The organism is Natrialba swarupiae, from assembly GCF_008245225.1.
GTDB classification, from domain to species: Archaea; Halobacteriota; Halobacteria; order Halobacteriales; family Natrialbaceae; genus Natrarchaeobius; species Natrarchaeobius swarupiae.
Genome location: NZ_VTAW01000012.1, coordinates 56,379 through 113,743 on the forward strand (window position 1 = coordinate 56,379; position 57,365 = coordinate 113,743).

The 57,365-nt window shown below is 63.0% G+C and carries 53 protein-coding genes (2 of these 53 cut by a window edge); 29 read left to right on the plus strand and 24 right to left on the minus strand.

Annotation, left to right across the window (positions count from 1 at the left end; translation table 11 throughout):
* Window positions 1-620: the 3' portion of an HpcH/HpaI aldolase family protein gene (locus FYC77_RS10815; protein WP_149081518.1), read on the plus strand. Its footprint begins 169 nt before the window's first position; only the last 620 of its 789 coding nucleotides appear in the window; its start codon lies off the left edge, out of view; the stop codon is at window positions 618-620.
* 87 nt (window positions 621-707) lie between these two features.
* Here FYC77_RS10815 and FYC77_RS10820 read toward each other — a convergent pair whose 3' ends face one another.
* Window positions 708-2,369 carry a tRNA uridine(34) 5-carboxymethylaminomethyl modification radical SAM/GNAT enzyme Elp3 gene (locus FYC77_RS10820; RefSeq protein WP_149081519.1) on the minus strand — a complete coding sequence of 554 codons (1,662 nt, stop codon included), beginning with the start codon at window positions 2,367-2,369 and terminating at the stop codon, window positions 708-710.
* Between the two features lie 54 nt (window positions 2,370-2,423).
* Window positions 2,424-2,921, minus strand: coding sequence for a GNAT family N-acetyltransferase (locus FYC77_RS10825; protein ID WP_238386898.1), 498 nt, complete (start codon window positions 2,919-2,921; stop codon window positions 2,424-2,426).
* Window positions 2,922-3,250: 329 nt separating this feature from the next.
* On the opposite strand from FYC77_RS10825, the gene FYC77_RS10830 reads away from it, so the two are divergent.
* The gene (locus FYC77_RS10830) at window positions 3,251-3,976 is read left to right on the plus strand and encodes a CPBP family intramembrane glutamic endopeptidase (RefSeq protein ID WP_149081520.1); all 726 of its coding nucleotides are present in this window, start codon (window positions 3,251-3,253) and stop codon (window positions 3,974-3,976) included.
* Between the two features lie 12 nt (window positions 3,977-3,988).
* On the opposite strand, the gene FYC77_RS10835 is transcribed toward FYC77_RS10830, so the two are convergent.
* Window positions 3,989-4,651, minus strand: coding sequence for a helix-turn-helix domain-containing protein (locus tag FYC77_RS10835; protein ID WP_149081521.1), 663 nt, complete (start codon window positions 4,649-4,651; stop codon window positions 3,989-3,991).
* Window positions 4,652-4,813: 162 nt separating this feature from the next.
* On the opposite strand from FYC77_RS10835, the gene FYC77_RS10840 reads away from it, so the two are divergent.
* Window positions 4,814-5,149: a DMT family transporter gene (locus FYC77_RS10840; RefSeq protein ID WP_149081522.1), complete on the plus strand. Its 336-nt coding sequence runs from the start codon at window positions 4,814-4,816 to the stop codon at window positions 5,147-5,149.
* Between the two features lie 78 nt (window positions 5,150-5,227).
* On the opposite strand, the gene FYC77_RS10845 is transcribed toward FYC77_RS10840, so the two are convergent.
* From FYC77_RS10845 to FYC77_RS10855, 3 genes are all read right to left on the minus strand, one after another.
* Window positions 5,228-5,710: an SHOCT domain-containing protein gene (locus FYC77_RS10845; RefSeq protein WP_149081523.1), complete on the minus strand. Its 483-nt coding sequence runs from the start codon at window positions 5,708-5,710 to the stop codon at window positions 5,228-5,230.
* A gap of 104 nt (window positions 5,711-5,814) precedes the next feature.
* Window positions 5,815-7,944 (minus strand): DHH family phosphoesterase, encoded by a 2,130-nt coding sequence (locus FYC77_RS10850; protein ID WP_149081524.1) that lies wholly within the window; start codon window positions 7,942-7,944, stop codon window positions 5,815-5,817.
* Window positions 7,945-8,035: 91 nt separating this feature from the next.
* On the minus strand, window positions 8,036-8,299 hold the full coding sequence (locus FYC77_RS10855) for a hypothetical protein (RefSeq protein ID WP_149081525.1): 264 nt from the start codon (window positions 8,297-8,299) through the stop codon (window positions 8,036-8,038).
* A gap of 240 nt (window positions 8,300-8,539) precedes the next feature.
* On the opposite strand from FYC77_RS10855, the gene FYC77_RS10860 reads away from it, so the two are divergent.
* From FYC77_RS10860 to FYC77_RS10880, 5 genes are all read left to right on the plus strand, one after another.
* Window positions 8,540-9,250 carry a metal-dependent hydrolase gene (locus FYC77_RS10860; protein WP_149081526.1) on the plus strand — a complete coding sequence of 237 codons (711 nt, stop codon included), beginning with the start codon at window positions 8,540-8,542 and terminating at the stop codon, window positions 9,248-9,250.
* A 365-nt stretch (window positions 9,251-9,615) separates the two neighbouring features.
* A complete protein-coding gene (locus FYC77_RS10865) occupies window positions 9,616-10,005 on the plus strand; it encodes a universal stress protein (protein ID WP_149081527.1) in 390 nt (129 codons plus the stop codon).
* Between the two features lie 420 nt (window positions 10,006-10,425).
* Window positions 10,426-11,118: a class I SAM-dependent methyltransferase gene (locus tag FYC77_RS10870; protein ID WP_162354509.1), complete on the plus strand. Its 693-nt coding sequence runs from the start codon at window positions 10,426-10,428 to the stop codon at window positions 11,116-11,118.
* 82 nt (window positions 11,119-11,200) lie between these two features.
* Window positions 11,201-11,596, plus strand: coding sequence for an OsmC family protein (locus FYC77_RS10875; RefSeq protein WP_149081529.1), 396 nt, complete (start codon window positions 11,201-11,203; stop codon window positions 11,594-11,596).
* A 150-nt stretch (window positions 11,597-11,746) separates the two neighbouring features.
* Window positions 11,747-12,715 carry a D-2-hydroxyacid dehydrogenase gene (locus FYC77_RS10880; RefSeq protein WP_149081530.1) on the plus strand — a complete coding sequence of 323 codons (969 nt, stop codon included), beginning with the start codon at window positions 11,747-11,749 and terminating at the stop codon, window positions 12,713-12,715.
* A 35-nt stretch (window positions 12,716-12,750) separates the two neighbouring features.
* Here FYC77_RS10880 and FYC77_RS10885 read toward each other — a convergent pair whose 3' ends face one another.
* Window positions 12,751-13,386: a hypothetical protein gene (locus FYC77_RS10885; RefSeq protein WP_149081531.1), complete on the minus strand. Its 636-nt coding sequence runs from the start codon at window positions 13,384-13,386 to the stop codon at window positions 12,751-12,753.
* Between the two features lie 199 nt (window positions 13,387-13,585).
* On the opposite strand from FYC77_RS10885, the gene FYC77_RS10890 reads away from it, so the two are divergent.
* Entirely contained in the window at window positions 13,586-14,131 is a 546-nt protein-coding gene (locus FYC77_RS10890) for a CDP-2,3-bis-(O-geranylgeranyl)-sn-glycerol synthase (RefSeq protein WP_149081532.1), read from the plus strand.
* Between the two features lie 59 nt (window positions 14,132-14,190).
* Here FYC77_RS10890 and FYC77_RS10895 read toward each other — a convergent pair whose 3' ends face one another.
* Complete coding sequence (locus FYC77_RS10895; protein WP_149081533.1) at window positions 14,191-14,694, minus strand: hypothetical protein; 504 nt, start codon at window positions 14,692-14,694, stop codon at window positions 14,191-14,193.
* Window positions 14,695-14,830: 136 nt separating this feature from the next.
* On the opposite strand from FYC77_RS10895, the gene FYC77_RS10900 reads away from it, so the two are divergent.
* Window positions 14,831-15,910 (plus strand): alpha/beta fold hydrolase, encoded by a 1,080-nt coding sequence (locus tag FYC77_RS10900; RefSeq protein WP_149081534.1) that lies wholly within the window; start codon window positions 14,831-14,833, stop codon window positions 15,908-15,910.
* 124 nt (window positions 15,911-16,034) lie between these two features.
* On the opposite strand, the gene FYC77_RS10905 is transcribed toward FYC77_RS10900, so the two are convergent.
* From FYC77_RS10905 to glpA, 5 genes are all read right to left on the minus strand, one after another.
* On the minus strand, window positions 16,035-18,110 hold the full coding sequence (locus FYC77_RS10905; protein ID WP_149081535.1) for a hypothetical protein: 2,076 nt from the start codon (window positions 18,108-18,110) through the stop codon (window positions 16,035-16,037).
* A gap of 126 nt (window positions 18,111-18,236) precedes the next feature.
* Window positions 18,237-19,415 (minus strand): Cdc6/Cdc18 family protein, encoded by a 1,179-nt coding sequence (locus FYC77_RS10910; protein ID WP_149081536.1) that lies wholly within the window; start codon window positions 19,413-19,415, stop codon window positions 18,237-18,239.
* Window positions 19,415-20,767 (minus strand): anaerobic glycerol-3-phosphate dehydrogenase subunit C, encoded by a 1,353-nt coding sequence (locus tag FYC77_RS10915; RefSeq protein WP_149081537.1) that lies wholly within the window; start codon window positions 20,765-20,767, stop codon window positions 19,415-19,417. Before FYC77_RS10915 ends, FYC77_RS10910 begins: the two co-directional genes overlap by 1 nt.
* 106 nt (window positions 20,768-20,873) lie before the next feature.
* Window positions 20,874-22,181: a glycerol-3-phosphate dehydrogenase subunit GlpB gene (gene glpB / locus FYC77_RS10920; RefSeq protein WP_149081538.1), complete on the minus strand. Its 1,308-nt coding sequence runs from the start codon at window positions 22,179-22,181 to the stop codon at window positions 20,874-20,876.
* Between the two features lie 33 nt (window positions 22,182-22,214).
* Window positions 22,215-23,915: an anaerobic glycerol-3-phosphate dehydrogenase subunit GlpA gene (glpA, locus tag FYC77_RS10925; RefSeq protein WP_149081539.1), complete on the minus strand. Its 1,701-nt coding sequence runs from the start codon at window positions 23,913-23,915 to the stop codon at window positions 22,215-22,217.
* A gap of 643 nt (window positions 23,916-24,558) precedes the next feature.
* Between glpA and phnD the strand changes: the two genes are divergently transcribed.
* The 8 genes from phnD (at window position 24,559) to FYC77_RS10965 (ending at window position 32,356) form a co-directional block, all read left to right on the plus strand.
* Window positions 24,559-25,695, plus strand: coding sequence for a phosphate/phosphite/phosphonate ABC transporter substrate-binding protein (gene phnD / locus FYC77_RS10930; RefSeq protein ID WP_149081540.1), 1,137 nt, complete (start codon window positions 24,559-24,561; stop codon window positions 25,693-25,695).
* 54 nt (window positions 25,696-25,749) lie between these two features.
* Complete coding sequence (gene phnC, locus FYC77_RS10935) at window positions 25,750-26,583, plus strand: phosphonate ABC transporter ATP-binding protein (RefSeq protein WP_149081541.1); 834 nt, start codon at window positions 25,750-25,752, stop codon at window positions 26,581-26,583.
* Between the two features lie 56 nt (window positions 26,584-26,639).
* Window positions 26,640-27,458 carry a phosphonate ABC transporter, permease protein PhnE gene (phnE, locus tag FYC77_RS10940; RefSeq protein WP_149081542.1) on the plus strand — a complete coding sequence of 273 codons (819 nt, stop codon included), beginning with the start codon at window positions 26,640-26,642 and terminating at the stop codon, window positions 27,456-27,458.
* Entirely contained in the window at window positions 27,458-28,255 is a 798-nt protein-coding gene (gene phnE / locus FYC77_RS10945; RefSeq protein ID WP_149081543.1) for a phosphonate ABC transporter, permease protein PhnE, read from the plus strand. The genes phnE (FYC77_RS10940) and phnE (FYC77_RS10945) overlap by 1 nt, the downstream gene beginning before the upstream one ends.
* Window positions 28,256-28,607: 352 nt before the next feature.
* Complete coding sequence (locus tag FYC77_RS10950) at window positions 28,608-29,402, plus strand: HAD-IIA family hydrolase (RefSeq protein ID WP_149081544.1); 795 nt, start codon at window positions 28,608-28,610, stop codon at window positions 29,400-29,402.
* A gap of 261 nt (window positions 29,403-29,663) precedes the next feature.
* Entirely contained in the window at window positions 29,664-30,449 is a 786-nt protein-coding gene (locus tag FYC77_RS10955) for an HAD-IIA family hydrolase (protein ID WP_149081545.1), read from the plus strand.
* A gap of 283 nt (window positions 30,450-30,732) precedes the next feature.
* Complete coding sequence (locus tag FYC77_RS10960) at window positions 30,733-31,512, plus strand: hypothetical protein (RefSeq protein ID WP_149081546.1); 780 nt, start codon at window positions 30,733-30,735, stop codon at window positions 31,510-31,512.
* Window positions 31,513-31,657: 145 nt separating this feature from the next.
* Window positions 31,658-32,356, plus strand: a complete 699-nt coding sequence (locus FYC77_RS10965; RefSeq protein ID WP_149081547.1) for a hypothetical protein — start codon at window positions 31,658-31,660, stop codon at window positions 32,354-32,356.
* A gap of 33 nt (window positions 32,357-32,389) precedes the next feature.
* Here FYC77_RS10965 and FYC77_RS10970 read toward each other — a convergent pair whose 3' ends face one another.
* Entirely contained in the window at window positions 32,390-33,616 is a 1,227-nt protein-coding gene (locus FYC77_RS10970; protein ID WP_149081548.1) for an MFS transporter, read from the minus strand.
* A 584-nt stretch (window positions 33,617-34,200) separates the two neighbouring features.
* Here FYC77_RS10970 and glpK point away from each other — a divergent pair.
* Complete coding sequence (gene glpK / locus FYC77_RS10975) at window positions 34,201-35,739, plus strand: glycerol kinase GlpK (RefSeq protein ID WP_149081549.1); 1,539 nt, start codon at window positions 34,201-34,203, stop codon at window positions 35,737-35,739.
* 39 nt (window positions 35,740-35,778) lie between these two features.
* Here glpK and FYC77_RS10980 read toward each other — a convergent pair whose 3' ends face one another.
* Together FYC77_RS10980 and FYC77_RS10985 are read right to left on the minus strand one after the other, a co-directional pair.
* Window positions 35,779-36,111 carry a hypothetical protein gene (locus FYC77_RS10980; protein ID WP_149081550.1) on the minus strand — a complete coding sequence of 111 codons (333 nt, stop codon included), beginning with the start codon at window positions 36,109-36,111 and terminating at the stop codon, window positions 35,779-35,781.
* A 32-nt stretch (window positions 36,112-36,143) separates the two neighbouring features.
* A complete protein-coding gene (locus tag FYC77_RS10985; RefSeq protein WP_149081551.1) occupies window positions 36,144-37,211 on the minus strand; it encodes an mRNA surveillance protein pelota in 1,068 nt (355 codons plus the stop codon).
* A gap of 246 nt (window positions 37,212-37,457) precedes the next feature.
* Here FYC77_RS10985 and FYC77_RS10990 point away from each other — a divergent pair, with 246 nt between their 5' ends.
* Window positions 37,458-37,889, plus strand: coding sequence for a DUF4870 domain-containing protein (locus tag FYC77_RS10990; protein WP_149081552.1), 432 nt, complete (start codon window positions 37,458-37,460; stop codon window positions 37,887-37,889).
* Window positions 37,890-38,102: 213 nt separating this feature from the next.
* On the opposite strand, the gene rqcH is transcribed toward FYC77_RS10990, so the two are convergent.
* Together rqcH and FYC77_RS11000 are read right to left on the minus strand one after the other, a co-directional pair.
* On the minus strand, window positions 38,103-40,274 hold the full coding sequence (rqcH, locus tag FYC77_RS10995; RefSeq protein WP_149081553.1) for a ribosome rescue protein RqcH: 2,172 nt from the start codon (window positions 40,272-40,274) through the stop codon (window positions 38,103-38,105).
* A gap of 202 nt (window positions 40,275-40,476) precedes the next feature.
* Window positions 40,477-40,899: a hypothetical protein gene (locus FYC77_RS11000; protein WP_149081554.1), complete on the minus strand. Its 423-nt coding sequence runs from the start codon at window positions 40,897-40,899 to the stop codon at window positions 40,477-40,479.
* 996 nt (window positions 40,900-41,895) lie between these two features.
* Between FYC77_RS11000 and FYC77_RS11010 the strand changes: the two genes are divergently transcribed.
* From FYC77_RS11010 to FYC77_RS11020, 3 genes are all read left to right on the plus strand, one after another.
* Entirely contained in the window at window positions 41,896-43,215 is a 1,320-nt protein-coding gene (locus tag FYC77_RS11010) for an MFS transporter (RefSeq protein ID WP_149081576.1), read from the plus strand.
* Between the two features lie 263 nt (window positions 43,216-43,478).
* Window positions 43,479-45,011: a sulfatase-like hydrolase/transferase gene (locus FYC77_RS11015; RefSeq protein WP_149081556.1), complete on the plus strand. Its 1,533-nt coding sequence runs from the start codon at window positions 43,479-43,481 to the stop codon at window positions 45,009-45,011.
* A gap of 131 nt (window positions 45,012-45,142) precedes the next feature.
* Window positions 45,143-45,565 (plus strand): hypothetical protein, encoded by a 423-nt coding sequence (locus tag FYC77_RS11020; protein ID WP_149081557.1) that lies wholly within the window; start codon window positions 45,143-45,145, stop codon window positions 45,563-45,565.
* A gap of 69 nt (window positions 45,566-45,634) precedes the next feature.
* On the opposite strand, the gene FYC77_RS11025 is transcribed toward FYC77_RS11020, so the two are convergent.
* Complete coding sequence (locus FYC77_RS11025; protein WP_149081558.1) at window positions 45,635-46,492, minus strand: ZIP family metal transporter; 858 nt, start codon at window positions 46,490-46,492, stop codon at window positions 45,635-45,637.
* Between the two features lie 119 nt (window positions 46,493-46,611).
* On the opposite strand from FYC77_RS11025, the gene tenA reads away from it, so the two are divergent.
* From tenA to FYC77_RS11040, 3 genes are read left to right on the plus strand one after another with little or no spacing between them, the layout of a single operon-like run.
* Window positions 46,612-47,271, plus strand: a complete 660-nt coding sequence (tenA, locus tag FYC77_RS11030; protein ID WP_149081559.1) for a thiaminase II — start codon at window positions 46,612-46,614, stop codon at window positions 47,269-47,271.
* Window positions 47,268-48,050: a TenA family protein gene (locus tag FYC77_RS11035; RefSeq protein WP_202911808.1), complete on the plus strand. Its 783-nt coding sequence runs from the start codon at window positions 47,268-47,270 to the stop codon at window positions 48,048-48,050. The genes tenA and FYC77_RS11035 overlap by 4 nt, the downstream gene beginning before the upstream one ends.
* A 36-nt stretch (window positions 48,051-48,086) precedes the next feature.
* Window positions 48,087-48,302 (plus strand): hypothetical protein, encoded by a 216-nt coding sequence (locus FYC77_RS11040; protein ID WP_149081560.1) that lies wholly within the window; start codon window positions 48,087-48,089, stop codon window positions 48,300-48,302.
* 42 nt (window positions 48,303-48,344) lie between these two features.
* Here FYC77_RS11040 and FYC77_RS11045 read toward each other — a convergent pair whose 3' ends face one another.
* The 4 genes from FYC77_RS11045 to FYC77_RS11055 all read right to left on the minus strand — a co-directional run bounded on the left by FYC77_RS11045 (window position 48,345) and on the right by FYC77_RS11055 (window position 53,649).
* Window positions 48,345-49,004 carry a hypothetical protein gene (locus FYC77_RS11045; protein ID WP_149081561.1) on the minus strand — a complete coding sequence of 220 codons (660 nt, stop codon included), beginning with the start codon at window positions 49,002-49,004 and terminating at the stop codon, window positions 48,345-48,347.
* Window positions 49,005-49,320: 316 nt separating this feature from the next.
* Window positions 49,321-49,743 carry a CBS domain-containing protein gene (locus FYC77_RS11050; protein ID WP_149081562.1) on the minus strand — a complete coding sequence of 141 codons (423 nt, stop codon included), beginning with the start codon at window positions 49,741-49,743 and terminating at the stop codon, window positions 49,321-49,323.
* Between the two features lie 191 nt (window positions 49,744-49,934).
* Window positions 49,935-50,069, minus strand: a complete 135-nt coding sequence (locus FYC77_RS20885) for a DUF7503 family protein (RefSeq protein ID WP_255455272.1) — start codon at window positions 50,067-50,069, stop codon at window positions 49,935-49,937.
* A gap of 616 nt (window positions 50,070-50,685) precedes the next feature.
* Complete coding sequence (locus FYC77_RS11055) at window positions 50,686-53,649, minus strand: oligosaccharyl transferase, archaeosortase A system-associated (protein WP_149081563.1); 2,964 nt, start codon at window positions 53,647-53,649, stop codon at window positions 50,686-50,688.
* Window positions 53,650-53,829: 180 nt separating this feature from the next.
* Between FYC77_RS11055 and aglG the strand changes: the two genes are divergently transcribed.
* Together aglG and FYC77_RS11065 are read left to right on the plus strand one after the other, a co-directional pair.
* Window positions 53,830-54,759 carry a glucosyl-dolichyl phosphate glucuronosyltransferase gene (gene aglG, locus FYC77_RS11060; RefSeq protein WP_149081564.1) on the plus strand — a complete coding sequence of 310 codons (930 nt, stop codon included), beginning with the start codon at window positions 53,830-53,832 and terminating at the stop codon, window positions 54,757-54,759.
* 433 nt (window positions 54,760-55,192) lie between these two features.
* Window positions 55,193-56,179: an SDR family oxidoreductase gene (locus tag FYC77_RS11065; RefSeq protein WP_149081565.1), complete on the plus strand. Its 987-nt coding sequence runs from the start codon at window positions 55,193-55,195 to the stop codon at window positions 56,177-56,179.
* 6 nt (window positions 56,180-56,185) lie between these two features.
* On the opposite strand, the gene FYC77_RS11070 is transcribed toward FYC77_RS11065, so the two are convergent.
* Window positions 56,186-56,893 carry a nucleotidyltransferase family protein gene (locus FYC77_RS11070; protein ID WP_149081566.1) on the minus strand — a complete coding sequence of 236 codons (708 nt, stop codon included), beginning with the start codon at window positions 56,891-56,893 and terminating at the stop codon, window positions 56,186-56,188.
* A 168-nt stretch (window positions 56,894-57,061) separates the two neighbouring features.
* On the opposite strand from FYC77_RS11070, the gene FYC77_RS11075 reads away from it, so the two are divergent.
* Window positions 57,062-57,365 carry the 5' portion of a glycosyltransferase family 4 protein gene (locus tag FYC77_RS11075; protein WP_149081567.1) on the plus strand. The gene runs 650 nt beyond the window's last position, so only the first 304 of its 954 coding nucleotides appear in the window; it begins with the start codon at window positions 57,062-57,064; the stop codon falls past the right edge of the window.

Here is a 57,365-nt window from a genome sequence, read left to right on the forward strand (position 1 = left end):
CAGTGGACGCCGCCGATGTCGACGGCGACAGCGACCCCGGGACGATCGTCCGCCTCTCGACGAACGATACGACGGAGATCAAGCGCGTCCTCGATGCCGGCGTAGACGGTGTGATGGCTCCGATGATAGACGACCCCCAGGACGCGCAGGCGTTCGTCGAGGCCACCCGCTACCCACACGAGGGCGTCCGTGGCGTCGGCTACGGCCGCGCCACCGAGTACGGGGAGGCGTTCCCCGAGTATGTCGACCGGGCGAACGACGAGATCGTCACGATCGCCCAGATCGAAACCGAAGCCGGCCTCGAGAACGTCGAGGAGATCGCCGCCGTCGACGGCCTCGACGGCCTGTTCGTCGGACCGGCCGACCTTTCGGCCGCGCTCGGGATCTTCGGTGAGACCGAAAGCGACGAGTTTCTCGCAGCCGTCGACCGCACTCTCGAGGCAGGCCACGCGGTCGACAAGCCGGTCTCGATACTCGCGCTCGATGGAGACGAGATCGAACGGTGGGTCGACCACGGTTTCGACATCGTGTTCGCTGGCGTCGACATCGACTACGTGAAGATGGGTGGACGGCGCGCGAAGGCGACGTTCGAGGATGCCGCCGGGACTCGAGACGAGTAATCCGACGTGTCGGTTCGATACTGGGACGGGGAATCAGCACCACGAACGATGTACACGCCAGGTCGGCACGAATCCAGACGGCGGCCGCTACAGCCGCTTGCTTACGTACGGCCCGTCCTGGTGATAGCCGAGTTTCTCCCGGTAGTACTCTCGAGCGCCGATACCCGAAATCACACTCAGCTTGTCGTAGCCCGCCTCTGACGCCAGCGTCTCGGCGCGTTCCATCAGCCGACGGCCGTAGCCCTGATGTTGGTGCTGGCCGCTCTCGCTCTCGCCGCCGACGGCGACCTCCGTCCCGTAGACGTGGAGTTCACGGACGAGCGCGGCGTTCTCGAGTTCCGGCCTGACGGGATCGTTCGGGAACCGGAGCCGACAGAAGCCGACCAGCAGGTCCGTCTCGAAGTCCTCGAAGGAGATGAAGTGTTCCGTCCCGCCGCAGGCCTCGTAGGTCATGACGTCGAGTTCGACGGTTTCGGGTTCCTCGTCGTTCATCCCCGCTTCACGACAGCGGATGCAATCACAGGAGCCGCCGCGATCCTCGAGTCGCTGGCGTGCGAGTTGTCGGAGGTTCGACTTCCAGACGCCCGCGTCGATGTGATCGGCGGGGATGTCCCGTTGGACACGCTGGAGTCTGGTGTATCGGGGGATCATCTCCTTGATCTCCGCGACGAGTTCGGCGGCCTCGTCGTTCGAGAGCGGCTCGTACTCGCCTCTATGCCACCAGTCGTAGGTCGCGGTGTCGCGGACGACCAGCGTCGGATAGATCTTCAGGTAGTCCGGCCGCCACTGCTCGTTTTCGAAGAGTTCACGGAAATCCTCGAGACACATCTCTGTGGACATGCCGGGCTGGCCCGGCATCATGTGGAAGCCGACCTTGAACGCCGAGTCGCGCAGGCGGCGGTTGGCGTCGATCGAGTCCTGGGTGCCGTGGCCGCGGTGCATTTCTCGATTTATCCGCTCGTAGGTGGTCTGGACTCCCACTTCGACCTTGGTCCCGCCTAGCTCGAGCATCCGGTCGATCTGCTCGGGATCGCACCAGTCGGGTTTCGTCTCGAACGTCGTCCCGATGTTGCGGACGTCGTTCGTCTCGTTTTCGGCGATGACGTCCTCGACGTAGCGCCACTCGTATTCGTCGGGATCCTGGGCGAAGCTGACACCCTCCGCTGGCTCCGGTTGCTTCTCGACGTCGAAATCGTTCATCGCCTCGAGTGCGCGCTTGACGAACCACTCCTGGTAGTCGTGGCTCCGGGCGGTCATCGTCCCACCCATCAGGATGAGTTCGACCTTGTCGACGGGGTGGCCGATTTCGCGCAGTTGCTCGAGTCGGAGCGTCACCTGCCCGTAGGGGTCGTAATCGTTCTGGACGCCCCGTGCGGCGGCGGGTTCCTCGCCCGTGTAGCTCTGGGAGGAGGAAAACTCCGAATCCGGGCCGCCGGGACAGTACAGACACTTCCCGTGGGGGCATCGTTCGGGCGAGGTCATGATCGCGACCGGCGAGACGCCCGACGCGGTGCGGACGGGCTTGCGCTGGAGGACTTCCTCGAGTTCCTCGCGGCGCTCGAGAGGTGCGTAATCGAGCACCTCGGAGTTTTTCGGTACCTTCGGCGCGGAGTACTCCGAGCAGGCCTCGAGTTTGGCCGTTTCGACCTCGTCGCGTTCGATCTCGCCGGCGAGGATGCGCTCGACGAGCGTCTCACAGACCTGCTCGAACGCGTCGGTCTCGGTCGGATCGGGCGTCTCGGTACTCACTACAGGGGTTTCGTCGCGCGTCGCGAATAAGCGTGTCGGACTCGAGAACGGAGCTCACCCCGGTCGCGAACTGCTGTCCTCCCCACGGCCGTACTGCTCGCGCGTGATCGTGTACCGGTGGCGGTCGACGATTCGACCGTCCGGCCGAACCGTCGCGTTCCTGATCAGGCCGTCGTAGCCGCCGCCGAAGCGCTCGACGTAGCCCTCGACTGTGGATCGGGACCTCTCGTTTTCGCCCTCGACTGGAATCGCGACGAGATCCAGATCGAGCCGGTCGAACGCGAGTTCGATCAACGCCGCCGCTCGCTCGCCGGAGTAGCCACGGCCCCAGAACCGCTTTCGCAACCAGATTCCCGGCGTCGCCGTCTGCGTCTCCCAGTCGACGATCAGACAGGCCGCTCCCGCGATCTCGCCGGCGCCGTCCTCGCCCTCCCGCGGTCGAATCAGGTACTGCGCTCGCGTCCCGTCATCCCACTTCGCCCCGAGATCCTCGACGTACTCGGCGGTCTCGTTCGGCGTTTCGTGGGGCGACCACGGTAAGTACGCGGTCACGTTCTCGATATTGGGATTCGGTGCGAACAGAGTCAGTAGTACTCGAGGACGTCGGCGGTCTCCCGACAGAGCCACTCGAGGTAGAGTCGGTTGGTCCAGAGTTCGGGCGGAAACAGTGACATCGCTATACGACGTATCTGTTCAGTGTTGTATAACTTTGGCCACCAATATGCAGTAACAGAGATCGTCCCCAGGAGGTTCGATCTCGCTCGAACGCCCTGATCGAAAACACCGGCTCTACGCGGACTGCTGTCAGTAGGGTGTCTTAAACGATCGAACTGTGCAGCAGGAACGACGATCGGTCTGGTCGTCGTACCGTATTCGTAGAGATGAACGTGGATTGGCCGTTCGAGTGGGGCGGATCGAAACGAAACGAACCGTCAGAGGTAGATCGGCTCTGGACGAGCCTCGGAGCAGCCACGCTGGTTCTCGCCGTGATCTTCGCAGGCATCGCCGGATACTACGCCGCGGTGGGGGAGGCGGGAGCCGAACCGCCTGCAGGCGTCGTCTACGGCGCGACCGGCGTCGGGTTTCTCCTCGCTGGAGCTTTTCTGTGGTGGCGCTTCGACGAATCCGAACGCTGCGTCGCGTTCCCCGTAGGCCGGCCGAACCGGGCCGAACTGGTCTGGACGCTCGCGTTCGTTCCGCTGGGCGTAGCCGCGTTCGTCGGCGGCGAGTGGGTCGCGGGAGTACTCGGGTTCGAGATGACCGCATTCTACGACTACGACCTGACGAACCCGGTGACGCTCCTCGCAGTGTTGTTCGGGCCGGTGATCGTCGGCCCGTTGGTCGAAGAACTCATCTACAGGGGGGCACTTCTCTCCTCGCTCGAGGGGCGTGGATGGTCGCCGATCGCAGCGGGTCTCGGATCGATCGTCGTCTTCGCCGGCTCCCACGTCTTCGCGCTCGGTATCGCGGGCGTGTTCGCCATCGCCGCGTGGGCCGTCTTTCCGACTGTCCTCAGACTCCGGTTCGAGAATCTCACTGGTGCGTGGCTCCTCCACGTGCTCAACAACGTCTACGCCTACGTAATTGCGGTTCACTTTGTCCTTTGATTGCGCGCTGTGTCAGTCGTCGACCGACGCGACGAGCGCGTGAACGATCTCCCGTTCGGCCCGTCGCAACAGGTCCGACGCCGTGCTCTCCGTACACTCGAGTTCCTCGGCGACGTCCGCGAGCGACCCGGCTCGAGGGACGTCGTAGTATCCCCGACGCGTGGCGACTCGCAACGCACGGTACTGTCTGGTCGTCAGACGGTCGGTGATCCGCCGGCCGCGTCCGTGATACTCCCCGACGGAGTCGATTTCGACCGACACGGCCTCGGAGAGGTCGTCGACGACTTCGCCCAACGTCTCGAACGCACCGAGGATCGTGATTCGGACGACGCCGTCCTCGACGACGACCGGGGGGACGTGAATGAGGTCGTGTTCGAGAAACGCCGTCCACCACGACGGGCGCTCGTGGGCGTTCGCCTCCTGGAGGTAAACGTAGAACCGCTCGTCGTCGACGGGACGGATCTCGTACTGGACGATTTCGGACGCCTCCGCCAGCGCGTCCGCGTAGACGTCCGGATCGCCGTGGACGAAACTGAGCTGGTTGAGCACCATCCCGCGACTCATTCGCCACGTGAGCAGTTCCTCCCGGACGATCGCCTCGCTCGAGGCGAGTGTGCGACTGAGCTCCGACTGGTAGGCCGGACCCGGCTCGACGGTCAGATCGACGAACTGCATCGTACGAACGGGTTGGACGCCCGAAAAGAAATGCGCGCCGATAGTCGACACGCCGGTCTCGCGCCCCCTGGAAGAGACGAACGGCCCGTCGACGTGCCCAACGCTGGACAAGTGGGACCACGTTTGAGAGCGACTAAGACGGTCTCGAACGCCTTCGAACGCATGAAGGAGTACACGTATTTGGCTGGTGCGATCGTCACCGAAGTGATCGGCACGTCGGCGCTGAAGCTGTCGAACGGGTTCGAACACGCCGCGCTGGGTGGGCTTGCCATCGCTCTCTACGTCGTCTCGTTTTACTTCGTGAGTCAGGCGCTGACGTTCCTTCCTGTCGGACTCGTCTACGCAACGTGGTCCGCGGTCGGGATCGTCGGTCTGGCGGCGATCGGAATCGTCTTCTTCGACGAAACGGTCGACCTGGCCGCAGTCGTTGGATTCGTCCTCGTCATCGCCGGCGTCGTGTTACTCAACGTCTACTCGTCGGCGTACAACCCAGTGTAAGCCGGTCGACCGGAGGTGGCTTCGGATCGAGAGGGGACAGCCGCTCGTCCCGACGACCGCGAGCGCCACCGGTGTGGGTTACGTATCGAACTCGAGATCACGGTCGCGACTCTGGCGGTTCTCCTCGCGAGCCTGACGACGCCAGTGTTCGACGTCCTCGAGCGTCTCGGTCTCGAGCAGACGCTCGAGTTTGCGCTCGAACTGCTCGTCGGTCAACTCGCCCGCGGCGTACCGATCGCGAAGCGTCTCGAGGGCGTGGGCGTTGTTCGTCTTCCGACGTTCGGGTTCGGTAGCCGTCCGGTCGTCAGCTTCCTTCTCGTCCGATCCCCAGCCCCACCAGTCGTCTTCGGCGTCGTCCGACCAGTCCCACCATTCCTCACGATCTTCCTCGTCGCCGAACAGCAACGCGACCAGCGGGACGACGACGATGTACCCCACGAGCAAGAACGGAAGCCACCACCACTGGTTGGTAAACAGCCCGACGAGCCAGATGCCGGTGACGACCATCGCGGTGATCTCCGTGACGTTCTCACGGAACCGCGTCGCGGGATCCTCGGCCATATCGTGTCGTACCAGCGGAAGGCCGAAAGCTGTTTCCACCGACGCGGTCGCTGAGCGATGGTGCGACCCGGAGAACTGGACTGGCGCTGTCCGGTCGGTTCTGGTTACGCGAGCGTCTCGCCGAGCGCCTCGAGTGCCGCCTCGCGGACGGCATCGCGTTCGCCTGGCAGGTACTCGACGTGACCGTCCGCGCCGCCGACGACGCTGACCCCGGCGTTCGGGGCGGCGTCGGCGATAGCCTCGCCGAGTTCGCGGACGTCCAGTGAGTCCGTCGCGCGGGCGTACAGTTCGTCGTCACCGATTCCGAGCGTCACCGCCGTTCCCTCCTCGCGACGCCGGTGGAGCGCGTCCAGCAAGAGCGTCGTCGTCGGGAAGTTGTATCGGTGCGTAAAGGCACCCGTGTCGAGAACGGCGACCGAGACGCCGTCGACGTCTTCGGTCTCGACGTTCTCTCGAGCCGTCTCGAGTTCGGTCTCGAGTTTCGCTCGGAACTGCTCGGAGACGTGGGCGGCGAGATCACCGTCCCGCGGGCGTCCGTCCTCGTCGTCGAACAGCAGGTCGGCGACGAGTTCGCGCTTGTCCTTGTACGACTGGTAGTACGCCTCGAGTGCGACGGCTTCGCGGCGTTCGGAGATGGCAGTCTCGTCGTAGCCGGCCTCCTTCGCGAGCTCGAGATACGCCTCGGGAGCGTTCACCCAGTAGCTGACAGCTGGGAGATGCTCGACGTCCTCGCGGACGTCCTCGTTGATGTGAGCGGCGACGTTCGCTGCGAGCGCAGTCGAGGTCAGATCGGAGACGTCCGCGCCCGAAAGCGACGGCGCAACCGCGGTCGTGACTGCGTCGACGATCTCCTCGTCCGCTCGGCTGTCGTCGACGACGAGCGCCTCGGCGTCGTACAGCGAGAGCAGGTCGTAGCCGTCGACGGATTCGACGGTCGACCCGGCGTCGACGAGCACAACGAGCGGGAGCTGTTCGCCGTGGCGATCCCGCGCCTCGAGCATCGTCGTAACGTCGTCGGTCGCAGCGTCCATCCCGTAGACGCGCCCGTCGAGGGGCCGACGCTCGAAGTAGTGGTACTCGGCGTCCTCTCGCGTGTGTTTCTCGCGGATCAACGGAAGGACGGCCCGTTCGATCGCCGCGCCGGCGACGTAGCCGTCCGCCGTCGCAGCGTGGCGGACGACGATCGGTCGAGCTTCGACGACGGCACGGCGGATCGCGGTTGCGGCATTTCCGACCTCGCTCTCGACAGCGGCGACCGCATCGTGTTCGGCGAGCAAGCTGATCTCGGCCGGGCGCGCCTCGCGTTCGATCGCGTTCTCGAGCCGGTCGGTGACGGCGTCGGCGTCCTCGCCGTCGAGCACGTCGAGCGTCTCGGTTTCGACCTGCAGGTCGCCGTGGTGGCGTTCGACCTCGCCCTCTAAGGCGACGACGTCGTCGACGTCGACGGCGGGGTAGGCCCTGACGCCGGCTTCCTCGAACGCAGCGCACTCGACGGTGCCCGTCTCGTCTCGAAGCTCGAAGACCGTCGGGCCGCTCGTCTGGCGGACGCCGACGATCTCACCCTCAAGTCTGACGACGGTTCCGACCTGATCGTCGATGGCGTCGATCGTCGTCCGGTTGAGGGCGGGCTCTTCCTCTGGCTCGTCGCTGTCGGCGGCCGGAGTCGACGCGGCCGCCGTCTCGGTCGAGACGGAACCGCTTCCGCCGGCGACGGCCTCCGTCGTGGTGCCCGCGTCGGGGCTCGGCTCCTTGGACGCCTCCTCCTCGGAGACGGCATCGTCCTCGGCTTCGTCGTCGCCGTCGGTGCCCGGTTCGGTCTCCGAGTCCGATGGAGCGTCGGCTCCATCCCCGAACTCTTCGGGCCGGAACTCGTCGTCGGCCGTCTCGATTAGCTGCCCGCGGAACTCTCGTTCGCGCTGGCGGATCGACCAGCCGAGGTCGACGTTGCCGTTGTCTCGAACGTCGAGTACCTGGACGAATACCTCGTCGCCGGGCTCCCAGTCGAGGCTCTCGAGTCGTTGATCTAGTTCGCTTCTGTGCAACAGACCGGTGACGTGATCTCCAACGTCAACGAAGACGCCGAAGTCGGCGTAGCCGTCGACGGTTCCCCGATAGTATCGGCTCGGGGTGAGCTGGGAGGCCGCGTTGCCGTGAAATTCGAACACGACGTCCTCCTCGTGGCTCTCGCAGATTTCACCGTCAACGGGTATGCCGCAGATGATACAGTTACCCATCTACTCGGATCAAGCAGTTTCGTCCTAAAACTGTTGTCGAAATGCGTCCGATCCGCGTTCGCACGCGATATCGGGGACGACAATCGTCAGATCACTCGAATACCGGTGACTCCTCCTCGAGTTCGTCGATCTCGTCGACGAGTTTCCTGACGTGGTCGGGAAACAGCGACACCTGTATCTCGTTTTCGTCCTCGTCCTCGAAGACGAGTTTGACGCGCTTGTCGCCGAACTCGCGGGCCTCGGCGTCCTCGACGTCGAACAGCTTGACCGTCGCCGACTTGTTCGTCGGACCGACGTTCTTGATCGATCCCTCGTTCAACTCCACCATGAACTCCTCGAGTGTGAGTGCGAGCATACCCGTCGTAGGAGCGGTGGGTAAAAAACGACACGGCATCGTCGGTGGCGGTCGTCGAGAACGCACCGACGCCGATCGCGTCGCGACCGGACCGCATGCGTGGTGTGTCAGTTCGCCTGCGGCGTGTGGGGGTTCCGATAGCTATCGCATAAATGTTGGTGATCGTACATTGCTCCGTTTCCCCGCCGGCTTCCCCCCTCATCAGTTTTAAGTCGACATCTGAGCAACTGTTGGACTGCTATGGAACTCACCTGGCACGGCCACTCGACGTGGCACGTCACCGTTGGCGGGACGGAACTGCTGATCGATCCGTTCTTCGACAACCCGAAGACCGACCTCGAGGCGTCGGACGTCGACGATCCCGACTACGTGCTCCTGACCCACGGCCACGCGGACCACATCGCCCACGCCGGCGAGTTTACCGACGCGACGCTGGTCGCGACGCCGGAACTCGTCTCCTACTGCCAGGAGGAGTTCGGCTTCGAGGACGCCGTCGGCGGGATGGGCATGAACCTCGGGGGCACTGTCGAGTGTGGCGACGCGTACGTCACCATGGTTCGCGCCGACCACACCAACGGGATCATGACCGAGTACGAGGTCGACGCCGGCATGCCGGCCGGCTTCGTGATCTCGGACGCCCACCCGAACGAGGCGGACGCGGAGTCGACCACGCTCTACAACGCCGGGGACACCGCGTTGATGAGCGAGATGCGCGACGTCGTCGGCGACTATCTCGAGCCCGACGCCGCCATCGTTCCCATCGGCGACCACTTCACGATGGGGCCGCGACAGGCCGCCATCGCCGTCGACTGGCTCGACGTCGACCACGCCTTCCCACAACACTACGATACGTTCCCACCGATCGAACAGGACCCCCAGGATTTCGTCGACAACGTCGACGACGCCGAGGTCCACGTCCTCGCGGGCGACGAGTCGTTCGACCTCTCGTAAGGGCAGCCTCCATCAGGGGAACGCCGGGATTACCACCTCCGGCACCGACCGACAGTTCGCAGCGTACCTTTTTCACTCGATCCACGGGGTACAGCGCGGTCGCGGCGAGTCGTCACGTACGCCGTCTGTTTGTAGGGCGTCATAGAATGACACTCACGCCGACTACGCTGACCTCGTACTTCGATATGTACGGGTCGAGGCGTTACCGAAGCAGTTACCCACAGCTCGGACAGGCGTCAGAAACGATCTGCTAAATATTGAGAGGGAGCCACAAGAATATCCGGGCAATTTAGTGATCATCACGCTCCACGAGAGACGAGACCATCCACAGGTTGTTATGGACTAAGCTATTACTGACAATTGTCATGCCAATCGTTGCAGGCGTTGATCGTTCGTCCCGTGCTGAATCGGTTGTGAGTCATGGGTACGATCTCGCGGACAAGTGTGATGTTGAGTTACATGTCGTGCATGTGGGAGCGCGTCAGGTTGGCGATGGTGGACTCGAGAGAGGTCGTGAAGAAGCCTCAGAAGTCGCAGCCGACGTCGCCGAAAAAACCATCGGTCAGACGGATTTTGAACCAATCGGACTGGTAGGAGATCCTGCAGAAAAACTCTTGGAGTACGGCGAAAACCAGGATGCAGAATATATTGTGATCAATGCCCGAAAACGAACGCGCTTAGATCACGCGATATTCGGTGGGGTCTCTCAATCACTTTTGCTCGCCGCAGATCGGCCTGTCGTTACGGTACCCTAATTTGGTGGCGCTCATCTCCCATTTACAGGCGGTCGAGGCGAATGCCCCGGGGCTTGACCCCGAGGCGGTTCACCACTCCCCGCCTGCTGATATGTCAAATTTTCCTCGACGCCCCCCTTGACGTCGATAATCTCTGTATGCGAGTTGCTGATGTAACTGAAGTAGTTCGTCCAAACCAGATAATATCTCGATTGTCCGCACTCGATCCGTGGCGAAACGCGGACTCCGGCGGGTCGAGACGGGAATCGGTCTGGTAGGGACGACGGAATCGAGCGACGAATTCACGACGACTTCGAGGAGACGGTCGACGAGTGCGGGCTCGTCGTGCCGGCCGCCAAACTCGAGACGCGACCCGACGCCGAACCCCAGCCCCGACCTCGAAACCAAACGCGGAAGTGGTTTTGGTGTATCATTCCCATCGTGGAATATACTCGAGATCACTTCGACTCCCTCTACGACGACGGCGACGGCGATCCGTGGGGGTTCTGGGAGAGCGAGTACGAAGCACAGAAGTACGACCGAACGATCGCACCGGTCCGCGACAGGCGCTCGAGCGACGAGATCGGATCGATCCTCGACCTCGGCTGTGGGAACGGCGCCGCGACGGCGACGGTCGCCGATGCGTTTCCCGACGCGGACGTGACCGGCGTCGACGTCTCCGAGCGAGCGCTGGCGACCGCACGCGAGCGGGCACCGGATCCGACCTACCGGCGGGCGGACGTCCTCGAGTTCGTCGCGGAGACCGACCGGACGTTCGACGTCGTCCTCGACATCGAGTGTCTCTGCTATCTCGCCGCGGACCACAGCGTCACTCGTCTGTTGCAGTTCGCGGACGACCTCCGCGACCTCCTCGCCGAGGACGGACTGTTCGTCTCGACGCACGTCCACATGCCCCGGGAAGACCAGCCGACGATCGAACAGGCGCGGACGGCCAGGACCGTTCGCGCCATCCTCGAGACGTCGTTCGAGACGGTCGGCCGCGACCGCTACGTCGAGTGCAAGCGAACGGCGCTCGATCCCGACGAGCCGTCGGAACAGCCCTACGAGGTCTGGGCGATGCGACCCCGTTCGTCGAGTACCCTGACGAATCGAGTCGACTGTAAGTCCCGGTGAATTCGGCCGGTTCGCGCCGACCGATCGGCGCGGTGAGCCGGGACCAACGTTTACAGTACCGGGTGTGGATGTCTCGAGTGCCATGACGAAAGACGTCACCACCGTATCCGAGGAGGGATTCAGCGCCACGAACGAGGTTCGCGAGTTCGAGACGACGATCGACGCGACCGGCGAGGACGCACCGGACACCCTCGAGACGCTGCTCTCGACGTATGCGACCTGTTACGTCCCCGCGCTTCGCGTCGGCGGCCAACAGCGCGGCGTCGAGGAGATGGGGCGCATCGAGATCCACACCACGGGCGAACTCAACGACGACGACAAACTCGAGTCGATCGCGTTCGATGTCCGCGTCGAGACAGCGGTCGACGACGACACCGCCACGGAGGTCATCGAACGCGCAAACGAACTCTGCAAGGTCCACGATGCGCTAAAGACAGAGCTGCACGCGGAGACGTCCCTCGAGGGAGAGGCGTTCTGAACTTCGAAGTGTCCCGAGTGAGCTCCTCTCTGGGTGCACTCGAGGCCAGTCGACTCGTCGGTCGATGGTCCAACAGCCGTCTCCGATCACCGTTTGTATCAGATGCACAGAAAGAATAAGGCAAACGGTAACGAGTGAAGACCGTAGACGATGAACGATCCTGACGTCGTCGTCCTCCGGGAGGGGACGGAAGGGCTGTCGATGGAATCGTACGCTGAGACACTCCGAGAGCGGGCCCCCGAACACACCGTTTCGCTCGCACGGACCCCGAGCGACGAGCGTGACCTCGTCTCCAGTGCCCGCGTCGTCACGGGAATTACGATCGACGAGGACCTCATCTCCCGAGCCGACCGCCTCGAGGTGTTCGCCTGTATGTTCGCGGGGACCGGCCACCTCCCGATGGACGCCCTCGAGCGCCGCGGCGTCACCGTCACGAACGCAAGTGGCGTCAACGCTCCGGGGCTCGCCGAGCAGGCGATCGGCAACGTGTTGACCTTTGCCCGCCGGCTCCACGAGGGGTGGCGTCGGAAGCAAAACCGCGAGTGGCGTCACTTCCAGTCGGGTGAGCTCGCCGACAGCACGGTGACAATCGTCGGTCTCGGCTCGATCGGCCAGGCGATCGCCCACCGACTCGAGGGGTTCGAGGTCGACACCATCGGCATCCGCTATACGCCCTCGAAGGGCGGCCCGACCGACGAGGTGCTCGGCTTCGACGAGGCCGACGTCCACGACGCATTCGCCCGAAGCGAGTACGTCGTGCTCGCGTGCCCGCTGACCGACCTCACCCGGGGGCTTGTCGACGAGGCAGCCCTCGCGACGCTCCCGACGAACGCGGTCGTCGTCAACGTCGCCCGCGGCGGGGTCGTCGACACCGACGCGCTCGTTTCGGCACTCCGAACGGAGGACATACGCGGCGCGGCCCTGGACGTCACCGATCCCGAACCCCTCCCATCGGACCACGAGCTCTGGGGGCTCGGGAACTGCCTCATCACGCCACACACCGGCGGATACACGCCGAAATACTGGGATCGGCTGGCCGATATCGTCGCGCACAACCTCGAGGCGCTCGAGGGCGACGGAGACCTCCGGAACGTCGTCTCTCGGCCGAACGCCGACTGACGATCCGAGCGCCCGGAGACGACCCCCTCGGTCGATCACTGGACGTCGAGGTCGCCGTCGGCGTCCCAGCCACAGTCGGCCGGGTCGACCACCGCTTGCTCGGCCGTCACGCCGTTTTCGGAGACGAATAGCTCGGCTTGTGAGTAGTGCTCGCCGACGCTCCACTCCGCGTCGTCGGTCACGCGATCCGACTCGACCTCGACGCGGTAGCTTCCGTAGCGGAAATCGGCGTCGAAATCGGTTTGCTCCCCCTCCTCGAGTTCGAGGTGCTCGTCGACGACGACGTCGCCCCGGTGGTCGATTCGGAGGTCGAACTCGGCGTTGTCGTCGATCGCGTTGACGAGTTGCGGCCCGCCGGTTTCGGGGATCGTCTCCTCGAGTTCGACGCGCCGCTGGTCGCCCTCGGCGTCGACGTCGACCGCGTAGTAGACCCCGTCGTGACTGAGGTAGGATTCCTGAGCGTCCATTACCTCCTCAAGTACGAGTCGCTCGTCGGTCTCGTACCTGCCCGATTCGATCGCAGTCAGTGCCTCCGACTCGGCGGAGTCGGGAAGATTGTCGACGTGGACGATCGTGTGGTGGCACGTCTCGTACGCTGCGGGTTCGCGTCCAAGACAGCCGGCAACCGCGGCCGACGCGGTGACAGCCGCGAGAAACACGCGACGGTTCATACCGAACCGTTGGAACGGCGATGTATATGCGTTCCCGAAGCTGAAACGAGTCTTTGCGTCAACGACTATCACGGCCCTCGACTCCGTTCGGTCGGCTCTCGGTGTCGACTCGCGTCTCCACCGCAGTCGATACGTCGCCCATCGTCGAGACGCGTTCGAACCACCGGCGATTAAGACGTGGCGGTTCGTCCCGCCGAACATGGCAGTACTCGAGACAGTCGTGATCGCATTCTGGGCGATGTTGCCGGCGTACGTCCCCAACAACGCCGCCGTACTGGCGGGCGGCGGCCGACCGATCGACGGTGGTCGAACGTGGGGAGAAAAGCGGGTGCTCGGTGACGGCAAGACCTGGCGTGGAACCGCCGCGGGAATCCTCGCCGGCGTCGCGCTCGCGGCGGTCCTGACGTATCTCGCGCCGACGGTCAGCGACCTCGTCGGGGTCGACGTGCCCGGATTCGTCCCCGGCGCGGCGGTCGGACTCGCCGCAGGGGCGATGCTGGGTGACATCCTCGCGTCGTTTCTCAAGCGCCGGACCGGGCGCCAGCGCGGCGCGATGTTCCCCGGTCTGGACCAGCTGGACTTCGTCGTCGTCTCGCTGCCCCTGACCGCACTGCTGGCAACCGAGTGGTTCCTCGAGGTCTTCACGCTCGGCGTGATCCTCGTCGTCGTCGTCCTGACGCCGATTCTGCACGTGACGACGAACGTGATCGCGTACAAACTCGGGCTGAAAAACGAACCCTGGTGACACTTGGTACGATCGGTTTTTCTCGCCGAGGGCGATTGTGAACGCGTCCCGCTCCCGTCTTACCGTTCAGGCCGGCGATTCCACCCGAGGCCGTTCACCACCGTCATCAGGACGCACACGACGAAACAGAACCCGAGGACGACGAAGACGATCGGAAAGTACGGCTCGGATTCGGGGCCGTGTACAGTCCAGTACATCGCCGCGGCCGTCACGCCCAGAACGGCGAAGTAGACGGCGGTCACTGCGGCGACGGGGACGTCGACGTAGGTGACGATCGACCGGTAGACGTCGACGTCGGTGAGAACGTGGACGATCCCGGCGACCACCGCCGCGATCGCGACGACGGCGAGCAGCGGGAAAAAGCCGAAGAATCCCGAGAATCCGACGAGTATTCCCACGACGGCGACGTATCCGACGAGCGCGTCCGGAACGATGGACGGATTCGGGACTGCGGCCGAGGCGAGCATCACGACCCCCGTGGCGATCAGGTTCGCCCAGACGAGGAGTCTGTTCGATTCGTAGGATTCGATCACGGCTATCTTTTCTAGCGTTTCGGCCAGCATTATATATGCGTTGGATCGAAGAATAAATCGATTTGGGGCGAATGCGCCGACGGAAATCTGGACGGCGTCCCATTCGCCGCGCCTCTGTGCTCGGAGCGCCCGGACTGTTATCACACACTACGTGGTAGCGCCGGCCATGTTGCAGACTCGAGACGAGACGCTCACCGGCGTCGACTCGCGAACGATCGAGACCGATCGCCTCGAGACGCACCTGATCGAATCGGGCGACGCTGTCGGGGAGGGGAAGACGGTCGTCTTCGTGCACGGGGACGTCTCCTCGTCGCGCTTTTTCGAGGATACTATCGCTGCCCTCCCGGACGACCACCACGCGATTGCACCGGATTTACGCGGCTACGGCGACTCCGAGACGAAACCGGTCGACGCGACCGACGGCCTCGGCGACTTCCGGCGAGATCTGCGGGCGCTCCTCGAGCGAGTCGACCGCACTGGATCCGTGACCCTCGTTGGCTGGTCGAACGGCGGGGGCGTCGCGATGCGCTACGCGATCGAACACTCGGACGACGTCGACTCGCTCGTCCTCGTCAATCCCGTTTCGCCGTACGGCTTCGGCGGAACGAAGGATCTCGAGGGGACACCCTGTTTCGGCGACTTCGCGGGCTCCGGCGGTGGTCTGGGCAACGAGGCGTTCGTCGAGGGGCTCGCGAACCGCGACCGGAGCGAGGGTGGTGAGAACTCGCCGCGGAAGATCCTCCGAACGTACTACGTCGGGCCGACCCACCAGTTCGACGAGGAACGCGAGGAATCGTATCTGACGGGGATGCTCGATACGGTGACCGGACCGGAGAACTATCCGGGCGACGCGAGCCGAAGCGATAACTGGCCCGGTGTCGCCCCCGGTGAAAGGGGAGTTAACAACGCCGTCTCGCCGAAGTACTGTGACCTCACCGGGATCACGGCGATCGATCCCGACGAGAAGCCGCCGATCACCTGGATTCGCGGCGGCTCGGATCAGATCGTCTCCAACGAGTCGCTGTTCGACCTCGGGACGCTCGGCCGGATGGAACAACTCGCCGACTGGCCCGGCGACGACGTCTTCCCACCCCAGCCGATGGTCGACCAGACCCGTGCCGTCCTCGAGGAGTACGAAGACGCTGGCGGCGAGTTCGAGGAAGTCGTCTTCTCCAACACTGGCCACACGCCACACCTCGAGGTTCCCGGCGAGTTCCTCGAGCGTCTCGAGTCCGCTCTCGAGTAACGCGTCCAGTCGAGTTCACAAGCGTTGGTGACTCTCCTCTCGCTGAAATCGAACACACGGACCTCCGTCCCTTCGTTGATCGATTCCGCAGTCTGGCGTTCGGGCCAGGTCGAACCCGGCCGAGTTACTCGAGCGTTATGGGCCCGATTCCGTCGTTCCAGTGGAGTCGCTCGTTGAACAAAATCGGCAGCTCAGTCCATGTCAAATACTCCAATAGTTTCTCTTCGTCGACCGGCGTAAGCGGCGTAAACCCAGGTGAGAGATGTGTGTCGACAACTGACTCGAGGTCGGACGCGGATACCGTCCCGAGTTTGTACTCCTTCGTCGAGTAGGTCCGGATGCCGAATCCAAACTCGTGTTCGCTCCAGCGTTCCAGTTCGACAACACCTGGTGACCCACCGTCCGACTGTGCAATGTCCGCCGATCCATCGCCGACGATGAGATACTGCTCGCCGAGTGCGGTGTTCTGTTGGGCAATCTCGAGTGCTGCCCGGAGCGAAAAGCCGCGGTTGAGAAGTCGTGCGAATGTTTCGCCTGCTTCGACGGCGTCCTCGTTGACGACGTCGCTGTAGGTACTGACACCGCCGAACGCGCCGCGGCGGGTAAGCGCGAGCCCCTGTTCGTACGATCGGCAGGCGTTCAAGAAGAAGACCCCGAGATCGACCGACTCGAGGGTCCGGACGTCGAGGTCCCCATCCGGACACCGGATGCCGTCTTCGGTCGCGTGACCGATGTAATGGAGGAAGTCGTACCCGCCCTGGGTGAGGAGGGTCGCGAGTTGGTCGGAGTCGACGCCGAACTCCGAGTGAATTTCGAACGGGAGCTCCTCGCGGGTGCCGTACGTCTCGTCGAGCAGATCGTGTTCGTCGATCATCCGAGCGTCGTTACAGACGACCAGAATCTCGATCGATTCGCTACGGGCGTCCCGATCGATCTGATTTCGGTAGGCTTCGATCGTCGCCTTCGAGGCATTCTGTGGAATAGCGTCGCCAAACCACGCGTGTTCGACCGATTTGTCCCTAATCCGGGGAACGACGAACGCGGACTCGTCATCGTACGTGGATGGAGAGCGGTACTCAGCCGTCGAGCGGACGAGCTGTGTAGTGGTCGGTTCCAGTTGTGGAACCGTGTTCGGAGTCCGTCCACGGGATTCACGAATGATTCCGAGTTCGTTGACTACGAACGGGACTACTTCGACGCTCTCCGGCTTGTCGGGAACGTAGGCCGTCAGTGGCCACCGTGGGGTGTGTGGGTCAATCACGTCGTACGGAATCTCGAGGTATCGCTCGAGACGAACCGGAAGCGGTTTGTCGTAGATGTCGACTAAATCGAAAGACAACTCCTCTTCCAGTGGCGCCCGTTCGATGATGTCGTACTGAAAAATACCTTCCGTCCGGGTCAGACAGTCGAGGAAGAAAAACCGTTTCAGGAGTTGGGCGATCTCGTCGCCGAACGTGTCGTCTGCAGCTAATGATCGCTCGAATAGGGGTGTCTCGAGTCTTGGGTTCGGTCCCGTCCGGACCGTTGCTCCGAGAAAGAACGCGAGGGGTGCGGCCTGGTAGACCGCCAGGTATTCGTTCGGAACGACGAGTTCGACGTTACCACCCGTCCGATCGATCCCCTCCGGAACGTCGAGATGATCCCCCAGTTCGATCAACGGTGGGTGTCCACGAAGCGTTGGCCACGTCCGTTCGGGCGAGGTCGTCTTCAGTGCCGATGGAACCGCGGAGATCGCCTCCGCTACTGACTCGAGGTCCGGCGGCGTCGTAATCGTTCCGGCGGGTCGGTCGTGGGCCGACCGGGCACCGAGTTCCACCACGCCCTCTTGCTCGAGCGTGATCCGGAGTCCCGTGAGACTGATGTCGATCGTTCCCGGAACGTCGACTCGGACGTAGAGTTTGATCGGGGCGCTGACGCCGACGAACTGCGTCCGGTCGTCGAGTTCTGCCGTCTCACCCGCCTCGAAGTTCGAAATCGCCTGTCCCGTTTGGTCGTGGATCGTTACGGCATATCGGTGATCGAAGACGATCTCGTCGGTTTCGATCGTGCAGGTTTCGTCGACCGTAAAGCAAAACTCGTCGGGGTCGATCGATCCTGGCGAGACGGACGCGGACGTCTCGATCTGGAGATGGCGCTGTTCGAGGGAGTCGTGGACCTCGAGCCCAACCGGATTCGCCGTTGTTTCGAACTCGATCGTCATATCTCCTCGCGGCGCTACTGCGTCCGTTTATCGTGCATCGACAAAAAGGGTGCCGTCGGTTGAAAGTCGTGTCCGGACAAACGTCCCGTTTCGAGCGCTCACCTCCTCTGCGTGTCGAATACGAGCCTACTCGTCAGGAGCGAGGTCGGAGGCTCGATTCGCTGCTGGCGTGAGTGAGTTGAATACGTGCGTTGGAAACCTGAGTTCGATCGCACTGGGACGGCGACCGCTACCGGTGGTCGGTAACGGAACGCGCTCGATCACCCCTCGATCGGCGAGTTCGTACAGAAACCGTTTGACCGTTCCTGTGGTCAGCGACGACCGTGCTGCGATATCGTCCGCGACGTCGCGAACGGGTCGATCGGCCGGATCGATCGAAGCGAGCGTCGAGAGGACTTGTTGACGTGTTTCCGAGAGCGACAACGCCCGGTCGACGTGGACACAATCGTCGGGAACGCCGTCGATCGCACACTCCAGATGGCGGGGCTCGATCCGATCGCTGTCTGAGTCTGCGGCACAGTCTGCAGCACCGTAGAGTGCGGCGAGTGCGTCGTGTGCGTTTCCATCGGCCCACTCCGACAGCGACCGAATCGATTCGTGGTCGATCGTTCCCGGCGAGAGCGACGTCGAGACGCGATCGGTGAGGACGTCGACGAGTTCGTGTCCCCGATAGGGCGAGACGGGAATCGTCGTTCCGTCCCACCCATCGGGTTCCCCCCGGCCGACGGCAACCGTCGAGCTACTATCGCAGACGGGATCGAGCAGCTCTCGAGCACGCCGGTACGAGAGCGTCTCGGGTTCGTCGTGGTGATCGACTGCAACGATCGCGCGGCGATCGCGACGGGCGAGTCGATCTTGGAGGCGGTCGCGAAGGGCATCGGTTCCGATGCCACTTTCGGGGATCGAATCGGTCGACAGCGCGGAGAGCACCGTTCGGTAGAACGCGAACTCACTCCGGACCCGGCGTGTATCGACGTAGACGAACCAGGTGATCGGTTCGGCCCTGGCGGCACGAGTCGTGGTCCCGATCGACCGACCAGTCTCGCCGAGACGGTCGTTCATCGCAGCAAACAGGGCGGCGACGATGGCCGACGTGCCGGACCCCGCGGGGCCGGTTACGGCGACCGATGACGGAAGACCGCCGTCGAACACCGGTTCGAACGCGTCCAATAGCTGCTCGAGGACGGGGCCGCGTCCGATCGGCTCCGACCGGTGGACGACGGGGCTTAGGTACTCGTAATCGACGACGATTCCGCTCCCCTCTCCTGCAGATCGGCGACGGTCGATACGCTCGCGGAGTTGCATTACGTCGACTCCGCCGTCGGGTTCGTCCCGACGAGCGCCGCCTCGAGTATCTCGAGGGTGTGGGTGATTTCGTAGCCGGTTCCGTGTTCCATCTGCATCGAACAGGTCGGACACTCCGTCAGTCCCGCCGTGGCGTCGGCATCCGCCATGTGTTCGAACATTTCCTTCCCGATCTTCATGGAAGTTTCGTAGTTCTCTTCCTTCCACCCGTAAGTGCCGGAGATACCGGAACAGGAGTCACCCACGTCGTGGGCCTCGACGCCGTCGATCAACTCGAGGAGTTCGATCGTCTGCCCGTCCAGTCCCTGGTTGCGAGCGTGACACGGTGCGTGATAGGCGAACTCTTCGAATCGGCCGTCGTCGACCGATGCGTCCGCGAGCGCCGCCTCGAGATCCTCGTGGACTCGCAGATACTCGACGGCGTCCCAGGTGTTTGTGGCCACCTCGTCGGTGCCCTCGAAGTCGAACAGTTCGGGGTACTCCTGGCGGATCGACATCGAGCAGGAGCTACAGGAGGCGACGACGTCCGCACCGTCGTCGATCGCGGCGGCGAGTTCGCGGACGTTCGTCTCGGCCGAGCGGCGGGCGTCCTCGAGCATCCCGTTTGCGAACATCGGCGTGCCAGAACAGTGCTGTTCGGGGACCAGAACTTCGTAGCCGAACTGTTCGTAGACGCGCACGAGAGCCTTCGCGACTTCGGGCGTGTTGTAGTTCGCATAACAGCCGTGGAAGTACGCGATTCGGTTGTTCTCGTCGTGGACCGCTGGGCCACCCCGCTTTCGCCACCACTCTCGGAAGGTCTCGGTCGCGAACGCGGGGAGTTCCCGCTCGCTCGTGATACCCATCGTCTTCTCGCCGAGCCATTTGGTGATCGACAGCCCCATGACGAAGTTCGCAGTCCGGGGGAACGCCGCACCCAGCGGTGCGAGTCGCCGATAGTTCGCGAGCATCCGGTTTCGAAGGTACTCGCGGGAGAGTTTGGTCATGTTCTCCTCGACGTACTCCCCGCGGGCGGTGTTGTGCATCTGTGAGAGGGGTACCTCGGAGGGACAGGCGCTGTCACAGCGCATACAGTTCGAACACTTCATCACCGACTCGTCGATGTCGTGATCGTCCTGGCGCTTGAGCCGCCACTGTTCGGGACCCTGGAACTTCGGGCCGGGGAACTCGTCGTCGACTTCGGCGACGGGACAGTTGGTGTCACACGTCGAGCACTTATAACAGTCGTCCGCGCCCGGCCGGAGATCCATCTCCTCGGCCTCGGGGAACACCTGAATCGGTTCGAACTCGCCGTCGTCCCGGCTTTGCTCGTCCGGTACACCCTCGTCCGTCGGTCGGTCTGTGTTACTCATACGCTCTCCCTCGTTGATCGATCGCGTTCGCCCGGACTCGGGGGCGTGTCGGCCTCGACTGGCTCACTCGAGCACGGACGCCCGCTCGAGTCGGCCCTGGCATCGATCATTCGCTTACCTCCGCGCTACGGGTTCCGGCGACGTATCCCGTCGCGATCGAGACCCCCGCGCCCGATTTCTCCGCCGCGTAGTCGTAGCCGCCCAGTACCGCTCCCGCCGCACGAAGGTTCGCAAACTCCGGCTCGCCGTCGGCGTCGAGCGGTCGGAGCTCGCGGTCCGGTTCGAGGCCGAACCGCGCGTACGGCTGTTCGCCGAAGACGTCGTCGACGAACCAGTCGTACCGGTCCTCGGCGTGGGGAACACGACAGCCGAATATCGGCTCGGCGACGCCCTCGCGGTCCGACTCGATCCCTTTGCCGACCAGCCCGCCGGTCGCGAGGACGTACTGATCCGCCCGGTGGGGGATCTCGGCGCCGTGTCGGTCGACGACGACGTGGTCGATCCGCTCGGTACGACGACCGGCACCGGCCCTATCGCCCGTCTCGTACCCCACCACCGGAACGCCAGACGTCACCCTGACGCCCGCCGCCTCAAGCGCGTCGTACAGCAACTCCTCGAGGCGGATTCCGGGGAGACTCGGCGGCCCCATCGGGACCTCGAAGACGTCGGCACCGAGCGTGTCTGCCAGATCGCCTCGGACGTCGTCGGCTCGTTCGTCGCCGAGGATCGCGGGAAACCCGACCCGTGGCTCGCCCTCGAAGTGGTCTCGAACGGCCGTTGAGAGCGCCTCGCGCGCACCCGCCTCTCCGGAGGGAGTCGAGACGGATTCGTTCCGGTCGAGGAGGTGGGCGTATCTGGTCACTTTCGCGTCGTCTCTGGTGATGCCGGGAAACCGCAGTGTCACGCCGCGGCAGTCGAAGGGGATGCCTGCGGCCTCGAGATGGGCCGCGGCGAGCGGCGCGTCGAAGTCGGGAAGCGTCTCGACGCCGACCAGCAGGGCGTCGCGGTCGTCGCTCGCCAGTCCGGGAGCCGTCGCGGCGGGGTAGCGGGCGGTCGGCTTGACAGTCCCGCCGTGGGTCGGGACGAGCGCGTTCCGATCGGTGTGCCCACCCGCGTAGGCGTCCCCGACGATCCCGTCGAAAAACGACAGCGCATCGCGTACGGCGTCAATTCCGACGCGCTCGTAGGGGTGTCCGTGTGGAAGCTCCTCGAGCGCGTCGAACGGATCGGTCAGCGGGCCCTTGCCCGCGGGCGTGTACCCGAGTACGTCGATCAATCCGCTGGCGTGGCGGAGCGTACTCTGTTTGTAGGTGACGAGACGAACCCGTTTCGTGCCCGCGTTCGCGGCGGCCAGAGCGGCCGTCGCCCCGGCAAGACCACCGCCGATCACGAGGACGTCGTCTTCGATCGCCATCTCAGCCATCCACCTCGACTCCATCAGCTGACATCACTGACCCTCCCCCGCGTCGAACGCCGCGTACTCGAGTGACTCCGAACCAGTCTCGAGCGCCGACGGCCCGGCGTTCGCGGGGTCCCGATCGCGGTTCATCGTCGTCGCGTGCAGGGCGTAGTTCAACATCGCCTGCGAGAGCTGTTCGCCCCAGAGGGCGTGGCGTTGGCCCTTCCAGCGTTCGTCGAAGAGGTCGTCGAGCGCCTCGCGGACGGTCTCCTCGTCGTACTCGGGGTGGAGCTCGTTTGCCATCGGCCCACAGCAAAAGCCGCCCTGGCAGTTGCCCATCGACGCCCGGGTGCGGATACGGACCGCGTTCAGATCCGTTCCCGACTGGGAGATCGCGTCCTGTACCTCCGCGCGGGTCACCCCCTCGCAGGCACAGATCACCGGGTTCGGCTCGTCGGTCTCGAGGACGTCCCGCGACCGACTGCCGAGTCGCTTCGTGCTTCGGCGAGCGATCGGCGACCGGAGACCGAACTCGTCCATCCCGTCCTCGAGTCGCTCGAGGTTCTCGCTGCCGGGGAGTGGTTCCTCGGCGGTGGCACAGGTGGCGTCGACACCGAGTTCGGCGCAGACGTGATCGGCGATCTCCTCGGCCATCGCGCGGTAGGTGGTTAGCTTGCCGCCGACGATACTCGCCACTCCCGAGACGCCGTCGCGTTCGTCGTGATCGAGCAGGAAGAAATCGCGCGTGATATCGGTCGGGTCCTCGGTCGCTCTCCCCGGCGGCTCGTACAGCGGGCGAACGCCCCAGAACGAACGGATCGTTCGCGCCTCCGAGAGGATCGGAACGAGCTCAGAGAGCGTGTCGATCATCATGTCGACTTCCCACTCCTCCTCCGGGTAGTCGTCGGGATCGGTGACCTCCTCGTCGGTCGTCCCGAGGATGGCTGTCGTCTCGTGGGGGACGATGATATCCGCGTCGCCTTTCGGCCGACAGCGGTTGATGACGGTGTCGACCTGCCGGACGTTCATGATCGTCATCACGCCCTTCGAGGGCCGGACGGCGACCTCGAGGTCGGCCATCGCGGCGATCTGGCCGGCCCACGCGCCGGTCGCGTTAACGACGTACTCGGCGGTGATCTCCTCGGTGCTCCCCGGAACGCCGTGCGTTCGCCGGCCGGGTCCCGAGTCGTGACGAACCCGTACGCCGTAGACGTCGTCGCCCTCGCGCAGCAGGTCGATTACCTCCGCGTGGGTCTCGATTCGAGCGCCGTGGATCTGGGCATCGAGTGCGTTCGCCACGCAGAGGCGGAACGGATCGACCGCGCCGTCGGGCACCTCGATGGCGCGTTTCACGTCGTTGGCGAGGTAGGGTTCGATCTCGCGAGCCTCCCGACCCGAGAGGGCACGTGTGGGGATTCCACACTCCCGACAGCCCTCGAGTTTCTCCCGGAAGTACGAATCCGGGTCCTCCGGCCGCTGGACGAACAGTCCGCCGGTCAACTCGACGCAGTGGCCGGCGATGTCCCGGAGGACTTCGTTCTCCTCGATGCACTCGGTCGCACTCGCTCGATCGGAGACGGCGTACCGCCCACCGCTGTGTAAGAGGCCGTGCATCCGGCCCGTAGTCCCGTGGGTTAGATTGCCTCGTTCGACGAGCGTGACCTCGAGGCCGCGCATCGCGAGATCGCGAGCGATGCCACAGCCCGTCGAGCCACCGCCGAGGACGAGGACCTCAGTATCGTATCCCATTCCTTTACTCGTAGGTTGGAAGCTCCCGCCTCTTTATTTTATCGACGGTCTCGGAGCGCCCGTACTAAATTGTCGAACTCCGAGGCCGCCGGAAGGTAGGAGTTTGAACCACTCTAGGCGAGGGTTCTCCTCTAACCACAGGAGAAGGCACAGCTAACGGGTGCGATCGCGACGATCGATAGCCGACTCCAGTATCTGGGGACGTCGTGGTCCGGCGAGACCAGTCGATCGTCGCTCGAGAGACGAGAACAGGGTTCCCCCACGTTCGACGACGACGTTGTGTCGATCGAGACACCCGGTTCCGATCGGACGAGCGCGACGTGAGACGGTGTAGCGCTAAACTCACAGCACACAACCGCTACAGAAGATATTCTCGGCAGTGACAGAGGAGAAACCAGATTTCGTACTAAAGGAAATTATAACTCACTCTGGCCGCAACGTCGAGATGCGAACCAGGTCCCCGCCACCCCACGGCGGTCGACACCCACCACCGTCACGTGACGGCCCCGAGCAGTCCCGGTACATTATTCGCTCGAGGATTTGTTCCAAATTTTTGACTCATGGTGTGCGACCAACAATAAGTTATATAACTATTCATTATAGATTGGTGTACATGGGTCGAGATGACAGACCACGGTGCAGCATGTGTCGACGAAAGGTACTCCTCGGGACGGGAGCGGCGATGACCGCCGGTCTCGCAGGGTGTGCCGAAGAAGAGGATGCGGGAGGGAACGGCACCGGGAACGGAAATGGCAATGGAAACGGCAACGGCAACGGCAACGGCAACGGGGAGGCTGGGGCCGACTTCGAGGCGTTCGATCCCGACGATCCGGTGTTCCCCCAGACGATGCAGACGTTGATGGACGAAGGGTTCGTCACCGGGCGGATCGAGGACATCGAAGCGTTCGAAGAGCAAGACGAGCCCCACTACGGGGGCTCCGTAACTGATCCCGGCGATATCGAAGAGAACGATCCGGATACGCTCCAGTTCGCGCTGACGCCGACGGAGGATCCGGCGCTGTACGCGGACATGCTCGATCCGCTTCTCGACAACATCGAGGAGGAAACCGGATACCCCGTCGAGAACAACATGGTCGACAGCTACGCGGCACAGGTCGAGGCGATGCGGGGAGATCAGCTCCACATCGCCGGCTTCTCGACCGGTGCAGTGCCGTTCGCAGTGAACCTGGCGGACGCGGTTCCGTTCGGCATCCAGGTCGCCGAGGAAGACGCCGGCTACCGACTGTGGGCGATCACACACATGGACAACGAGGACATCAACTCGGTCGAGGACTTCGCGGGGCGGACCGGTGCCCACGGTGACCCGGCATCGAACTCCGGTCATCTGATGCCGAACGCGCTGTTCCCGGAGCAGTTCGGCGTCGTCCCCGGCGAGGATTACGAGTTCGAACACGTCGGCAGTCACGAAAACGTCATTCTGTCGATCTACCACCAGGACAGCGAAGTCGCACCGGTCTGTAGTACCTGTGTGACTCGAGTTGCCGAGCGTGGTGACGTCGATCCGACCGAGATCAAGGCCGTCTGGGCGAGCGATCCGATCCCGACCACCGCGTTCACGTACAAGGCGAACTTGCCCGTCGACGTACAGGAAGGGATCGAACGGGCGTTCCTCGAACACGACTACTACGGAACCGAGTTCGCAGAGGAGTTCGAAGGACGCGGCGAGTTCGTCGAGATCGATTACGCGACCCACTGGCACAACATCCTGGTGACTCACGAGGACAACGACGTCGACCTCACGGACCCCGCCGAGATCTGATGAGACGATAAGTCGGGGTCGTTTCGTTTTCAAATTATAATTGAGAAACAACCAATGTTAGAAATAACGGATCTAGAGAAGGTCTACTCGACGGGTGACGAAGCGCTGAAAGGCGTGTCTATGGACGTAGAGGGAGAAGAAGTCGTCTCGATTATCGGCCCCAGCGGTGCCGGGAAGAGTACCCTCATCAGGTGTATCAACCGGTTGACCGAGCCGACGGCCGGATCGATCGTACTCGATGGAGAGGACGTAACGACCATGTCGAAGTCGGAGCTGCGCAACGCCCGACGGGATATGGGGATGATCTTCCAGGAGTTCAATCTCGTCGAACGCCTCACGGTCATGGAGAACGTTCTCTCCGGGCGGGTCGGGTACATCAGTACGATGCAGGCACTCCGTCGGAACTTCCCGGAGGAAGACGTCCAACGCGCATACGAGGTTCTCGACCGGGTCGGCGTTGGCGGGATGGAAAACAAGCGCGCCGACGAACTCTCGGGTGGCCAACGACAACGAATCGGAATCGCCCGTGCCGTGCTTCAACGGCCGAAGATTCTGCTCGTCGACGAGCCGACCAGCGCACTCGATCCCGAAACCTCCTTCGCCGTCATGGAACTGTTGACGGAGATTGCAAGAGAGGAGGGAATTCCTGTGTTGATCAACATCCACGAGGTCGAACTCGCTCTCGAGTACACGGACCGTATCGTCGGCCTTGCGGACGGCGAGGTCGTCTTCAAGGGGACGCCAGACGAGTTCGACCAGGGCGCACGCGACACCATCTACCGGGCCGGCGAGTCTCGGGAGGATCAGTCGACTCCGGGCGAACAGGTTCAGAAACAGCAATCGGCGTCGGTCGATATTTCGGATGCCGACAGAGAAACGTCGTACTAACAGTATGAGCGTACCACACAGTTACGCAGAACGAACACATCGGCAGGGTGAGACGCGTGTCTAAATCGGAGCCCAGCGCCGGATATCCGGAGACGTGGGAACGTCCGTCCGTGTTCTACAACGAGTACGTCAAGTACGTCGTGTACCTGGCGATTATCCTGTTCGTTCTCTGGAGTGCGTGGGCGGTTCGACCGAGCGTCGAACGGGTCATGGGCGGTATCGACGCGGCGTCGATCCTGCTCTCGACGATGTTCCCGCCGGATCTGTCCCCCATTGCACTCGAGCGAACGTACGGCGGGATGGTCGAGAGTATCGCGATGGCGTTCGTCGCGACGGCGATCGGTGTCGTCTTGAGTTTGCCCGTCGCCGTGATGGCGGCCGAGAATCTCGTTCCACGACCCGTCTACTACGTGGGACGTGCGATCGTCTCGGTCTCGCGTGCGCTACACGAACTCGTGTTAGCGATCATCTGCGTCGTCGCGGTCGGTCTCGGTCCGCTCGCAGGGGTCATCGCGCTCGTCTTCGCGACGCCGGGATTCTTCGCCAAACTGCTCGCCGAAGATCTCGAGGATATCGACGAGGGCCAGGTCGACGCGATACGCGCCTCGGGTGGAAACTCGCTTCAGGTGTTGTTGTACGGCGTCGCCCCACAGGTCATACCGCGGATGGTCGGTCTCATCATCTACCGGTGGGACATCAACATCCGTGCGAGTACGATCGTCGGTATCGTCGGTGCGGGTGGGATCGGCGTCACGCTGCTCAACTCGTTCGAGCGCTACGAGTACGACTTTGCCCTTACGATCATCCTCGCGATCATCGCGGTCGTCATGGTCGGTGAAATCGCGAGTGCAATCGCACGACGGAGGGTCCAGTAATGTCGGTCGAAAACCAAACCGAGTGGCGAAAGCATTCACCGCGGTATCATATCGCACGGTGGGCAGCGATCGTCGCGTCAATCGCGGTCGTTGTACTCTCCTGGCGCGAACTCAACGTCACCTACGAGTTCCTCATCTTCACGCCGCGAAACCTCGCGGACCTGTTCGTACGGATGACGCCGCCGGATTGGGCGTACTCCATCGATATCCTTCCGCCGCTGATCGAAACGGTAAACATCGCCATTCTCGGCACGGGACTTGCAGTGTTGATCGCGCTCCCGATCGCGTACATGGGCGCGGAGAACACGGCCCCACACCCGATCGCGTACGCCTTCGGGAAGTTCATGATCGTCGCGACGCGGTCGGTCAACGTCATCATCTGGGCGCTGTTCTTCGTCGTTATCTTCGGGACTGGAGCCCTCGCGGGAGTGCTCGCAGTCGCGTTCCGATCGATCGGCTTCGTCTCGAAGCTGATCGCCGAAGGGATCGAGGAGATCGATACCGGACAGACGGAAGCGATCAAAGCGATGGGAGGGTCGCCGATGGACGTCGCCATCTACGGCATCGTTCCCCAGATCAAACCGACGTTCGTCGGTGTGACGACCTACCGGTGGGACATCAACGTCCGGGAGGCGACGGTGATCGGACTCGTCGGTGCCGGCGGTATCGGGGTGGAACTGAACACGTCGGTCGACTTCCTCCAGTGGCCGCGAGTGCTCACCATCCTGATCGCGATTCTCGGCATCGTGCTCGTGAGCGAAGTCGTCTCCGCCTATCTCCGAAAGAAGGTGAGCTGAGCACGTCTCGAGACTCTCCGCTGCTCGACTCCCTCTCGTCGTCGTATCTACTCCGTGATTCGGACACGATGGCAGTCACATCGGCATCGAATCGAACCCACGACCGACAAGACCAGTGACGAACTGATGGACGAATCGCTAGCGGATCGAACGAACTGTCGTCAGAAACTACGAGCGAAATGAGCGAGAATACAGCGTCTGAACGGACAAATCCCGTTTACCGACGGCTACCGACCAGCAGTATCGACAGCACAGCACCCCCACCAGCCGGTGGGGGCGAACGGCACCGATCCCGGGCGACGTCGTCCGACACCGTGGACAGTCGACCCGAGGTCTCGTGGAGGGTGTGACCATGAACGCAGCAATCATCGATCTCGACGGGACCGTCTACCGGTCTAGGACGGGGATCGACGGGGCCAGAGACGGTATCGATCGGCTCCGTGACGCCGGTGTCGACGTCGCGTTCGTGACGAACTCCGCGACGAAATCCCGGCGCAAGTGTCTCGAGCGACTCGAGTCGATCGGAATCGACGCCGACGAATCAGAGATACTGACGAGCGCCACCGTGACGGCGTCGTACGTCGCGAGAGAGTTCCCCGACGCGACGGCGATGGCCGTCGGCGAACCCGCGTTGTTCGACGAGCTGTCACGGTCCGGCGTCGCGCTCACCGACGATCCGGCCGACTGCGACGTACTCGTGGTCGGAAAAGACCGATCGTTCGATTTCGAGACGCTCACGCGGTGTCTTCACGCACTCGAGCACGGCGCGACGTTCGTCGGGACGAACCGGGACCGAAAGAGCCCGACTGATACGGGCAACGAGCCCGGATCGGGAGCGCTGATCGCGGCGGTCGAGTACGCGGCCGAACGCGGACCCGATGTCGTCGCCGGCAAACCGAACGACCCGATCATCGAGGTGAGTCTCGATCACTTCGACGTCGACGCCTCGGAGTGTCTGGTGATCGGGGACAACCCGGAAACCGACATCCGAATGGGGACACGCGCGGGCATGACGACCGTACTCGTGTTGACTGGGTTGATCGATCGAACCGATCCGGCCGCGACGAACGGCGTCGCCGATCACGTCCTCGAGTCCCTGGGCGAGATCGACGAGGTGCTCGCCAGCGAATCGACGACGAACCCGTAGCCAGCGGTGACGCCGTCCACGTTCGCAGAACGCGATCGCGATCACCGTCCACCTCTCCCGAACGTGTCGTGTCCACGATCCGCCGAGGCCTTGAGGAGGCGATCAACGCGTGAGCGAGCCCACAACTCTTATATTCACGGCAGTTAATTTACTGTCGGTGCAGGTACCTTCAGTAACAAAGTGGCCGCCACGGCTTCAGAGAGGAGTGTGGACGACGGAAGCGGTGTTCGACCGACACGGATACACGAACAGCTGTCACCGATGACTCGTACCGACCGCGAAGCCGCCATCGTCGACCTCGACGGGACGGTTTACCGCGGCGACCGGCTCGTCCCGGGTGCCGACGACGCGATCGAAGCGCTCAGAGAACGTGGGCTCGAGGTGTTGTTTCTCACCAACAAGGCGTTCGAAGACCGGTCCCACCACTGCGAGAAGCTCCGGCGTCTCGGCGTGTCCGCGACGCACGAAGACGTCGTCAACTCCGGATGGGTCACCGCACGGTACGTCGCCGACGAGTTCCCCGACCAAACGGTGTTCGTCATCGGCGAAGAACCGCTGCTCGCCGAACTCGAGCGCGCGGGCGTCGACGTCACCGTCGACTCGCCCGGGGACGTCCTCGTCGTCTCGATGGACCGCGAGTTCGACTACGAGAAACTCGAACTCGCACAGCGAACGCTCGAGGCCGGCGGACCGTTTCTCGCGACGAACCCCGACCGAACCTGTCCGATGGAGGACGGTTCGATTCCCGACGCAGCCGGGATGATCGGCGCTGTCGAGGGGGTAACGGCTCGGTCGGTCGATACGGTACTCGGGAAGCCCTCGCCGGTGATGATCGAGACCGCACTCGAGGCGCTCTCCGTCGACCCCGAGCGCTGTCTGATCGTGGGCGACCGACTCGAAACCGACATCGAGATGGGCAACAGGGCGGGAATGGAATCCGTCCTCGTTCTCTCCGGCGCGACGGACCGACCTGCGATAGCCGAGTCGGCGACCGCGCCGGATCACGTCGTCGACTCGCTGGCCGACCTCGAGTCGGTCCTCGAGTGACATCATCCAGACCGGATCGGTGGCGTTCGCGCTGGCCCCACCGTAACCGCCACGGCGACGGTCACGTTCGTCGACACCGTACATTTAAGCCGGTCAGACCCCCACATCTTGGAGAAATGCGAGCACTCGGGTTGAACGGACAAACGAAGGGGCTGATATCGGCGACCAGACGAGTGTCGGCACCGACGACCGGGCGAGTATCGACACTGGCAGCTACACGAGACCGGACTGGCGATGGCAGCGGTTCCCACGAACGATCCGTCGCTACCGGCGATCGATACCCATGACCGCACCACTCGAGCGACTCAGGCAACCGGAGTACACGGGAACGAACCGGTGTCTCCCGTGTACGGTGCTCAACCTCGCGATTACAGCGGCTATCGGTATCCTCGTCGCTGTCGTGTCGATCCCCGCTGCGATCGGCGTCGTCGCGATCTGCGTCGCGGTCATCTCCCTCCGTGGCTATCTCGTCCCCGGAACACCCGAGTTGACACGGCGGTACGTCCCGGCGGGGGCCCTCCGCGCGATTGGGAAACGGCCGAGTGGGGACGCCGTCGATACTCAGGCGACGTCGGGGGAAGCACTCGTCGAGTTCTGTCTCGAGGCCGGGATACTCGAGGCGGACGGGGACGACGTCTTCCTGACCGACGATTTTCACCGCGACTGGAACGAGCGTATCGAAGCGGTTCGCGACGAGGACGAACGAGCGGTGCTTGCCGACGTGTTCGACGACGAGCCGGAGTCGCTCACCGTGGAGGTAAACGACGAGTGGTTCGTCGTGTACCGAAACGGCGAGAAACTCACCCACTGGCGATCGAAGGCGGCGTTCGTCGCCGACGTCGCCGCCGACCGTGCGCTCGCGGCGTGGACCGACGAGTGGCAGACGTTCGACCAGCAACAGCGCGGACGGATTCTCGGCCGCCTCAGAATCATGCTTCTCGACTGTCCGCTCTGCGATGACGCCCTCGACGTTCGACAGACGACCGGCTGTTGTCCCGGCGAGGAAGCGATCGTCGCGGATTGCCCCGATTGCGGGACGACCGTGTTCGAATCGGCCGTCTGAAAGCGACCGTGATGGCCCGTACGATCTGCGATGACTGACATTCTGGCACAATCGACCGGCACATCGGTACTACAGTCCACTCGAGCCGTCCCATTGGCGGCGTTCGCACACAATTCTTATTCGAGTATAGCCCCACGTCGCGTCCATGAGACTGCGACGGAACGGCGATCCGGATCCACCTGGGCTGGAGTGGGAGGCGCGTAAACCGTGGAAAGCCCAGAACGAACTAACTGACCGGCAAACGATCGAGTACGACGAGGAGACCTACTTCTGTCGAACCCGCGACTCGAGCGACGGGACGTGGCGGGTCGCGTACGGATCGCCGATTTCCGGGGGCGGGTCGCGTGCGTTTCTGTTTTCGAACGGCGAACTTCGCTGGAGTGTCTGGACCGACCATCCCATCGCGGGGTTCGTCTCGGAGCGAGGGACCGTCGTGATACTCGGCGGCGGCGCGGCGGACGACCTCGATGGGGGCGTGCGTGCGTTCGATGCGAGCGGCACAAGCACACTGGAGGCGTCCTACGAGGCGAACGTCGCCGACGGAGACCTGTCTGCGGACGGTTCGTTCGCGGTGGTTCAGACGCATCCGCCCGACAACCGAACCTATCTCTACGATCTAACCGATGGCGGGCTGATCGTCGACCACGCCAGCGACTGGGGACAGCCCGCGGTCGCTCGTATCGGCTCCGATGGCGACACTCGGTACGTGTATCTGAGCGAGTCCCGCGAGAAGCGACCGCTGTACGCGCTCGACGAGTCGGGGTCGGTCGCCTGGGAAAGCGAGCGCCACCGGAAGCGTCGGCCGCTCATAGACCGGATCCGAACGCGACTCCGTTCGGCGTGATCGCGCCGTCCTTGCGGCGACGGCGGTCGTCACTCAGCGAGAGCGTGGATCCGCCGAAAACGTCGTCCGGAAGGCGACGAGGTAGGCCAAAACGAGCGCACCGGCGGCGACGAACAGCGTCTCGTATCCGAACAGCGTCAGAACGAACCCGAAGACCGCCGGTGAGACGGTTTGTCCGGTACGTTTCAGTACGTACAGGGTGTTGACGACGCCCGCAAGGTAGTCGTCGTGGCCGAAGGTGGTGACGGCGTCTTTCATCACCGGATCGAACAGGGCATCGCCCGCGAAATACGCAAATACGGCGAGAGAGAGGATTAGTAAGCTCGAGGTGAACGGAATCGCGACGAGCGCGGTCGTACTGACGAGCATGGCGACGATCAGTGCCCGCTTTCGCCCGATACGGCTCACGATGGAACCCGCCACCGGCGAGACGGATACGTACGCGAACCCTCGCACCGCCAACAGCGCACCTGCCTCGAACAGCGACGCATCGAGAACTCGGACGGCGAACAACGGAATGAACGTCAACACGCCGTACCGGACGAAACCCCGAACGAAGCCACCGAGGACGAGTATTCGTACGTCCGGATTCAGCAGTTCGGTCCGAATCGCGCCGCTGTACTGACGCGTCAGACGAGAGACTCCATCCGACGACGCCGACGGCTCGATCGTTTCGTGGAGAAACAGAGCCACTAGGACGATAACTGGAAACGCGAGCGCGAACAGCGCGAACGGATAGTTCCAGGAGAGTCCGGATAGATACCCGCTAAGCGCCGGAATCGAGATCGCAGCGATGCCGACGATGGCGACCCGAAACCCCTGTGCGGTCGCGTTCGCCGCTCCGGAGTAGACGTCACCGAGCATCGTCACGGTAATCGGGAATATCGCCGCCGCACCGATTCCCATCACGGTCGCCATCGCGAGCAAGACGACGAACGTTTCCACGAAGAACATCGCGGTGCCCACCACCCCGAACAACACGAGCGAGGGGAGGAGGACGACGCGACGCCCGTATCGGTCCGCGACGATCGCCGCCACCGGGACGACCAGAATCGAGGGAACTTTGAAGAACGTGATGAGAAGCCCCACTCGCCCGTCGGAGATCTGCAACGCGTCGGCGATCGCCGGAAGTGCGGGTGCGAGCGCCGCTTCCAGCATCCCGACGAACGTTACCGCCAGAATCAGCCCGAACTGCGGGTTCGAGAGTACCCGTCGGTAGACCGAGGGCGTAGTCTCTCCGTGATCGTACTCGGATTTCATTGGCAATCGTCTGAGACGGACGAACTCACTCGAGTTACAGCGCTCGAGCGGAGCCCCGAGCGTCGGTCGAGGAGTGCGACCGAGCGACGATCGATCGGTCGCTCGCTTCGGGAGTTACGATACGTTCAACACAAGACTCAGCGAGCCGTCGTGAACGTGGCGTCGAACCGTTGCAGTCGGCCGTTCGAGTGGAACGTCCTCCCCAAATACGGCAGCAAGCAGTGCCCGACCAGCGTCGCTCGTCTACTCCCGTCACCATTACAGAAAACGTGCAGAATACGGGAGTTAATCCTTTGGCCTCCGGAAATCGAGACACGTTCCCGACCTCGATCGGTGCCGCGTCGGGCCGGTGGCGAGTTTCGTCGGAGGCCGGGCGGATTGATACGGTCTGGTATGCCTGATACGGTCTGCGACGCTGATTACCGGCCGATTGCTCGCCGATCTGCGATCGACGAGACGGACACAGCGCAGTCCGTGAATAGCCGCTACAGGTTCGGCAACGTTTATGGCGATTGTCCTACGTATTTACTGACGATACATGGCCGCGAGTAAAGAGCGTACACGACGTGAGTTGTGGTGATTCGATGACCGAGGACACGTACGTCGGTGCGATCGATCAGGGGACCACCGGTACCCGGTTCATCGTCTTCGACCACGACGGCGAGGTCGTCGCAAACGCCTACGAGAAACACGACCAGTACTATCCCGAACCCGGCTGGGTCGAACACGACCCGATGGAGATCTGGACCAACACGAAAGACGTCATCACGCAGGCGCTCGGGTGGGCCGACATCGGACCGGAACAGCTCGCCGCGATCGGCGTCACGAACCAGCGTGAAACGACGCTGCTGTGGGACGCCGACACGGGAACGCCGATCTACAACGCCATCGTCTGGCAGGACCGCCGAACGACCGAGCGCATCGAGACCCTCGAGGAGAACGGCGCAGTCGAGACCATCCGCGAAAAAACGGGCCTCGAGCCCGACGCCTACTTCTCGGCGACCAAAGCCGAGTGGTTGCTCGAGGAGGCGGACCCGATCAAGATGGAACGTGCCCGACCGTCGGACGTTCGTGATCGCGCGGAGGCGGGCGAGATCCTGTTCGGGACGATCGATAGCTGGCTGATCTACAATCTCACCGGCGAGCACGTCACCGAGGTCACGAACGCCTCGCGGACCATGCTCTACAACATCCACGACCTCGAGTGGGACGACGACCTCCTCGCCGAGTTCTCGATCCCCGAAACGATACTCCCCGAGGTTCGTCCCTCGAGCGACGAGGCGACGTACGGAACGACCGATCCCGACGGCTTTCTCGGCGCAGAGATTCCGGTCGCTGGCGCACTCGGCGACCAGCAGGCAGCTCTGTTCGGCCAGACCTGTTTCGACCCCGGCGACGCGAAAAACACCTACGGAACGGGCTCGTTCTTCCTGATGAACACCGGCGACGATGCCGTCGAGAGCGACCACGGCCTACTGACGACGATCGCCTACCAGCGCTCCGGCGAAGACGTCCAGTACGCCCTCGAGGGATCGATCTTCGTCACGGGCGCGGCTATCGAGTGGCTCGAGGACGTCTCGCTGATCGACGACCCCGGTGAGACCGCGGAACTCGCCAGAAGCGTCGACTCGACCGACGGCGTCTACGTCGTCCCCGCCTTTACCGGGCTGGGTGCGCCCCACTGGGACCAGCGTGCACGCGGCACGATCGTCGGGATGACTCGGGGCACCCGCCGGGAACACATCGTCCGGGCGACCCTCGAGTCGATCGCCTACCAGACCCGGGACGTCGCCGAGGCGATGGAAGGCGACTCGGGCATCGAGATGACGAGCCTGAAAGTCGACGGCGGCGCGGTCAAGAACAACTTCCTCTGTCAGCTCCAGTCGGACGTCATCGGCTCGCAGATCGTCCGGCCGGTCGTCGACGAGACCACCGCCCTCGGCGCGGCCTACGCGGCCGGCCTCGCCGTCGACTACTGGGCGGACTTAGAGCAACTGCGAAACAACTGGCGGGTCGACCGAGAGTTCGAACCGGAGATAGACCCCGACGTCGCCGACCAACGTCACGAGCGCTGGATCGACGCCGTCGAACGCTCGCGCGGCTGGGCTCGAGAGGAGAGCTGAGAGGGGGTGCTGGACCGACGTGCCGACACAGCGTCCGTCTCAGGCAGTTAGAACCCGAACGTTGATTACGACTGCGTACAGCCCGATCGCCGCGATTCCCGCCGGAACGGCGAGCCGAATCTGATACCCCTCGAGCAGGAGGTAGCCGCCGTAGCACGCGAACAGAAGAACGGCTTTGAAGACGCCGAACCGGATCCACGACGGCGGATCACCGAGGACGAACCGTGCGCCCGCGTTCCCCTCCACGACGCCGTCACGGCCCAGCCCGATCATCGTCGTAACGAGATCGCCGACGCCGTAGAGAACCACTGCAAGCGTCCAGAGAATCGACGACCACGAGAGGTACGAGAGCGACGAAATCACGACGATCACGCCTCACTCGAGGAGATCGTGGCGGTCACAGCTCACTCGAGGCGGTAGCGCAACAGCGCGGCGATGCCACCGAGGTTCGACAGCTGTTGACCGGGCGGGAACTCACTCGAGAAGACCGTCACCTCACCCCCTTTCTGCTCGGTAGTACGGACGATCTCGTCGACGTCGATCACCCACTCGCCGTCGGGCCCGCGTTCCTTCCGGAGCCGATCGTCGAGGATCAACAGCCGCTCGATCGCGCCGTAGTCGGCGGCCTGTTTCACTTCGTCGGGCCCGTAGGCGGCTTTCGCACCCTGTGCGATGCGCCGGGTGAGTTCGTCGATGTACTCGGCCTCGCTCTCGATCCGGGTCTCCTGTTGAACGTCCGCGACGGCCCCGCGTTTGAGAACTTCGTGGACTCCGCGGTCGCCGACGCTCGCCGTGTCGACCATCGTGATCCGCTCGGCGGCCCCCGGTTCGTTCTCCTCGATGTATTTGTAGGCGTCCTGTTTCGTGAAGCCGGGGCCGGCGAGGATGATCGCGTCCGCGTCCTGTCGTTTCAAGACGGTCGCGAGTTCCGCGAACAGCTCCGAACGCCCGCGGGCGTACTCGCCTTTCCCGGTCGTTCCGGTGATCGTGGCCCGCTCCTCGGTGCCGTACTGGGCGACCGTGTGGACGTGTGCCTGCCCCTCTTCGACCGTCGCAATGGCGACGTCTGGGTTCTCGGTGGCCTCTTCGGCCTCCTCGAGGCGGGCTTCCTGGTCGGGTTTGAACCACTTCTCGATGGAGAGCTCCTCGCGTTCCTCGACGTTCAGGGTGTGGTGAAAGCCGAGTTGGTCTTCGCGCGAGCAGGCGACGATCTCGCCGCCGACGCGCAGCCGGTTGGCGAACTTGTGGAACTCGATATCGTCGACGGCGATGGCGACCCACATGTGCTCGCGCTCCCCGCCCGTATCCCGCATCTGGTCGTCGTTGCGCTGGATCCGCCGGGTCGTATCGCCCGCGACGCGGTCGCCGGGCTCGAGGACGTACTGGAGGTGCCAGAGGTCGTCGACGCTCTCCGGCACGACGGTGAGCCGTTCGCGTCCGCCCTCGATCTGCTCCCGGTCTTTGATCTGCATACGCCCACTCGGAGGGGCCGACAAAAATGTGCTTTGACATCCTTCTCGCGGCGATAGCCGTGGGTTCTGACGATCCGGTGTGGCGATCACGGATCGGAGTCGGTTTCCGTCGTTGCACTCGGGTTCGCCTCGAGCGGGCCTTCACGGACGTGACGTGTCGAGGGGTGGCCTGCTCCCGGGTTTAAAGATTGGCTATCCGTTCCGACAACCGATGAATTATAATGGTTCGAATAAAATCCAGCGAATATGGCGACTGAAAACGTTACTGCAGTCGAATCATCAGCGTCGAACGAGACGAGTCTCGGACCCGACGGGAACGTCGTCGCGATGCTCGCGTACTTCTTCGCGCCGGTCTGTGGTGTGCTCGTCTACGCACTCGAGGAGCAAAACGGGTTTGCACGCTATCACGCCGCCCAGAGCATCGTCTTCGGACTGCTCGTGATCGCCGCGTACGTCGGCCTCTGGACGATCTCGTTCGTGATCAGCATGCTGGTGGGGGAGGTTCCGATTATCGGTTTCCTGTTGTCGATTCTCGTCGGGATAATCGATGCGGTTATCACGCTCGTGGTCTGGCTCGCCGCGTTCCTGGTCTGGCTGTACCTGGTCGCCAAAGCGTACCAGGGGGAGGCGGTCTCGCTTCCGCTGGTGACCGCTATCGCCGAAAAACACCTGCTCTAACTTCGAATTCGAGACGGGTTTCGATCGCTCGCCGCTAACGACCGGAGCGCTCGAGAAACAGGTCGCTGTCGTACGGTTTCCTCTCGGTCATATCCGGCGAGACCGCGACCCGCGGGACGATTGTACCGGTACATCGGGACAGTAGTCCGTCTCAGTCGATGTCGGCAACCAGCGAACGAATTGCGAGGTCGGTGGAGGCGACAGTAGTCGGCCTTACTGTTCGGCGATCCGACTCCCACCAGGCGGCATGAAGTGTTGAATTCGATCCGGACTGGCGATCTTTCGGACGAAGGATTCGTCGGCAAAGCGCTCGCGGAACTCGCGATAGAGGCGTTTGGCCGCGTCCGCCTGGGCGTACCGCCCCGGCTCGAGTTCGATCGTCGTCGCAGCCTCCCCCTCGACGGCCGAGGGCGGGCCGCCGATCACGCGGGTGTACGGCTCACACTGGATTCCAACCGCGACGCCGACCGGCGTATCGTCGTAGTAGGTCCGATCGCCACGGATGGCGAACCCGCCCTTCTCCAGGTACTCGCCGCTTTCGGGCGTCTTCGTCACCTGATCGGAGTCGACGGCGTAGACGTCACCCGCGTAGCGGCCGTCCTTCCAGACCGATGCGTACGAGACCGCGAACTGGGCGGCCTCCTCGATGCTCGTCTCCGGTAACTCGATGTCCGACGAAGATGCCTCGCTCGGGTCCGTCGCCTTCAATACGGTGACGGGACCGCCGTGGGCCTGCGTGTGGAGGACTTTGTCACCCGGCTCGAGGTACTTCTTGACCAGTTCCTCGTTCTGGTCGGCGTTTCGCCCGCCGATCACGAGATAGTCGTCGCTGGTGTGAAACCAGCGGAACCGGTCGTACCAGGGCTCGTTCTCCCGGATCGGAACGGATGCCAATGAGAGCCAGTCCGTGTCCTCGGCCTCTGCGTCAGCCTCCTCTTCGTTCTCGTCACCGTCGTCAGCCTCCCACTGGTCGCGGCGACGTTTGGCGTCTTCCAAGTCCTCGCGGGTGTCCTCGATAGCCGCGAGCGCGCCCTCTTTTTTCTCCGCGATCCGCTTGGCTTCGGTGTAGAGCCGGTCGGCGTTTTGCTCGAGACCGTCGTGGGCGACGAGGTCGATCCGGTCGCCGTCGAGATCGACCGTCACGATTCCCTCGCTACCGTCGACGTCGACGACTGCCTCGGCGGCCTCGATGCCCCGCTCTTTCCCTGCCTCGAAGCGCTCCTCGATCTCCTCCCACGGCCGGTCCTGAGCGCGGGCCTCCTGGACCGTCGTGAGGATGTCGTCGACCAGGCCGTACTCGGCGTACAGCAACTCGGCCTGTTCGCGCATCGCCTCGGCCTCCAGCTCGAACCCCTCGATCGCCCCTTCCTGCTGTTCGATGATCCGCTCGTACTTGGCGATCTCCTCTTCGAAGTCGGGGCGCTGATCGGTCGGGTCCGGCTCCTCTTCCTCCGCCAGCTCCAGCCGGTAGAAGTAGTCGTCGAGCGCCGACAGGAAGCTGTCGTAGGGGTCGGCCGCGAGTTCCGCGTGCTCCTCGAGCGGAAACGGCGTCACGTCGACGACGCGGCCGGAACTCGAGTCGTCGTTCCCCTCGCCACCGTCACCGGCCTCGCCGTCGTTCCCATCACCGGCATCGTCCTCGAGGTAGAGTCGGGGCTCGAAGTTCCGGTTTCGAACGTCGAGCGCGAGCCGCTCGGTCGCCTCGTAAAGGCGGTCGTAGACGGCTTCGTCGGCGTCGGCGATGTCCATCGCCTTCTCGACGCCGGCGCGAGAGCAGACCTCCTCGCCGTAGAGCCCGCCGAAGTTGAGCTGGGTCGCGAGCGTCCGGACGACGTCCGTATCCGACTCCTCCATCTCGCGTCCGAACGCCTCGCGGGAGACGGTCAGCGGGTTCGTCCGCGTCTCGGGGAACTCGTAGCGCGAGCCCGGGACGACGGTTCGTGACTTCAGGCGAACGGTCTCCAGGGAGTCGATCACCTCGTACTCGCCGTTGGTGACGGCGACGTTGCCCTGACCGAACAGTTCGACGATGATTCTGGTAACGCCGTCCTCGCGCTCGAAGACGAACTCGAGAATGCGGTCGAACTCGTACTGTTCGACGTCGACGAAGTCGGCACCGGAGAGCCGGTTGCGCAACATCATCGCGAACTGCGGCGGCCGGCCGGGTGCGTCGGGTACCCGCTCGGGAGCGACCGTATGCGCCCGCTTCGTCTCGCCGACCTCGAGCAGTAGTTCGACGCGTCCGCGGTCGAAATCGCGCATCTTCAACCGGACGAGGTCGTCGCCGTAGAGATAGGCCTTGTCGACTTTCGCCCCCTCGTAGGTGTCGAGTTCCCCGACGAGGGCAGCGAGGTCGACGCTCGTAAGCTCCCGCTTTGGATCCATACTACAGCATGCCCGGCGCTGTCAAAAAGACGTGTCGCTCCGATGGTGTGCACCGGTCGTCTCGATTTCGGTTCGGTCACGCTCGCGAAGGGAGACCGTTCCAGCGGAGCCGAGCGAACGAAACCGTTGCTACCTCGAAGACGTCTCGCGCGTTTGGATACCAGTGAGTGGCGTTCACGCCGCCGGGCGATTCGAAGTGTGATCACTCGACGATGGTTCCCGAGCCCGAAAGCGCGGGTCGGACGACGTGGCGAGTCACCGAACTGACTGACGACCCCCAGAGGAACGCAACCACGAACTGGACGAACGTTCCCATGTACTCGGCAGGGATCACGAGCCAGAGAAAGACGGTGGTGACGGCGATTGCCACGAGCGTGGCGACTACCGCCGCCGCATCGCTCCGCGGTTGAATCTCGACCGGATCGAGCGCGACGCTTACGACCGCGCCAACGACCGTTCCGACGATGACGGCCCCGAGCGTCACCTCGAGTGAGACGACCACTCGAGCGGGTTCGGGAAGCAGGAGCATCGGCGTGAGCGCGATGGCGATCAGTAACCCGCGGAGCGCGGTGGACTGGTCGTCAGTGCCACGAACGACGTCGATCTCGGTGGAGGACTGGTTCACGAAGTTACTTGGGAGTTCAGGATGATATACATGTTCCTTGGGTCGACTACGCAATACAGCGTCTCACAACTTCGGCCCATCACCACTGTCCTCCTACTACCCGCCCTCGAGCAACCGATCGATACGCACCCGTAGTGGTCGCGGCGGATGTCCGGGTGTTCTGACCGAATCTGTCGAAATTGAACGTCATCTCTTCCAGTCTATTTTCGGTCGAATATAAGCGATAGTAACAACCAAGCAATCCACACACTGATCGCCAGACGGATCGGCGATGAGGTGTACAATGACGTACAGCGGCTACTATAGTAAAACGACGACCTGATTGTGTGAACGGCGTCAAAAAACCGATTCCGAACTGGCAGACTTTCATCAGCAGTCGCCTCGAACGAGAAAGCCTATACGGAGTCGATTGACAGCAGGAGGTGGAATGAACGAGAACCGAAACGTTATGGATATTCTCGAACGGGTGCGAGAGTCACGGCGGCGCAAGCGCTGTCCCGACTGCGATGCCGTCGTTTCGATCCGGGGGTTCAGAGGTGAGTACCGCTGGACGTGTCTGGATTGCGATGCGCTCGGAATCGGATACAGGTCCCGCTCGGCCGCTTTGAATGGGATCAAACGCCGGCGTGGATAACGAATCCGACTCCAATCGGCTATCGATACCCATCACACGAGATTCCCGGTCGCTGTCTACTCCGTCGGTCATAGGGAGTGTGTAGACGTTCATCGGGTTACTGGGGCGGATAGAGACACAGCCACGACGGACGGAGACGGAACCGTCGGTTAGCGACGACGATTCCTATCACTGACTCTAACGGTTCTTCCGTAGGACCTCACCCAAAACCCTTTTTGGCGGGCCTGACTAACTGGTTAGTTAGATGCGGACCGTCGTGATCACCAGAAACGAACACCCTTTCGAGGCGATGACTGGAGTCGCCTCTTTCGGAGGTCGGACGGACGTCTCCGCGTTCGGGGTCGAATAACGTGGACTCGAGAATCGGGGAACTCGTCGGACGATTTCCGTCCGCGAGCGATACGAACCCCCGAACCTACGTCGTGGTCGCTGCGGTCATTCTGAGTACGTTCTTCGTCGGGTTCGGCGGCGGCGTTATCTTTCCAATTCTCCCGAATCTCGGCATCTTGCTCGGTATCTCGCCGTTCCTCGTCGGACTCATCCTCAGCGCGAACCGCTTCTCGCGACTGTTCGCGAACGCGCCGGCAGGCGTACTCGTCGATCGGATCGGCACGCGGACGCCGTTTGTCGTCGGTATGGTCGTCCAGAGCGTCGCCACCTTCGGGTACGTCCTCGCGATGATCGCCGCACGGCCCGAGCTGTGGTTTCTCCCCGATCTTCCGGCGGCCTGGTTTCTCGGCTCACGCGTCGTCTGGGGGGTCGGCAGTGCGTTTGTCTTCGCGACGGCGTACACTATCGCTGCCGACGTCAGCGACGGCGACTCACGTGGTGCGAATATGGGGTTAATCAGGGGCGGGATCCTCTTTGGCTTTCCCACCGGCGTCCTCGTCGGCGGAGTGATTAGTGAGCTCTCGGGTACCGTGGCCGCGTTCGCGGTCGCGACCGCGTTCGCGGTCGTCGCGAGCGTCGTTGCGTACGCGACGATTCCGGAGACACACGTCGATGGCGAGGACCATCGCTCGGTCAAGCCGTGGGACGTCGACGTCAGCGTGCCCGCACTGACGGTCGGTTTTGTCAACTTCGCCATCCTGTTTGCGTATCTCGGAGCGCTGTTCTCGACGCTCGTCCTCTTTCTCGGTCGAAACGACCTCGGCGTCTTCGGGTTCGACGCCCAGGCTTCCTCGGGGATCTTCATGGCCGTCACGGTTCTGGCGGCCGGGGCGTTCATGTTCCTCGGCGGCTACGTCAGCGACCGCCGCGGCTCTCGTATCCCGATTCTCGTCACCTTTCTCGGTACGACGTTCGCCGGCTTCATCTTGCTCGCGTTCGCGGATTCGGTTCTCACCCTCGTCGTCGCGTGTCTGTTCATCGGTGCCGGCCAGGGTGGCACGAGCGGTCCGTTGATGGCGCTACTGGCAGATCTGACGCCCGACGAACGGATGGGGCGTGCCGTCGGAACGAACAACGTCCTCGGCGACGTTGGCGGCGGACTCGGCCCCCTGATCACCCTGCCGTTGGTCGAGATGGTCGGCTTCGAACCGATCTACGTCGCCTGCGCGCTTCTTCCCGTCCTCGCCGGCTTCATCCTGCTCGTCGGTGTCCGCTACGAGACGGGGCAGTTCTTACCGGACGTCGACCTGGAGGTGGCTGGTGGGGAGGGACCGGCGGACCACGCCGACTGATACGGTCTGCTGGAACGATGGACCGGGGCAACTACAAGCCATCCTCCGATCGCTCCGGTAACGAACGAAAACGGTCCGTATCAGGCCGGTGGATCTTTCGACTCCGAGTCGGGTCGATGCTGCCGGTTACACTCCCCACACGAGGCGAGAGGCATGCGTGAGTTTCGAACCCGACAGACCTGAATCGACGGGCGTACCACGTCGCAAGGTATTCGGCTGGATCCGGGCTCATCATTAACTACGCCGTCGGTGTACGACGGCCGATGGCCGACACTCGCCCGAACGTCCTGTTCGTACTCACCGACCAGGAGCGATACGACTGTCACGTCCCCGAGTCATCCGTCGACAAGGAACCCGAACCCCCCGTCGAAACGGAGGCGATGGATCGCCTCTCGAGACAGGGAGCCCGCTTCGAGCACGCGGTCACGCCGATTAGCATCTGCTCGAGCGCCCGCGCCTCGCTGCTGACCGGGCAGTTTCCCCACAGCCACGGGATGATCAACAACTGCCACGAGGACGACGCCATCCTCGCCAACCTCCCGCCAGGGATTCCGACGTTCTCCGAGGCACTGGCCGATGCCGGCTACGATCTCACCTACACCGGCAAGTGGCACGTCGGTCGAGACGCCACCCCCGAGGAGTATGGCTTCAGCTATCTCGGCGGCAGCGACAGACACCACGACGACATCGACGAGGCGTTCCGTGAGTACCGACGTGAGCGCGGAACGCCGCTCGAGGAGGTCGATTTCGAAGACGAGATCTACACGGGCGACGACCCGCGGGATAGTTCCGAGGGGACGTTCGTCGCCGCGAAATCACCGATCGACGTCGAGGACACCCGCGCCTGGTTCCTCGCCGAGCGGACGATCGAGGCGCTCGAGGCCCACGTCGAGGGAGCGACCGCTTCCAGCGTCGAGGACGGTTCCACCGAAGGGGGCAAACGAGGCGATGGCGGTCCGTTCTTCCACCGGACGGACTTCTATGGCCCTCATCATCCCTACGTCGTCCCCGAACCGTACGCCTCGATGTACGACCCCGACGAGATCGAACCCCCCGACAGCTACGCGGAGACGTTCGACGGCAAACCCCAGGTCCACGAGAACTACCTCGCCTACCGTGGCGTCGAGGGCTTCGACTGGAAGCTGTGGGCCGAGGCGCTCGCGAAGTACTGGGGGTTCGTGACGCTGATCGACGAACAGTTTGGGCGGATCCTCGCGGCACTCGAGGACCTCGAACTGGCCGAAGAGACGGTCGCCGTCCACGCCTCAGACCACGGCGACTTCGTCGGGGGACACCGTCAGTTCAACAAGGGCCCGCTCATGTACGACGACACCTACCGGATTCCCCTGCAAGTGCGCTGGCCCGGCGTCACCGAACCGGGGTCGGTTCGTCGGGAGCCGGTCCACCTCCACGATCTCGCACCGACGTTCCTCGAGATCGGTAACGTCGACGTTCCCGACAGCTTCGACGCTCGAAGCCTCGTCCCGCTGCTCGAGGGCGACGATGCACCTGCCGACTGGCCCGAGTCGACGTTCTCGCAGTATCACGGCGACGAGTTCGGCCTCTACAGCCAGCGGATGGTTCGGACCGAACGCTACAAGTACGTCTACAACGGTCCCGACGTCGACGAACTGTACGACCTCGAGGTCGACCCGCCAGAGCTCCGGAACCTGATCGACCATCCCGAGTACGCGAACGTTCGCCGGACGATGCGGGAGCGATTGATCGCGTGGATGGACGAAGCCGACGATCCGAACCGCGGTTGGGTTCCGGAGATCCTCCGGCGGGCGGACTGATCGTGGTGGATTCGGCGATCGCGGACTCCGCGCTGCCAGCACGATCCGATCGCCGGAGCGGAAGCGTACGTTTACAGGTCCCAAGCGGCTACTCCGTGTATGATCGTCGACACCGAGACGGGTGAACGCCGATGACCGAGGACTCGGACCAAGATCCGGCCGAACTCCGCGAGCAGGCCGACGAGTACGAGGCGGTCGCCGATGCGCTCGAAGAGCTCGTGATCGAACTGCGCGATGAACCGGTCAGGGAGTCCCGGCTCGAGGGGCTGTTCGACGAGGCGACGACGAGCAATCCGGGAATCTGGAACACCGTGACCGCGTTTATCGACGTCGAGGACGGCGAGGCGATCGTCACCGACGAGTCGAAGCTGGCGGAAGGCAAGTGGGCTCCGGAGATCGTCGAGGACTGCGACGCGATGGTCACGATCGACGTCCAGCGGGGCCTGATGCCCGACGAGTTCACGTACCTCGTCGGGAAGACGCTGCAGACCGAGATCGAGTCGTTCCGTGAACGGGCGAGCGAGGTTCGACGGAAAGCCGACGGACGGACGTGAGGGGGTCCCACGGCGGATTTAATCCCTGGTGCGGCTGTCGAACCGACTTCGACGGCTGAGCACACTGTTCTACACCGCAAGCGTCGTATCGACGATCAGCATGATCGCGAAGCCGAGGACGAACGTCGCCGTGGCCGTGTCGGCGTAGCCGTGGCCGTGACTCGAGGGGACGAGTTCGCGGAAGACGACCGCGATCATCGCGCCCGCGGCGAAGCCGGCGGCGATCGGGAAGAGGCCGGTGACGACGGCGACGAGTGCGAATCCAGCCGCCGCGGCGATCGGCTCCGGGACGCCCCCCGAGAGCGTCGTGTAGAGCAGCGTCTTCGACCGCGAGAGGCCCGCTCGAGCCGCGGGGACGGCTATCGCGAACCCGTCCGGGACGTTCTGGACCGCGATGGCGGTCGCGATAGCCAGACCGAGTGCGGTCTCGCCGCTGGCGAAGGCGATCCCGACCGCCAGTCCTTCGGGGACGTTGTGGATCGTCACGGCGCTTCCGACGAGCGCGGCGCGGCGTAGATCGTCCTCGGAGTCGGCTCTGCCGTCCGTGTCGTCGGTTTCGCCCCGGCGTACGGTGGTGGGCGACGGATCGCTCCCGCTGTTTCCGCCTACGGGCTCGAGTACGGTCGTTCCCTCGAGTCGATCATCGCGAAACCAGAGGTGCAGGTGGGGCAGGACGGCGTTGGTCACGAGCAGGAAGGCGCCGCCGAGCAGGACGCCCGCGACGACCTCGAGTGGGGTGCCGAGTTCGAGCCCCGGAAGGACGAGCGCGAACACCGCCGCGCCGACCATGATTCCGCCTGCGAGGCCGAGCGCGCCGTCGTAGACGCGGTGGCTCACCCGATCGGTCACCAGCGTCGGGAGCGCGCCGAGACCGGTCGCACAGCCCGCGATCGTCGCGATGACGACGACCTCGACGAGCGACGTCATAGCGGCAGTTCATCGTCCCCGCGGATAGGTGTGCCGTCGAACCTGGTTCGGTTCTCGACGCGAATATAATCGAGTTTTACCGACTAGTTATAATAGCGTGCGCCCCCGTTGCAAAACCGATGGCATTCAGCGACAGACTCCTCGAGGACGGATCGCACATCTGGGAGGCACAGCTGGAGCACCCGTTCGTCACCGAACTCGCGGCCGGAACGCTCGACGAGGCGGCGTTCGAACACTGGGTGAAACAGGACTACCGGTACCTGCTCGACTACGCGCGACTGTTCTCGGTCGCCGGCTCGAAAGCTCGCGACGAGGAGACGATGACTCACCTGCTGGGCGTCGCCCACGAGGTGCTCGACCACGAGATGGACCTCCACCGGGAGTTCGCCGCCGACTACGGCATCTCCCAGCCGGAACTCGAGTCCGTCGAAAAGGCCCCGACCTGCGTCGCGTACACGAACTTCCTCGTGCGCACCGCCTACGAGAGGTCGATCGCCGAAATCGCCGCCGCACTCTACCCGTGCATGCAGGGCTACCTCGACGTCGCCGAGCACATGGCGGATCTCGCGGAGGAAGAACACCAGTACACGCCGTTCATCGAGATGTACACCGGTGAGGAGTTCCGCGAGGCGACGGCGTGGTGCCGAGAGTTCGTCGACGAGTGTGGTGACCGCTACCCCGGCGAACACGACGCCATGCGCGAGGCGTTTCTGACGAGCGCCAAACTCGAGTACCGATTCTGGGAGATGGCCTACTCGCTCGAGGGGTGGGAGCTGTGAACGACGCCCGAGCCGGGGCAGAGGTCGAAAGCGACGTGCCGGCGACCTACGAGGAGTACGCCGCCCAGAGCACAAGGTCCGATCCGCGCTTTACCGACTGGCTCCGCGAGCGGTCCGAACCTACCTGGACAGACGCCACGGAACACCCGTTCACGCGGGAACTGGGTGCCGGCACGCTGTCCGAAGACGCCTACGCCGAGTATCTCGTCCAGGACTACGCCTTCGTGGACGACCTCGTCGGGACGTTCGGTTACGCGGTCGGACAGGCCCCAGACATGGCGTCGAAGCGACCACTCGTCGAGTTTCTCGATACGATCACCGACGAGGAAAACGACTACTTCGAGCGCTCGTTCGACGCCCTCGAGGTCCCGGAGTCACGCCGTCGCGATCCGAAACTCGCCGAGCCAACCGCGGCATTCGTCGACCTGCTCGGACGCGCAGCGGGCGAGGGCGGCTACGCTGAAACACTCGCTGTCCTCGTCCCCGCGGAGTGGATCTACGAGGAGTGGGCGACCGCGGTCGCGGCCGAGTACGCCGATGCGAACGCTGACCCGCCGAGCGCCGGTGCCGATCTCCCCTTCTACTACGCCGAGTGGATCGACCTCCACGCCACACCCGGCTTCCGCGAGTTCGTCGACTGGCTCCGGGGCGAACTCGACGCCGTCGGTCCCGAGCTCGCACCGCGACGGCAGGCGAGGGTCGAACGGTTGTTCCGGCGCACGGTCGACCTCGAGGTGGCGTTTTTCGATTCGGTCTACGGGACGGACGACCACGAGTAACGCCGACTTATCTCGTCTCCCCTCGTATCGTCGTGTATGGCGTTTACGACGGACGAAGAGCCCGCAGACCTCGGCGTGTTCGCGCTGCAGATGGCCACACTGTTGCTCGTTCCACCGCTCGTCGTGGGTCTCGGCCTCGCCGCAGTTAGCGGGGCGGAGCACTTCCTGCCGGGGATGGCGATCGGCCTCGTCGTCGGCGTATCGGCTGCCGCCCTCAGACAGGAGGTTCGCGGGGCCCGGACGGGTTCCTAATCCTGGCCCAGCGCGTCGAGTTCGACGAACGCCCGCTCGTCGCTAATCGATCGAAATCTCGAGTTCCAGCACGCCGAGATACGACGGTGCGTTGCCGCCGCTCGTTCGGAACTCGGTGGGCGTCGAGTCGACGTACCGGTAGAACTCCGATTGGGTCGCTGGGAGCATCGTCGATCCGTCCTCGCGCTGGAGGAACGCGGGTGCGTTCGTCTGTTGGATACGCTCGAGTTGTGTCTCCCAGTCGTCGCCGGCGTGGACGAAGACGCCGAACGAAAAGCGTCCCGAGGAGACCGCCTCCTGTTTCGATGAGAACTGATCGGCCTCCTCGACGCGATACTCCTCGTCGCTCAGCCACGCGATCGCAGCAAGGCCCTCGGTCCGGAGGAGGTAGGCGTCCCAGGTCAGCGTGTCGTCGAAGATCTCCCAGGCGTTTCGTGGACCGACGGTATCGACCTGGACGCTGAACGCGGGCCGACCCCGCGAGCCGGTCGACTCGTGGACGAACGTCGCATCCCAGCCGGGGACGCGGATCCCGCGGTCGTGGTAGACGACCCCGTCGGCCTCGAGCCCCAGGTCGTTTTGCTCGTCGAGTTCCCGCAGAAAGTCCAACACCGAGATGCCGCCAGCCTCCTCGAGTCCGTCGAAGAACTCGGGGAGTTCGTAGACGTCACGCCAGGGACGGTAGCCGTCGGGAGTGCTCATCGTTTCCGGTCCCCTCCGTCGGTCGTCCGCGATCCCACGGTCGGATGCTCGAGGCGCACTCGAGCGGGTGCGTCGTTCATACCCGATGCAAACGCGTCGGATCGGATTATACTGTCGCTGTCGCTCGTCGCGTCGAGTCGGAGTATACCGTCGCCGTGGTCCGTGGGGAACGTACTGACGACCGACGCCGGAGCGGAAACCCCAGAATCGGCAGACTGCGAGCGGGCGTGTGTCTCATACGGTTTGCTGTACGTCAGTGCCGATGTCACCGCGACACGTCTGCGATTGCACCGGTAAATCGTCACACCAATCCGTGTCAGTACTCGGGTCGTTGGGCCTGGATGACATCCGAAAGCTGCATGTGCTCGTCGGCAAGGAGTTCGTTGAGATCGTCCGACGTGATGATCCCGACCAGTTCGTTATTCTCGTCGCAGACGGGGAGTCGGCGGATACCCTGCTCGCTCATTAGTTCGGTTGCTTTGTAGAACCCGTCTGTCTGATCGGCAGTGGTTAGATCGTCAGACATAACGTCGCCGGCAGTCGCTTCTGCCGGGTCCATCCCGTTGCCGAGCACGCGCGTCGCGAGATCACGATCGGTGACGATCCCGATCGGTTCGTCGCCCTCGGTGATTACAACGCTCCCGACGTGGGATTCGTCCATGCGTGTTGCGAGTTCCTGAACGGAGTCGTGTTCTTGGGCCGTTACGACGTCGCTTCGGGCGAGGTTTTCAATAGGCATGAACCCATCTCGCTGTCCCACTGACGCGGCTATAAACCCCTGCCGTACCTCCAAAACACCGTGACTGCCACGCGTGATGAACTATCCATGCGACTCCCTCGGGCGATACGACTGGTATGAGGCTGTAGACGAGACGTGCGGCTAAACCGGTTTTTCCGATCGTTTCAACGTTACAAAATTCGTCTCCGATCCTACGGACCCATCTGGCTGTGGATTCCTGCCGCGGCCGTGCCCGCCTGACTGAGCAGGACGAACAGGGTGAACAGGACGCCGATCATTCGTGGATGCTCTGCGAGGTAATCTTTCATGTTGTCTTTGTCAGACATCACATTCCAATGGATGTGCCCAATGGTAATATAATTATCTAATACTTACATATATATTTTTATAAAAATATAGTCTATTTTATAATGGGTCGGCAATCCGGGTGTGTGAACTGATACGGGTTACTGTACGTCGGTACCGCCGAACCCGCGACCCCATCTGCGGTTCAAGCGGTAACACGGTACAGCAATCCGCATGAGACACGGAACGGTTCCGACGTGCCGCTCCGATAAATGATCATGAACTGATAAAAATCTCTCGCCGTCGAATCATCTTTCAGTTACTTCGTCGCACCCGACACATCATCTTTCCAACGTCTCATATCGAGTGTATCTCACACTCGAGCACGTTCTGCCCTCGAGGTACGGAAATCGACGAGAAAACCCAAAAACATCGGGAATACCGACGCCTCAGACGAATTGGTGTACCGGCTCGCCGGTATGACCGTAGAACGCGGCGCAGTTACACCGGAAATCACAGCAGTCCGTATCAGGTACGGTTCGTCGACTTGTCCCCGATTTGGAACTCCCTGCTCGATAGTACTGTGGTAGTCGGTCTCGAATCGACGGAACGCCGATCGAAAACGAAACGACGACCGCGTGGCGTTCGACTGTAGCGTTAGCCTGCCGCGTCGACTGCAACTGGCGTGAACGAACCGGCGGCTTCGGTCCCGTCTTCCATCTCCTGGTCGCCGATGACCGTCTCTTCACCCTCTTCGACGACATCCTCGTCACCGTCCTCGAGCAACGGACCGTCGTCCACGTCGACGTCGGTCTCGTTGTCGACTTCGTCCGGATCCTCGAACTCGACTTCCTCGAGCGGTACATCGACCGTCTCGCCCTCGACGACTGCAGTTTCGGGAACGGCCGTCTCGGCGTCGTAGGCCTGGAAGCCGTCGTCGCTCGGCGCCGTTACGGTTATCGTGTACTCCTCGGTCGCTTCGACGGCGCTGTCCGTGTACCCGTCTTCGACACCGAGTTCGTCGTTGGTGGCGTACGGAACCGTCAGTTCGAACGAGCCGTCCTCGTCGAGTTCGCCCTCCTGGACGTACTCGAACGTGCCGCTTTCGGTTTCCGAATCCAACTCGACGGCAGCGACGACGGTCGCCTCGTCGGGGTTGTCGACGTCGACCGATCCCTCGAGGGTCGCGCCCTCGACGCGTTCGTACGTCTTGACGGCGGCACCCTCCCGCTGGTCGAAGACGACGTAGTCGAGCTCCGGGTGCTGTTCGATCTGCATGAGTTCGAGGTACGTCTGCTGATCGTAGATCTGGTTGATCGCGACCATCGGCGATCCGCCGGCGTCGTACTCGAGTTCGCCGGTCTCCGCGTTGACGATGGCGTAGCTGACGAACGGCGTCATCCGGTCGTCGTTCTCGTGAACCAGCCGGTAGTGTTCCATGCCGGCCGCGTTGCCGAAGTACAGCTGTGCGGAGGTCGTCTCGTAGTACGGCACACCGGCGAACTGTCCCGGAATCTCGTCGCCTTCAACCGGCTCGTTCGGACTCAGATCTTCCGGCGTGGTGTAGTAGTCGTAGTCCGGCCCGGTCCACGTCGTGATCGCACCGAACTTCCCGCCGACCATCTGGTCGTCGATCATCACGTACCGGATCTCCTCGTGGGAGTCCTCGCCGTTTTCGATCATCTCCTCGAGTTCCTCGTTCGAGTGATCGCGGGGTGACTCACCCGCCGCGATCGCGTCGAGGATCAACTCGGCCCGTTCCTCGGACTCGGCGGTCAGGAACGCCGACGAGGAGCGGGCGTTCTGCTGGAACGGGTTCGAGTGAGGTATCCGCTCACCCTGTACCGTTATCAGGTGGCCGTAGTCCCACCACGACATCACCCCGTAGGATCCTTCCGGATACTCGAAGTCGTCGTCCTCGGGCTTGTCGTAGCTGCCGTAGAGCTCGAGTTCGTCCGCGTTGCCTGCACCTGCCCAGTTACCCGGTTCGGGCGTGTTCTCTGCGAGCCAGTGGTTCGACGTCTCCCAGGTGTCGGCGGTCGGGTTCGGCCCCGACGCATTGCCTCGCTCCCAGGCGGTGTCGTCGGCCGCCGCAACCGGTGGAAGCAACGGTGCGAACAACAGGAGCACGACCATGACGAGTACGATCACCTGGTAGGCTTCGACGTTCTTGAGGGCGCTGACACTCCGGACGAGTTCGACATCGACGTCGACGATCCGGATCATCTCGGCAACGAACACCGCGTTTACGACTGCAACCGCGATGACGAGGTAGTAGGCGAACCGAATCTGGGTCGCCGCCATGCTGATCAGGAACAGCGACCAGACGATGACGAGCGTGTGTTCGGTCCGGAACTCGCGACCGAAAAACGGCCGCGCGACCAGAATCACGAGACCCGCGAGCATCGTATAGAACGCGGCACCGAACTCGTCGACGACGTGAGCGGTGAAGTCGGCGGGTGGCTGGGCCTCCTGAATGGTGAGGTCCGTCGCCGTCTCGCCGAACGGGATCAGTCGCCGCGTCGCGTTCGTCACGAACGTATCGAACAGGCTCGGAAGCACCAGCCATATCACCGCAAACGCCGCGACGATCAGGCCGCCGATCGCCGCCGGATAGTACTGGCGATCGACGTCGAACCCGTTCCACTGCCGTGCGAACCACGCCATGAACACACAGCCGATCGCGACCAGTGCGGCACTCGCGGGCTGGAGATAGCCGAAACTCGTCACGCTCGTTCCCGGATCCTCGATGAGAACTGCCGTGAGCAGTGCCGTCACCCCGAGGCTCACCGCACCGACGAACGCGACGTGATCCGGCGAGACGTTGCGGACGTAATCGAGACAGAGCTGGACGGTGAAAAACACCGCGAGAATACCGATCAGGACGACGCCGGGTGGCCACACCCAGATGTACAACGTGAGCGCGACCCCCGCGAGCGCGCTGTAAATCGCCGGCGTGCGAAGCGCCTCCCAGTCGCCGTCGGCGAGGAGTTCGTAGATCGGTTGCTCTCGCTCGGCGACGCGAAGTGCGACCATCATCGCGAGGATCGCGATCGCCATGAACAGCACCTCGGCGACGTGGTGTTGAAGCTGTCCCGCGGTCGTCCGGGCGAGGAACGTCCCTGGTGCGAGCGCGAGGAGGAGGACGGAAACGACACCTCCCAGAGCCCCGCCGAGGCGACGACCGATGAAGAACACCGGAATCGCCACCAGCGCGGCCATCGCGGGGACGGCCAGCAACGACACCATGTACAGCGTCTCCGTCGACGGATCGCCGAGTCCGACGATCATCGCCGCGGTGACGATGAGTTGATCGAACAGCGTTCCGAACTGGCCGACGTAGCGCCCGGTCGGGAACCCCGTCCAGACGTCGTACGGCATCGTCCGTGGATAGTTCTCCGCAGTCCACTGTACCGTCCGCCAGTGATACCAGGAGTCGATCGCTGACAGGGCGGGCGTTCCATCCTCGGTGATGAACTCGTCGTACGCGCGAGTCCGCGTCAAAAACATGAACAGCATCACGACCCCGACGACCGGGATGTGATACCACTGCGTCCACGTCTCGAGGAGAGACAGTGAGGTGTCGGACTCTCCCTGGACGCGTTCAGTGTCCGTACTCATTAGGTTGCAACAGACCCAAGCGCAGAATAAGCCTTGTCATATACGTGCGCTGTTTTCATACCCTGACCAGTAGTAGCCTGTTGTCGGTGAGTCTCGTGGACAGGAGTATCTCGTCTCCAAACGACTGTCGTGTCGTCCGAAGGAAAAGGCTTATTCGCCGTTCACCGCAACCGAGCGACGATGAAGGTCTCCGTGGTTATCTGTACGTACGCGATGGACCGCTACGACGTCTTTTCCGACTGCGTCGATAGCGTTCTCGCACAGACCTACGATCCGCTCGAGGTCGTCGTACTCGTCGACGGCAACGATGCCGTTTTCGATCGGGTCCGTGACGACTACGGGGACCTCGACGACATCGTTCTCCACTGCAACGAGGAAAACCAGGGAATCTCCTACAGCAGGACGAGAGGTGCCGAACTGGCCACCGGCGACGTCGTCGCGTTTATCGACGACGACGGCATCGCCGAGCCCGACTGGATCGCGGAACTCGCCCGGGTGTACCGCGAAACCGACGCGATTGCGGTTGGGGGCCACGCGAAACCCGACTGGATCACCGACAAACCGGATTTCTTCCCCGAGGAGTTCTACTGGCTCGTCGGCTGTGACGAACGCGGCATGGGCGAACACATGGACGAACTTCGGAACACGTACGGCTCGAACATCTCCTTTCGACGCGACGTCTTCTTGAACGTCGGCGGCTACGACGAGAACACCGGACGGAAAGGCGACCGTCACATCCAGGCCCACGAAGCTCCCGTCTGTATCCGAATGGCGAACGCGTACGGCAAAGGGGTGATCTACAACCGAAACGCCGTCGTCAACCATCAGCTGTTCGACTATCGTGGCGACTTCCGCTGGCTCGTCGGCCGATCGTTCTGGCAAGGCTACTCCAAACGCATCATGGACGTCCTCTTGCCCGAAGCCGCCGGCGACAAGAACGAATATTTGAAACAGCTCATGCTCGAGTTCGTCCCGGAACGACTGTGGGACCTCGGACGGGAGCCCGCACTATCGAAGGCGAAACAGCTCGTCGCGATCTTCGTCTTCACAGCGGCAGTCGGATTCGGCTATCTGTACGGGTTGCTCGAGGTCGACCGATCGGAGCTATAGTAGCCACTGAAAGTCAATGCACACCGGATCGCCAGACGGATCGGCGATTGGTGTGTGAACTGTTTCAGTTGTTACTATAACCGCCGATCGAAACGCGGCGACCGAGACGTGACGATTTGGTTCGGCGTTACGGGTGTCGATCTGTGCAACGCGACAACGGAACGGTAATTGAGACTCTCGTCGCCGTCCGAAAGAGCCAGGAGCTGACGGTTTACTCTGTACCGTAGTCTCGAGTCTGGACACAACGAGCTTCTACGACGACTCTCGTATCTCTGTGAGTCTCCGAGAACGTATTAGTTGGGAGTGCGACGGTTGCTGCAGCCGTTCGGTTCTTGCTCGAACGATCGCTGGTCAGCTGCGACACCGTTCGTGGATGATACGTTTCGACTCGAAACCCGTGACGTTTTTTGAGCGTGGATGCAACTATGCGACGATGCAGATTCTCGTCACTGGTGGCGCAGGGTTTATCGGGGGTCACCTCGCGGAACAATTCGTCTCTGACGGCCACGACGTCGTCGTTCTCGACACCCTCGAACCGTTCTACGATGTCGGTCTCAAGCAACGAAATATCGAAGCCGGTGAAACGGCGGCGAAGAACGGAACCGGCCAATACAATTTCGTCGAGGGAAGCGTCACTGACAGCGATCTCGTTACGGATCTCGTCTCCGAAACCGACTGTATCTTCCATCAGGCTGCCCAGGCGGGCGTCCGAACGAGCGTCGAGAACCCGGGGAAGACGACGCGTATCAACATCGATGGAACGTTCACGGTGCTCGAGGCCGCCCGAAAGGCTGGTGTGAGACGGTTCGTCAACGCCAGCTCGTCTTCGGTGTACGGCAAACCCGAGTATCTCCCTTACGACGAAGACCACCCGACTACGCCCATAAGTCCGTACGGTGCATCCAAGGTCGCTGCCGAACACTATGCGCGGGTCTACAACGAAGTATACGGTCTACCAACGGTTTCGTTGCGGTATTTCACCGTCTACGGTCCCCGAATGCGTCCGAACATGGCTTTCACCAACTTCGTCTCGCGATGTCTTCACGGTGAGTCTCCTGTTATCTTCGGTGACGGCACACAGACGCGTGATTTCACCTACGTCAACGATATCGTCGATGCGAACCGTCGATTGCTCGAGACGAGCGTCGCCGATGGGGAAGTGCTGAACATCGGTTCGGGAGAGCGAATCACGATTACCGAACTTGCGACCGTCATCCGTGACGAGATCGACCCGGAGATCGACATCGTCTACGACGACCCTCGAGAAGGGGATGCCGAACACACCCACTCGGACGTCTCGAAAGCCCGCAAGTTACTCGGTTACGAACCAAGCGTTTCGATCGAAGCCGGCGCGAAGCAGTTCGTCGAGTGGTACCGACGGAACAAAGATTGGTACGACCCGCTGGTTCGAAACTCGTGAACGAACCTACCTGTGTAACTCCCGCGTAGCGGTTTCGAGATCGGCGGGCGTGTTTACGTTCACCCGCCATTCGTCCAGTTCGATGGCTCGAATAACTGCGCCCTGTCGTCGGAGTCGGTTGATCGCATCCGCCAGTTCGTACTCGCCGCGATCCGACGGAGAGATAGCACTACAGTGGCGAAACGTCGACTCGGGAAGTGTATAGACGCCTGTCGTGACGAGCGACGAATCCGGTTCGTCTGGTTTTTCTTCGATCCGGACCACCGTACCATCGTCGTCGGTGACGACGACACCCGTCGTGCGTGCAACCGCAGGCGGTGCCTCTTCGACGAGAATGGTCGCGTCTACATCGGAACGACGGTGCGTTCGAACGAGAGACTCGAGCGAGAACTCGAAGACGTTGTCTCCGTTCAAGACGAGAAAGTCCCCGTCAACGACGTCTTCGGCCTGTTCGACCGCGTGAGCCAGTCCGAGCCGGTCTCGCTGTTCGACGTACTGAATCGGCGTCCCGTCGTACGCCTCCCCGTAGTACTCGACGATCCGTTGTCCACGATATCCGACGACGACGATCGACTCGACGCTGACCTCGACGAGTCGATCGAAACAGTACGTGAGAATGGGTTCTCCATCGATCTCGACCATCCCCTTCGGTCGCGAATCGGTCAACGGACGAAGCCGGCTTCCCCTCCCGGCAGCAGGGACGACAGCGAACATACTATCAGCCGATGATTATCGGATTACCGTCCTCGGGGACGAAAACGATACCGAAACCGCTCGACGAAGCGTGTACGGTTTCTCGACCCCATCTCTGCTGACTGACTCGAGACGCAAAGAACACATATATATCCCGACCGAAGAAACCGTTCGACCACAGAATACGCCATGGTAGACGTGGAGGGTCCGCAGGTACTACACCTGACTCCGTCGAGAGAGGTGTTCTTCGATCAACAGATCGAGACGCTCGAGGAGAAAGGGGTCGACTGTACGGTCTGTGTCGTTCCCGGTGCCGACCAGATCGACGGAGACATGGGGCGAGACCGCGGCGTGTCGGAGTATCTCCGGTTTCTCCCTCGAGTTCGCCGGGAGCTACGCAACGGCGACTACGATCTGATTCACGCGAACTACGGTCTAACGGCGCCCTACGCGATCACCCAGTTACGACGTCCTATCGTCTTGACGCTGTGGG

Bases quoted from the DNA above. Each gene is read 5' to 3' on its own strand.
- FYC77_RS10895 (WP_149081533.1), bottom strand. From the start codon at position 14,694: ATGCTGGCCGAAACGCTAGAAAAGATAGCCGTGATCGAATCCTACGAA.
- FYC77_RS11025 (WP_149081558.1), bottom strand. From the start codon at position 46,492: ATGACGTCGCTCGTCGAGGTCGTCGTCATCGCGACGATCGCGGGCTGT.
- FYC77_RS11040 (WP_149081560.1), top strand. From the start codon at position 48,087: ATGGCGTTTACGACGGACGAAGAGCCCGCAGACCTCGGCGTGTTCGCG.
- FYC77_RS10960 (WP_149081546.1), top strand. From the start codon at position 30,733: ATGACCGCACCACTCGAGCGACTCAGGCAACCGGAGTACACGGGAACG.
- FYC77_RS10850 (WP_149081524.1), bottom strand. From the start codon at position 7,944: ATGGGTAACTGTATCATCTGCGGCATACCCGTTGACGGTGAAATCTGC.
- glpA (WP_149081539.1), bottom strand. From the start codon at position 23,915: ATGGGATACGATACTGAGGTCCTCGTCCTCGGCGGTGGCTCGACGGGC.
- FYC77_RS11050 (WP_149081562.1), bottom strand. From the start codon at position 49,743: ATGCCTATTGAAAACCTCGCCCGAAGCGACGTCGTAACGGCCCAAGAA.
- FYC77_RS11055 (WP_149081563.1), bottom strand. From the start codon at position 53,649: ATGAGTACGGACACTGAACGCGTCCAGGGAGAGTCCGACACCTCACTG.
- FYC77_RS10885 (WP_149081531.1), bottom strand. From the start codon at position 13,386: ATGAACCGTCGCGTGTTTCTCGCGGCTGTCACCGCGTCGGCCGCGGTT.
- FYC77_RS10865 (WP_149081527.1), top strand. From the start codon at position 9,616: ATGCCAATCGTTGCAGGCGTTGATCGTTCGTCCCGTGCTGAATCGGTT.
- FYC77_RS11045 (WP_149081561.1), bottom strand. From the start codon at position 49,004: ATGAGCACTCCCGACGGCTACCGTCCCTGGCGTGACGTCTACGAACTC.
- phnC (WP_149081541.1), top strand. From the start codon at position 25,750: ATGTTAGAAATAACGGATCTAGAGAAGGTCTACTCGACGGGTGACGAA.
- FYC77_RS10965 (WP_149081547.1), top strand. From the start codon at position 31,658: ATGAGACTGCGACGGAACGGCGATCCGGATCCACCTGGGCTGGAGTGG.
- FYC77_RS11065 (WP_149081565.1), top strand. From the start codon at position 55,193: ATGCAGATTCTCGTCACTGGTGGCGCAGGGTTTATCGGGGGTCACCTC.
- FYC77_RS10970 (WP_149081548.1), bottom strand. From the start codon at position 33,616: ATGAAATCCGAGTACGATCACGGAGAGACTACGCCCTCGGTCTACCGA.
- FYC77_RS10905 (WP_149081535.1), bottom strand. From the start codon at position 18,110: ATGACGATCGAGTTCGAAACAACGGCGAATCCGGTTGGGCTCGAGGTC.
- glpB (WP_149081538.1), bottom strand. From the start codon at position 22,181: ATGGCGATCGAAGACGACGTCCTCGTGATCGGCGGTGGTCTTGCCGGG.
- FYC77_RS10950 (WP_149081544.1), top strand. From the start codon at position 28,608: ATGAACGCAGCAATCATCGATCTCGACGGGACCGTCTACCGGTCTAGG.
- FYC77_RS20885 (WP_255455272.1), bottom strand. From the start codon at position 50,069: ATGTCTGACAAAGACAACATGAAAGATTACCTCGCAGAGCATCCACGA.
- FYC77_RS10860 (WP_149081526.1), top strand. From the start codon at position 8,540: ATGGAACTCACCTGGCACGGCCACTCGACGTGGCACGTCACCGTTGGC.
- FYC77_RS10910 (WP_149081536.1), bottom strand. From the start codon at position 19,415: ATGCAACTCCGCGAGCGTATCGACCGTCGCCGATCTGCAGGAGAGGGG.
- FYC77_RS11070 (WP_149081566.1), bottom strand. From the start codon at position 56,893: ATGTTCGCTGTCGTCCCTGCTGCCGGGAGGGGAAGCCGGCTTCGTCCG.
- FYC77_RS10830 (WP_149081520.1), top strand. From the start codon at position 3,251: ATGAACGTGGATTGGCCGTTCGAGTGGGGCGGATCGAAACGAAACGAA.
- FYC77_RS10990 (WP_149081552.1), top strand. From the start codon at position 37,458: ATGGCGACTGAAAACGTTACTGCAGTCGAATCATCAGCGTCGAACGAG.
- FYC77_RS10835 (WP_149081521.1), bottom strand. From the start codon at position 4,651: ATGCAGTTCGTCGATCTGACCGTCGAGCCGGGTCCGGCCTACCAGTCG.
- phnE (WP_149081543.1), top strand. From the start codon at position 27,458: ATGTCGGTCGAAAACCAAACCGAGTGGCGAAAGCATTCACCGCGGTAT.
- FYC77_RS10845 (WP_149081523.1), bottom strand. From the start codon at position 5,710: ATGGCCGAGGATCCCGCGACGCGGTTCCGTGAGAACGTCACGGAGATC.
- FYC77_RS10985 (WP_149081551.1), bottom strand. From the start codon at position 37,211: ATGCAGATCAAAGACCGGGAGCAGATCGAGGGCGGACGCGAACGGCTC.
- FYC77_RS11015 (WP_149081556.1), top strand. From the start codon at position 43,479: ATGGCCGACACTCGCCCGAACGTCCTGTTCGTACTCACCGACCAGGAG.
- rqcH (WP_149081553.1), bottom strand. From the start codon at position 40,274: ATGGATCCAAAGCGGGAGCTTACGAGCGTCGACCTCGCTGCCCTCGTC.
- FYC77_RS10875 (WP_149081529.1), top strand. From the start codon at position 11,201: ATGACGAAAGACGTCACCACCGTATCCGAGGAGGGATTCAGCGCCACG.
- FYC77_RS10915 (WP_149081537.1), bottom strand. From the start codon at position 20,767: ATGAGTAACACAGACCGACCGACGGACGAGGGTGTACCGGACGAGCAA.
- glpK (WP_149081549.1), top strand. From the start codon at position 34,201: ATGACCGAGGACACGTACGTCGGTGCGATCGATCAGGGGACCACCGGT.
- FYC77_RS10840 (WP_149081522.1), top strand. From the start codon at position 4,814: ATGAAGGAGTACACGTATTTGGCTGGTGCGATCGTCACCGAAGTGATC.
- FYC77_RS10890 (WP_149081532.1), top strand. From the start codon at position 13,586: ATGGCAGTACTCGAGACAGTCGTGATCGCATTCTGGGCGATGTTGCCG.
- phnD (WP_149081540.1), top strand. From the start codon at position 24,559: ATGTGTCGACGAAAGGTACTCCTCGGGACGGGAGCGGCGATGACCGCC.
- FYC77_RS10880 (WP_149081530.1), top strand. From the start codon at position 11,747: ATGAACGATCCTGACGTCGTCGTCCTCCGGGAGGGGACGGAAGGGCTG.
- FYC77_RS11020 (WP_149081557.1), top strand. From the start codon at position 45,143: ATGACCGAGGACTCGGACCAAGATCCGGCCGAACTCCGCGAGCAGGCC.
- tenA (WP_149081559.1), top strand. From the start codon at position 46,612: ATGGCATTCAGCGACAGACTCCTCGAGGACGGATCGCACATCTGGGAG.
- FYC77_RS10955 (WP_149081545.1), top strand. From the start codon at position 29,664: ATGACTCGTACCGACCGCGAAGCCGCCATCGTCGACCTCGACGGGACG.
- aglG (WP_149081564.1), top strand. From the start codon at position 53,830: ATGAAGGTCTCCGTGGTTATCTGTACGTACGCGATGGACCGCTACGAC.
- FYC77_RS10900 (WP_149081534.1), top strand. From the start codon at position 14,831: ATGTTGCAGACTCGAGACGAGACGCTCACCGGCGTCGACTCGCGAACG.
- FYC77_RS10855 (WP_149081525.1), bottom strand. From the start codon at position 8,299: ATGCTCGCACTCACACTCGAGGAGTTCATGGTGGAGTTGAACGAGGGA.